This window comes from Roseiarcus fermentans, from assembly GCF_003315135.1.
Lineage (GTDB): Bacteria > Pseudomonadota > Alphaproteobacteria > Rhizobiales > Beijerinckiaceae > Roseiarcus > Roseiarcus fermentans.
Window position 1 is genome coordinate 1 of sequence record NZ_QNRK01000041.1, and the last position, 55,159, is coordinate 55,159.

The window sequence follows — 55,159 nt, forward strand, 5'->3', positions numbered from 1 at the left end:
CAGACGGCGCATCGGACGCGCTCGTCCATGACAAACTCCGCGCCGATGCGACCGTCAGAATGGCGAGGTAGGTGGCGCACTATGAGAAATGCGGGCTAGCCGGCGCCGCTGCCGGCGAGGTCGCCGACCGCGCTCGGGCGAGCGTTGCGCCGAAGACCGCTGTCGTCGACCGCGGCGTCAGGACCGCGCTCGACGGGGGCGCGACGCCGCGCTCAGTTCGAGGCGCGAACTTCGGTGCAGGAGAAGTCGAGCTGGACCTGCTTTTCGGTCTTGCCGGCGTGGATGGCGACGGCGAGCGGCGCGCAGGTCGCGTTCTCGAGGTAGATCGCCTTGTGCTCGACGCCGTCGTCGCCGAAGCGGAAGCCGGTGAAGGCCTTGTGGGTGACGATCTGCTGGCCGCCGTGGCCGGTCTGGGTCAGGTCGACGGTGGCGGTGGCGTATTTCGGCGCGAAATTCCGGTCGCCCGAAAAGGTGAAATCGAGCAGGACGCCGGTCGCCGTATCGCCGCCGGGCGCGCCGCCCTTGGGCGCGTCGACCAGCGCCGGCCCTGCGAGAATGTCGTCCGACAGTTTGCCCGCGCGCTCGAGAAAGACATAGGCCTTGACGTCGACGATCTTGAGATCCGCCGCCTCGGCGCTGCTGGCGAGCGCCAGGGCTGCAACGATCGCCGCCGTCCGCGACATGGCCATCAACCCCTCCAAACCACAACGTGGGCGGCGTTAACATGAGAGCCCCGGGCCGCACAAGGCGGACCGGGGCTCCATTATAAAATTTCGTTTACGGATTTGTGTCAGCTGTTGCGATTCGACCCGGTCAGCATCAACAGCGCCTGGAACATGTTGATGAAGTCGAGATAGAGCCGCAGCGCGCCGTGGATGGACTTCTTCTGCACCGCGTCATACCCGTCGCCGGCGAAGTACATCGACTTGATCGACTGGGTGTCCCAGGCGGTCAGGCCGGCGAAAATCACCACCGCCAGCAGCGAGATGCCGAACTGCAGGCCGGAGCTCTGCATGAACATGTTGATCAGGCTGGCGATGATCAGGCCGATGACGCCCATCATCATGAACGAGCCCATGGCGCTGAGGTCGCGCTTGGTGGTGTAGCCGTAGAGGCTGAGGCTGGCGAAGGCCGCCGCGGTGGCGAAGAACGCCTGCGCGATCGAGCCGGCGGTGTAGACCACCAGCAGCGCCGACATCGACAGGCCGATCAGCGCGGCGAAGACGAGGAAGGCGTTGCGCGCGGTGGCGACGGACATCCGCTCGAGGCCGGCGCTGAGCCAGAACACCAGGCCCAGCGGCGCCAGCACGATCAGCCAGCGCAGCGGCGACGCGTAGATCAGGTGGCCGAAGTCGGTCAGCGCCAACCTTCCGCCGCCGACCGAAACCGTGCCGAACTGGAAGGCGAGCCACGCCGCGAGGCCGGTCACGCCGAGGCCGAGCGTCATGTAGTTGTAGACGCCGATCATATAGGCGCGCAGGCCCTCGTCGACGACCGCGCCGGACCGTGCGTATCCCGCGCCCGTGCGCGGGTTTGCGTAGCGGTCATAGTCGGACATTGGTGAAACCTCGTGAATCAGGAGCGGCGCCCGGGCAGGGTTTCTGCATGGGCGCCTTGCCCTATCATATGGCCGTGCGACCCGTCGCCGCAAGGGCCGGCAGCGTTAAGGTTGCGTAAGGATCGCGGCGGCCCGCTGCGCCGCTCGCCCTCGCCCCGGCGCTTCGCGCCGTCGGCCGGGGAGTCTGGGGTCGTCATGATCACTGGCTAGTCCAGAAACGCGCGCACGAAATCCGTGGCCGGACGCTCGCGAATGCGGCCGGGCGGGCCGATCTGTTCGATCCGTCCCGCGTTGAGGATCGCGACGCGATCGGCGACCTCCATCGCCTCGGCCTGGTCGTGGGTGACGAACACCGTGGTCAGGCCGGTGCGGTCGTGGATGTCGCGCAGCCATTTGCGCAGATCCTTGCGCACCTTGGCGTCGAGCGCGCCGAACGGCTCGTCGAGCAGCAGGACGCGCGGCTCGATGGCGAGCGCGCGGGCGAGCGCGACGCGCTGCCGCTGCCCGCCCGACAGCTGCGCGGGATAGCGCGGCCCGAAACCCGGCAACTGCATCATGTCGAGAAGGTCGGCGACGCGCGACGCGATCTCCGCCCGCGACGGCCTCAGCCGGCGCGGCCGCACCGTGAGCCCGTAGGCGATGTTGTCGAACACCGTCATGTGCCGGAACAGGGCGTAGGACTGGAACACGAAACCGACCCGGCGCTCCTGCACCGTCAGCCGCCCGGCGTCCTCGCCGTCCAGATGGATCGCGCCGGACGAAGCGGCGTCGAGGCCGGCGAGCAGGCGCAACAGCGTCGTCTTGCCGGAGCCCGACGGCCCGAGCAGCGCCAGCAGTTCGCCCGGAGCGACGTCGAGATCGATCCGGTCCAGAATGACCTGCGCGCCGTAGGTCCGGGTCAGCCCGCGCACGGCGATGCTGTGCGCCCGGCGCGCTTCGGGCGCCCGGGCATGCCCGCCCTCGCCCGCCGCGACGGCGACAGGCGCCGCAAGGTCAGCGGTCATGCCGCGCGACGCCTCCCCGATATTCCAGAAACGTCTTGAGGCCGAGCGTGACCAGGGCCAGGGCCGCGAGGAGGGAGGCGAGGGCGAAAGCGGCTGCGATGCTGTACTCATTGTAAAGGATCTCCACCTGGAGCGGGATCGTGTTGGTGAGGCCGCGGATGTGGCCGGAGACGACCGAGACCGCGCCGAACTCGCCCATCGAGCGGGCGTTGGCGAGCAGCACCCCGGTCAGCAGCGCCCATTTGACGTTCGGCAGCGTGACGGTGCGGAACAGGGTGAGGCCGCTCGCGCCCAGCGTCAGCGCGGCTTCCTCCTCGGCGGTCCCCTGTTGCTGCATCAGCGGCGTCACTTCGCGCGCCACGAACGGAAACGTGACGAACAGCGTCGCCAGCACGATGCCGGGAACCGCGAAGATGATCTGGACATGATGCGCGGCGAGCCAGTTTCCCATGAGGCCCTGCGCGCCGAACAGCAGCACGAACACGAGGCCCGAGACGACCGGCGAGACCGAAAACGGCAGGTCGATCAGGGTCGTGAGCAGGTTCTTGCCGCGAAACTGGAATTTCGCGATCGCCCAGGCGGCGCAGAGCCCGAAGGCGGTGTTGAGCGGCACGACGATGGCGGCGACGACAAGCGTCAGCGCGATCGCGGCGCGCGCGTCCGGGTCGGCGAGCGCCGAAACATAGCCCGACCATCCCTTGTTCGACGCCTCGACCGCGACGACCAGAAGCGGCGCGAGCAGGAACAGGCCGAGAAACCCGGCCGTCACGGCGATCAAGACGCCGCGCGCGGAGACGCTTTCGTCGGCGACCGCGGCCGGGCGCGGGGCCGCCGCCAGATCAGACATGGACGAGGCTCCGTCGCGTCCAGGACTGCGCGGCGTTGATGGCGAGCAACATGACGAACGCGATCGCGAGCATGATCGCGGCGAGCGCGGTCGCGCCCGCGTAGTCGTATTCCTCGAGCTTGACGACGATCAGCAGCGGCGTGATCTCGGACAGATAGGGCACGTTGCCGGCGATGAAGATCACCGATCCGTATTCGCCGACGCCGCGGGCGAAGGCGAGCGCGACGCCGGTGAGCAGCGCCGGGGTCAGTTCCGGGATCACCACCCGCCAGAGCGTGCTCAGCCGGGTCGCGCCGAGCGTCGCCGAGGCCTCCTCCTGCTCGCGCTCGAGCGTGGCGATGATCGGTTCGACCGTCCGCACCACGAACGGCAGGCCGACGAAGACGAGCGCGACCAGAATGCCCCACGGCGTATAGGCGACCTTCACCCCGACCTTCGCCAGGACCGCGCCGAGCCAGCCGTTGGGCGCGTACAGGGTCGAAAGCGCGATGCCCGCGACTGCGGTCGGCAGCGCGAAAGGCAGGTCGACCATCGCGTCGAGGAGGCGGCGCCCCGGGAACGCGTATCGGGTCAGGGTCCAGGCGACGCACAGGCCGAACACGAGATCGACCAGCGCCGCGGCGATCGCCATGCCGAACGTCACTCTGAGCGAGGCGAGCACGCGCGGCTGCAGCGCCACCTCGACGACGCCGCCGAAGCCGAGCGTCGACGCCTTGAGAAGCAGCGCCGCGAGCGGCGCCAGCACGACCACCGCGAGCGCGACCAGCGTCGCGGTCATCGTGGCCGCGAAGCCCGGCAGCGCGCTCGGCGTCTTGAGCGGCCTGCGCCCGACGGCGATCAATGCAGCGTCTTCACGATGTCGTCGAACACGCCGCCGTCGGCGAAGAATTTCGCCTGCGCCTTCTTCCAGCCGCCAAACGCGCCGTCGACCGTGATCAGCTCGAGCTTGGGAAAGCGCGCGAGGTCGTCCTTGTCCGCCGCTTCCGGGCTCGCAGGCCTGAGATAGTTTTTCGCGATGAGCTTTTGCGCCGCTGGCGTGTAGAGGTAGTTCAGATAGGCCTCGGCGACCTTGCGGGTTCCCTTGGCGTCGACGTTGCCGTCGACGAGGGCGACCGGCGGCTCGGCGAGGATCGACAGCGACGGGGCGACGATCTCGAACTGGTCCTTGCCGAATTCCTGGGAGGCGAGGAAGGCGTCGTTCTCCCAGGCGATCAGCACGTCGCCGAGGCCACGCTGGGCGAAGGTGATGGTGGAGCCGCGGGCGCCGGTGTCGAGGACGGGGGCGTTCTTGTAGATGCCGGCGACGAAGTCCTTGGTCTTCGCCTCGTCGCCGCCGTACGCCTTCAGGCCCCAGCCCCAGGCGGCGAGAAAGTTCCAGCGCGCCCCGCCCGAGGTCTTCGGGTTCGGGGTGATGACGGCGACGCCGGGCCTGACGAGATCGTTCCAGTCGTGGACGCCCTTCGGGTTGCCCTTGCGCACGAGGAACACGATCGTCGAGGTGTAGGGCGAGGAATTGTGCGGCAGGCGCTTCTGCCAGTCGGCGGGAATCTTGCCGGTCCTGGCGGCGATGGCGTCGATGTCGGCGGCGAGCGCCAACGTCACCACGTCGGCCGCCAGTCCGTCGATCACCGCGCGCGCCTGAGCGCCGGAACCGCCGTGCGAGGCCTGCACCGTCACGGTCTCGCCGGTCCTGGCCTTCCAGTCGGCGGCGAAGGCCTGGTCGACGGCCTTATAGAGTTCGCGGGTCGGGTCGTAGGAGACGTTGAGCAGCGTCGTGTCGGCGAGCGCGTCGCGGCCGATCAGGGCGGCGCAGGCGAGGAAGACGAGGGCCGGGAGAGACCCCCTCGCCGGGAGCCGAAAACCAAGCATGGGAGAACCCCTTTAGCCGCCTGCGCCGTCCACCAGGATGATGTAGGTCGATGGACGGAATGTCGTCTATGAATTTGATGGTATAACTGCCCGCGTTACACCCGTCAACTCCTCGCCGACACCGGAAGGACCATCTCAACGGCCGAGCCGTGAACGAGGCCCGGGGCGTGCTTCAGCGCCCGCTTCCCGGCGCGTGGGAAGTCCGCGCGCCGACGTCGCGACTGCATATTCGTCATTGTGGCGTCGCGGGCCGCGGCGATCGCCGCCGCCGCCCCGGCCTGCAGGGCTATGGAACGCGGCGCACAGAGCGCCGGCGCCATCCGCCCCGCTTGCGCCTGACCCGCGAACAGCGGAAGCCGGCGCCTCCCGCCCGGTCGTCGCAGCGGCCGCCTTCAGTGCCCGCCGCCGCCGCCGCCCGCCGCGACCGGCTTGTGCATCAGCGCCGCCAGCGAGACGCAGCCGAGGAAGATCACGGTCAGCGCGAGGAAGACGTCGGAGATGGCGAGAACCTCCGCCTGCCGCCGCACGATGAGCGCGAGTTGCCTGGTGGCGGCGAGTTCGGCGTCCGAGCCGCGGTCGGCGAGCGCCGCGGCCATGCCGGCGAGGCTCTCGGTGACGACCGGCCGGCTCCAGGTCACGGATTCGCGCAGGCGCTCGAGATGCAGGTCCATGCGCTTGTCGATCATGGTGTTGATCAGCGCCAGGCCGACCGCGCCGCCGAGATTGCGCATGAGGTTGTAGAGGCCCGACGCGTTCTTGATCTTGGAGGGCGGCAGGGTGCCGAGCGCGAGGAAGTTGATCGGCACCATCGACAGCATCAGCCCGACGCCGCGGAACACCTGCGGCCACAAGAGCTCCCAGAAATCCCAGTCGACGGTGACGAAGGAGGCCTGATACGTCCCGACCGCGAACAGCGAAAATCCCACCGCGATCATCACCCGGGCGTCGATCCGGGTCATCAGCCGCCCGGCGAACGGCGCGGTCAGGAACATGCACACGCCGGTGACGAACATCGTCTTGCCGATCATCAGCGAGGAATAGCCGCGCACGACGGCGAGGTAGACCGGATAGATGTAGGTCAGGCCGTAGAGCCCGATGCCGAGCACGAAGCCGAACACCGTGCCGGTCCAGAAATTGCGGTCGCGAAAAGTGGTCAGATCGACGATCGGCTGCCGGGCGGTGAACATCCGCACGAAGAACGCCACCCCGCTGGTCGCCGAGATCACGATCGCCCAGGTCACCGGCCCGCTCTGGAGCCAGTCCTTCGACGGGCCCTCCTCGAGCGCGTATTCGAGCGCGCCGAGGAACCCCGCCATCGCGAGAAGCCCGAAATAGTCGAAATGGGTGAGCAGCGACCAGTCCGGCTCGTCGAAGTCGATCAGCAGCCAGGCCGCGGCGGTGACGATGATTCCGGGCACGATGTTGACCAGGAACAGCCAGTGCCAGGAGAACAGGTCGGTGAGATAGCCGCCGACCGTCGGCCCGATCGTCGGCGCGAGCGTCGCCACGAGGCCGATGATCGGCCCGATCAGCGGCTGCTTCGAGCGCGGGAAGATGGTGAAGGCCGAGGCGAACACCGTCGGGATCATGCCGCCGCCGATGAACCCCTGCAGCGCGCGCCACAAGATCATCTGCTCGATCGTGTTCGCCTGCGCGCACATGAAGCTCATGAGCGTGAAGCCGCCGGCCGAGATCGTGAAGATGACCCGCGTCGAAACCACCCGCGACAGGAAGCCCGACAGCGGGATCATCACGACTTCGGCGATCAGATAGCTGGTCTGGACCCAGGTGATCTCGTCGGACGAGGCCGACAAGCCCGCCTGGATCTGCGACAGCGACGCCGACACGATCTGGATGTCCAGGATGGCCATGAACATCCCGAACACCATGAAGATGAAGGCGGCGAGCCGGCGCGTCGTGAAATGCGCTTCCGAGGCGCCGGGCTGGACCATCGGCCGCGCCGGGGCGGCCGGCGCGCTGCGCGACGGAAGAGCGGCGGCGTCGCTCATGGCTTCGCCGTCGCCTTGCCGAAGGCGTCGAGGCCGAGCGCGCCCAGCAGCGTCGGCTTCGGCGCGTCCGGATCGCGGGTATGGACGGTTGCGACCACCGACAGTCCGGGACGAAGCGGCGTCTCCTTCAGGACGTCCTCCGGGAAGGTCACACGCACCGCGACGCGCTGCACCACCTTGGTGAAGTTGCCGGTCGCGTTGTCCGGCGGCAGGAGCGAAAACTGCGACCCCGAGGCCGGGGAGATCGACGACACGACGCCCGGAATCGTCCTGCCGCCGAGCGCGTCGATGGCGACGTCGACCTTCTGCCCGGGCTTCATGCCGTCGAGCTGGGTCTCCTTGAAATTGGCGTCGACATAGGAAGCGTTGAGCGGCACGAGCGCCATCAGTCGCGTGCCCGGCTGCACGAGATTGCCGACCTCGGCCGCCTTGTTGCCGACCACGCCGTCGAACGGCGCGACCACCCGGGTGAAGCCGAGGTCGCGCTTGGCCCGGGCGAGCGCGGTGGTCAGTTCGTCGCGCTGGCGGGTCGCTTCGCCCTGCTGCGCCTTGAGAACGTCGAGCGTCGCTTTCGCGCCTTCGAGCGCGGCGGCGGCGGCGGCGGCGCTCGCCTTCGCGCCGGCGATCGCGGCGATGGTGCGGTCGCGATCGGCAGTCGCCTGTTCGAGGCGCTGCTGCGAGCCGAAATTGGTCTGGGCGAGCTTCAGCGAGCGGTCGTATTCCAGCGCCGCCCGCTCGGCGTCGGCCTGGCTGGAGCGCAACTGCGCCTGCGAGGCCTCGATCTGCGCGCGGGCCTGATCGATGATCGCGCCCTGCGCGTCGATCTGCCGGCCGAAGCGGGCGATGGTCGCGTCCTGCGTGTCGATTTTGCCCTGGGCGGACTCGACCGCGAGCCGGTAGTCGCCGTCGTCGATCTGCGCCAGCAGGTCGCCCTGACGGACCACCTGGTTGGCGACGACCGGCACCTGCAGGAGGTGGCCCGACGCCTTCGCGGCGATGATCGCGGTGTCGGCGCCGACATAGGCGTCGTCGGTCGACACCAGAAACCGGCCTTCGACGAAATAATCGTAGCCCCATGTCCCGGCGTAGCCGATCGCCGCGATGAGCAGGACCGGCAGGACGAGGCGCCGCAGGCCGGACCGCTTCGGCGCCGCCGCGACCGGCGCGCCAGCCGCGGCCCTCGGCGCGGCGGGGGGCCCTCCGGCCGGCGCCAGCGCCGAAACGGCGGTGGAAGGCGCAGTCGCGACGGCGCGCGACTCGCTGGCGGGCGCGGATACAGCGACTTCGTCGTCCATGAACACAATCCCCTGAACGCGGCTCGAACGCTGAACCGAACGGTTCGGTCACTTGCGGATTGACATAGCCGAAAGCGCGGAGTATCGCAACAGGAAATCGAACCGAACGGTTCGGTCAGGCGTTGCGCGCGGGGTCCGAAACGATGGGGGCGGAGAGTCTCGAGCAGGAGGTCGTCGCGTCCGCGGACGGGGGCGCCAAGCGTCGTCAGATCATGGACGGGGCGCGCGCGGTGTTCTTCGCCGCGGGCTTCGACGGCGCGAGCATGAACGACATCGCCCGCTCGGCCGGCGTATCCAAGGGGACGATCTACGCCCATTTCGGCTCCAAGGAGGACCTGTTCAAGGAAATCATCCGCGAGCAGAAGGCGCAGACGGCGGAGCGCCTGTGCGTGTTCGGCCGCGAAGGCGACGTGCGCGACATGCTCGCCGATTTCGGGCGGAGCCTGATGCGCAAGCTGACCGACCCCGGCCATATCTCGCTCGGGCGCATTGTCATTGGCGCTGCGGAAAAATTTCCCGCCGTCGGCCGCGCGCTCTACGAGGCCGGTCCGCTCTACGGCGCGACGCGGCTCGCGGCGGAGCTGAGTCGCCTCGAGGACGCCGGGGTTCTCAGACTGCCCGATCCCGAGCGCGCCGCCTGGCAGTTCATCGACCTGTGCCAGAGCCGAGTCTACAAACAGGTGCTGTTCGGCGTCGTCGAGAGCGCCGACCCGAAGGAGATCGATGCGTCGGTCGCCGCCGCGGTCGAGGTGTTCATGAAGGCTTACGGGGCGTAAGAGGATTGAAAATCGGATTCGAGCAGTGCGACAAAAGTCGTACTGGTCAACAGCAGATTTCGCTTGCATATACCGTTCGAACCCCAATCATGGAACGGGGTCACGGAATATTACATGGGGAATGGACGCTCGCCGAATCAGAGCGATACCTGATCTTTTCGCCCAGGAAGCAGTTTGATTTGCTCGGTGCGACAAGAAATCCGAATTCTTTGGAAACGTTCGTTAACATGCCGTGCGCGAAATTAGAGTTCCACAAATATGGGCATCTTTCGCAAGTGTATATCGATATTTGTCGTCTTGGCTACTTATTTTCTGACTAGGTTTGGCGGTTTGATTGAGACGGGTCAAGCAACAAAAATCATTGGCTTAGCTAAAGCGTTTGAAATAGGTTTTGCTGTATTTACGTACGGATTTTTAATATCAGCTTTTTACATAACCGTCAAAAACATAATTGGAAATCGGCTTGTAGCGATACTAATTACCACGATCGCCGGCGCGGTGGCAATTGTAATGGACGAACCAAGTTGGCGGGACAGGCTGACTTTGGCAAGACAGTCGGTGCTGCCCGACGATGACGACATGTTGTGGGAAATGGCTTCCGGCTCAGGAAGGCCAGACGAATGCAGTAAATACCTAACTGCGTACCCCGCCGGAAGTCACGCCAATGATGCGCGGAAGTGCATTGCGGACAATGAGATCGCGAAAGCTCGCGCTAGAGATGCGCAAGACGATGCGGCATGGAACAAGGCCCGCAAGGAAGGGACCATCGAAGCCTGCGACGTATACTTGCACGATTTTCCTGCTGGATTGCACGTTGTCGCTGCGCGGCAGTGCAAGAACGAGATAGAGGAAGCAGAAGCCGGCGCCGAATGGGCCGCTCAGGACGACAGAGCGTGGAAAGAGGCAGAGACCAAGGGTTCTGCAGATGCGTGTCGGGACTACCTCAGGGTCTATTTGCTGGGTTCTCACGTGAGCGAGGCGAAGAAATGCGTTCGAGACTCCGAAGGGAATGCGGGACCCGCACCAGAAGAAATTGATGAAGATGGCGCAGCGTGGAGTGACGCTCGCAGTGCCGGAACGGCAGAGGGGTGTGAGAATTATCTGCGTAAACACCCTTCTGGATCTCATTTAGTGGAAGCACGGGAATGCGCAAACAAGAGATGCTTTATGTTTAATAACAATCAAGAGTGTATCGACAAAAGCGTAACAGATGGCCTTAATAATAAGATGATATCATTTAAGTATACGGTGAATAATTGTCGATATATTCAAGACACTATTAAGCCACAATTGAAAACGCGCGCGAACATGACCAGCATTTTTGTCGCAAATAACGGCAAGGCGTATTTTTTCTACAAGCAAGCGGAAAGTGGTGTTCTCGCATTTTTGAACGAAGGTTGGAAAACGACGCAAACTGCGCGTTTGTTAACGAGCGGTACGGAGTCAAAATCGGTTCCAGTGGACGTGAAAACGTTAGCAACCATAACTAACAGTGAATTTATATTCGCGTTTGAATGGGATTTCCAGGACAAGTATCCGGATGGAGTATCAACTTCCATCCACGATACGGCTTATTATCGGCTGCGAATTGTAGACGGGATGTCTTGTTTCTTGACTGAAGCCCGCGATAGATCCTATGAAAGAACTTCCGAGGGAATTGAAGATGATTACGTATGTGGACCTCAAGTTATTCAGAGCAAATGTACGATAGTTGCCGGATATCCGCAATGACATGGCAATCTCAGGTTCGTTCGACAAGCACGAGCGCCCGTTTTAGTTTCATAGTTAGAGAGTCTAGGCTCTTCAACTCGCACTCATAAACGACGAGCGTGCGCCAGCCCATCGCCGCGAGCAGGGCGAGGGTTCTTTCGTCGCGGGCGCGGTTTCTGGCGATCTTCGCCCGCCAGTAGTCGGCGTTGGTCTTCGGCATGCGGGCGCCGCGCGCGCAGTCGTGCCCGTGCCAGAAGCAGCCGTGGACGAAGATCGCCAGTCTCCGTCGGCCGTAGACGATGTCGGGTTTTCCGGGCAGGTCGGCGCGGTTGAGCCGGTAGCCGGGCGCGATCGCGCGCAGCAGCGCCCGCACCGCGCGTTCCGCGCCGGTGTCGCGCGACTTCACCGCCCGCATCACGGCGGAGCGGTCGTAGCTCATGCGCTGAGCGCCCGCCGGGTCATGCGCTGAGCGCCGCATGCCGGACGCTATTCATCGCCGGCGTCGCCCTCAATATTCTCCGCAAGCCCCAAAAGCTCCCGGTGATATTTCTGAAGCCGCTGGAAGTGGGCCCCGATGGCGAGGGCAATTTCCTTCGAGTTCTTAACAGCCAGGAAATGGCCGACAATCTGACTGTAGTGCTCTGCCTGTCGAGGGAGACGAAGCGCCGGATCTTTCTTCTCCCTGATCTCCTCGTCTGCCATGACTTGAATTCTCTGCGCGGCGGCGGGAACCGCGATCGGATGCGGCGCGTGCTTGGGCACTTTCCCATTCATGAGCGCAGATTTCAGGTGAAACTCGTGGAATAGAGCCTCTTCAAGTGGACTGATATCCTCCTTGCGAGTAAGAGGATAAGTCCAGACCCAGGCAATCTCCCAAACATCGACCTGACGATTCGCTATAATATCGCTTCGCGCAGACGTCAGGTGCCTATTGACCCTGGCTCTTATGCCATCCACGGATTGGCCAACGTAGAGCGGCACCTGATCTAGGTCACACAGGACATAGCAGCCTATTGCATTGGTCAACTTCCGGACGGCCCTTCTTCGAAAGGCTAAATCGATCGCCATATATCACTCTGCTGCCAGCAAAGTCTTACGACTTCTTCCGCGAAGAACGGGTTCCAGAATGTGCCTTGCCAAGTGCCGCACAACTGGTACACAAACACCATCTCCGCATACGTGGTACGCATCGTTGTATCCTGCAGGAAGACGATAGTTGTCGCGCAGGCCCATCAGTCGCGCTGCCTCGCGAGGCGACAGGAGCCGCGAACGGACGTTATTTCCTTCTACCACCAGAATTGTCTGTCGAGACGAGCCGCCGGCAGGCGTCCTGAGACATCCGGCAATGTCATCGAATCTAACCTCGGCGCGTTGACGCTTCAATCCGGTCTCGTCAGGGCGTGTCCTCCGATAAACAGAGCCCACAACTTTCATGCCTGATTCTTTCGCCGTTGCTACTTTTTGGAGATGAAGCGGAGTCATCAAGCTCAAAATATACTCTGTGTGTTCAGGTGTATGCCACGTCACACCGGAAGGCCTCTCTTCGATGATATCGGCGAAGGCCGACGTTCGCTTCCTGGGTCTCGGGATCGCCCACCACATCCAATTTTTCTTCGTTTCTATATCAAGCGCTTCGTACGCCTTGATAAGTGATTTCGGATGCCAGTCTGGCTGCGGTCCATCGGCAATAATACTTTTCGGAATCGACTCGCCGCTTCGCGCCGCAACAAAGAAAACACGAGGTCGAGATTGGGGCACAAAATGAGATGCATCGACAACAGCCGCACCAAAACGATAGTGCGAAGAGGCAAGGGCAGACGAGATTGCTGCGAAGTCCTTTCCGCCGCGCGAGGTTAGGCACCCGTACACATTTTCCAGAACGATCGTTCGCGGAGCGCGACCACCATGAGCAAGGCCTCTCATCAATTTCCAGAACGGCCAAAACGTCCCCGATCGGGTTGAAACGTTATCAAATTCGCGTCCAAGACCGCGATATTCACCCGCTAGCGAGAGGTCTTGGCAAGGAAACGAAGCCCAAGCCAGATCGACGGTCTCATTCGGCAAATCGACCACGGTCAGTTGGGCGACATCACCACCCTTCATGTCTCCGCGACCCCAGTTCTTCTCATAGGTCGCGACTTTCATTTCGTTGAAATCATTGGCGAAAAGGCAGCGCCAAGACACGCCCAATCCCGCTCGCGCCATCCCGCCGCCGGCAAAAAATTCTACAAACGTGTAGGGCATCTTACTCGCGACCGGTTCGAAGCCGCCTAGCTTAGTCATACGACTTCAGATGAACCACCTCGGAGGGCCTAATCGCTGTGGATTGGATCCGCCCGTTGAGCAGCACTACCACTTGTTCCCTCTTTGTTCGATAATGTCAACCTCTGAGGAGCAATGGCTCGCCTCCCGCTTGACCGACCCCCCGGCGATGAGCGTTTATGCGCCATGACCGCTTTCTCCTTTCCCTTCCCGGCGCTCGTCTGCGACACCGGCGGCACCAACGTCCGGTTCGCGCTCAGCCCCGCCCCCGGCGCCCCGCTCGGGCCGATCGTCCACCTCGTCACCGACGATTATCCCGGCCTGCCGGAGGCGATCGAGGCGGCGGCGCCGAAGCTCGGCGCACGGGCCAGATCGATGATCGTGTGCGGCGCCGGGCCGGTGGTCGGGCGCGAGCTCAAGCTCACCAACGCGCCCTGGGTCATGGACGGCCCCGAGACCGCCCGGCGCGCCGGGTTGGAGCAGGGTCTGCTGCTCAACGATTTCGAGGCGCAGGCGCTGTCGCTGCCGGCGATCGAGGGCGACTGGACGCGGCCGATCGGCCCGGTCGCCTTCGGCGGGCCGGGGCCGCAGGTGATCCTCGGGCCCGGCACCGGCCTCGGCATCGCCGCGCTGGTCGAGGCCGAGGGCCGCTTCACCCCGGTGTCCTCCGAGGCCTGCCACATCTCCTTCGGCCCGGTGACGGAGGAGGAGTTCGCGCTCTGGCCGCATCTCGAACGCGCCCACGGCCGCATCACCAGCGAGAGCGTGCTCAACGGCTCGGGTCTCGCCCGGGTGCACCGCGCGCGCATGGTGGCGCTCGGGCGTCCCGATCCGCATCTCGAGCCGCCGCAGGTCACCGCGGCGGCGCTCGCCGACCCGAACGGCGAGGTCGCCGACAGCGTGCGCCTCTACTGGCGGATCATGGCCCGCTTCGCCGGCGACATGGCGGTGACCTTCGTGGCGACCGGCGGCGTCACGCTGTCGGGCGGCGTGCTGCCGCGGCTCGTCGACTTTCTCGACGACGCGGCGTTCCGGACGACGTTCGAGGACAAGGCGCCGGTCGACGCGCTGGCGAAGCGGATCGCGACCCGGCTCATCGTCCGCTCCGACGCGGTGCTCGCCGGCATGGCGGCGATCGCCGCCGCGCCCGACCGCTACGGCGTCGACTATGCGGCGCGGGGCTGGGTGTGACGCCCGGCCGGCGCGGCGCTTCCCCGCCGTTCCGGCGCTCCGCCGCGCTTTCGCCTTTATCTTGGGGCTTCTCCGCGCTAGACGGAGACGGGCGGTTTCGCATTCGCTTGATCGAAGGGAGTTGTTTGAGCGTGACGCGGACAGGACTTGCCTTGAGCCTGGCGCTCGCCGCGATGGCGGCTGCGCCGGCCTTCGCCGATTGCGGGCAGGACATGCAGAAGCTCGGGGCTGCGCGCAACGGCGAAATGGAGAAGCTGAACAACTTCTTCAAGTCGTTCAAAGGCAAGCCCGCTGACCCCGAGGCGGCTTGCGAGCGGACGAGGGGTCTCATGCAGGCCGAGCAGGCGATGCTCAGCTACATGGAGAAGAACAAGGACTGGTGCTCGATCCCGGACGAAGCGATCGCCAACTTCAAGGCGAATCACGCCAAGAGCGCGACGTTCGCCGCCAAGGCCTGCACCGCCGCCGCCCAGATGAGGAAGATGAAGGAACAGGCGGCCAAGGGCGAAGGCGGCGGGCCGCAGGCGCAGCCGCTTCCCGCCGGGCCGCTGTGAGCGCCGCCCACGAGCGGTCGGTCCTGCCGGACGCCCGTCCGGCGAGTCTCGTCCTGAGGCTGACGCCCGATTTCGCGCTGCCGTTCGTGCAGCTCGCCCGCCTCGACCGGCCGGCCGGCTGGCAACTGCTGCTCGCCCCCTGCTGGCAAGGGGCGGCGCTCGCCGGCCTCGCGCTCCACCGCGGGCCGAACCTCTGGCATCTTTTCCTGTTCCTGGTCGGTTCGATCGTGATGCGCGGGGCGGGCTGCACCTACAACGACATTCTCGACCGCAAGCTGGACGCAGGCGTCGAGCGCACCCGCGGCCGGCCGCTGCCCTCCGGCCGGGTCGGGGTGAAAGCGGCGGCGGTCTTCATGGTCGCGCTGTCGTTCTCGGGCCTCGCCGTTCTCCTGCAGTTCAACCCGTTCTCGATTCTCCTCGGGATCGCCTCGCTCGGAATCGTTGCGGTCTATCCGCTGATGAAGCGCGTGACGTCGTGGCCGCAGGCGGTGCTGGGCCTCGCCTTCTCCTGGGGCGCGCTGATGGGGTGGGCGGGCGTCTTCGGCAGCCTCGCGCTCGCCCCCGTCCTGCTCTACTTCGCGGCGTTCTCATGGACGATCGGCTACGACACGATCTACGCCGTGCAGGACTCGCGCGACGACGCCATCGTCGGCATCCGCTCGACGGCGCGGCTGTTCGCAGGCCATACCCGGCTCGGCGTCGGCATTTTCTACGGCGCCGCCGCGCTCCTGTCGCTGGCGGCGATCCTTCTGGTCGGCGCAATGGATTTTCGAAGGCTGGCGATCGCGCTCGTCGGCTGGCTCGCCTACGCCGCCCATCTCGGCTGGCAGCTGTCTCAGGTCGAGGGCGCGGACGCCGCGACGGCGCTGCGCCTGTTCCGCTCCAATCGCGACGCGGGGCTTCTGCTGTTCGCCGGCATCGCGGCGCAAGGCTGGGCGGGCTAGGCGCGCCCGGCCGGCGCTTCGCGGACCCGGAAATCGTCGGCGCGGTCTTTTTGCTGCGGCCTTGCCGTCTTCAGCTCGCGTCTCGTGCGGGTCGGACGCCGGTCGCCTCATCCGCCCGCCTTTCGCCCACGACCTCCCGAATCCTGCGGACGGACCCGCGTCGCCTCGGCGCGGGCGCACGGCGCCGACGTTTCGCATCCCGCTTTGCGTTTCGCATTCGTCCTTCGCGAAACGGGCGCGGAGGCGGGCGCGCCGACGGCGATTCGCACGGGTTGAACCGCGGGCGCCGGCGGCACGGGCCTTGCTCTCCAACACCCGACGATCGGGGCTTCGCACGGGAAGCCGGCGACGAGGGAAGCCATGAGCATGTTCACTGTTCGCAAGCCGCTGATCGTGTGGATCGCGCTGGCGACGACCGCGCTGGCGCAAGGCGCTCACGCCGCCGCCGTCGACGTGACCTTCAATGCCTCGCTCAGCGCGCTTCCGGCGAATTCGAGCGTCCAGGTTCTCAACCTGGGCCAGTCGGCCGTCGCCGGCCTTGTCACCAGTCAGGAGCTGTACTTCGGTCAGGGCGACTCGATCCAGTTCTCCGGAACCGCCGGCGTCTACAACGGAACGAAATCCGGCGTCGCCGCCGCGCCCTATACCTCAAGCGGGCCGCAGACGACGAACTATCTCGCTGCCGAAAGCAACGGTCCGGTGACGATCAATTTCGCCCAGAACCAGCAATATTTCGGAATGAACTGGGGCTCGGTCGATTCCTACAACACCCTGAGCTTCTATCAGGGATCGGCGCTGGTCGCGCAATACACCGGTTCGAATGTGGTCGCCAGCGCCAACGGCAGCCAGGGGGCGGACGGCTCCGACATCGTCAATTTCGATTTCAACAACAGCGCCTCTTACAACAAGGTGGTGATGACCTCATCCAGCCCGGCGTTCGAGTTCGACATGATCGCATCGAGCGCGACCGCCGTTCCGCTGACGACTTCGGGCGGCGGCGCCCCGACGGAGGTCGCGGCGTATCTGGACGCCGCCGAGACCAATGCCCTGCCGGGCGAGGCGCCGGCGCCCCTGCCGGGCGCATCGCCCCTGGCCGCGCTGCTGCTGTCCGCCGCGGCCGCGCTCGCCTTTCAGCGGCCGCGGCCGGGCGTGGCGCAGGCGGTCGCCGGAGCGCGATGACGGCGCCCGTCGGCGGACCGGCGTCCAGGGACGCCCCGACCGTCTCTCAGGGCGCAGGCGGCGACGCGGCCGTCCCGAGGCGGCCGGAACGCAGCTCTCCCCGCAGCGCGCCCACGAGATAGAGCGACCCGGTCACGAGCAGCCACCCGCCCGAGCGCCGGGCGAGTTCCGCGCCGCGCAAGAAAGCGCGCCGCGCGTCGGGCTCGGCTTCGCTGTCGATCCCGAGCGAGGCGGCGATCGCCCGGAGTTCCGCCGCCGGACGGCCGCGCGCGGCCGAGGGCGCGTCGGCGCACACCAGAACCGTCGCGCGCCGGCCGAGTTCGGCGAGAAACCCCGGGGCGTCCTTATCGCGGGCCAGCGCCACCACGGCGACGCAGGGGCCGGCGAGGTCCGGCTCCCGGCCGAGATCCCTCAGCACCGCGGCGATGTTGAACGGCACGTGCGCGCCGTCGAGCACGACCTTGAGCGGGCGCGGAGTCCCGGCGAGCGAAAACCGCTCCATCCGGCCGACGAGCCGCGCGCGCGCCCGGGTATCGCCGTCGAGAAGCCGGGCGCCGACCGCTTCGCCCGCCCGCCCCGTCACGCCCCTGCGGCCGAGCGCGTCGAGAACCGCGCCGGCGAGGGCGGCGTTGGTCTCCGCGAGCGTCGCGCCCTCTCCCGCCTCGCTCACGACGAGCGCGCATCCGAGCGCGTCCGCCCGCGCGGCGATCACGCGGCCCGCCTCGTCGTCGGGCCGAAGCGTGGTCGCCACCACCGCGCCGGGCTTCACGATTCCCGCCTTCTCGCCGGCGATCTTCGCCCGCGTGTCGCCGAGGATTTCGGTGTGCTCGAGCCCGATGTTGGTCACGACGGCGATCTCGCCGTCGACGATGTTGGTCGAGTCGAGCCGTCCGCCGAGGCCGACCTCGACCACCGCCCATTCGATGGCCGCCTCGCGAAAGATCACGAAGGCGGCCAGCGTCAGAAGGTCGAACCAGGTGGCCTCAGCCGCCGCTGTCCCCTCGCGCCGGGCGGCCTCGTAGGCGTCGAGGACTTTCGTCAGCGCGACGGCCAGGGTCTCGGGATCGACGTCATGGCCGCCGAGGCTGACCCGCTCCGTGACATGCTCGACGTGGGGAGACCCGTAACGGCCGACGGTCAGGCCCGCATGCGCGAGCCCGGCTTCGATCAGGGCCGAGACGGAGCCCTTGCCTTTGGAGCCGGCCACGTGCACGGCGCGAAAGCGCTCGTGCGGTTCGCCGAGCCGGGCCGCGAGGTCGCGCGCGGGCTCGAGCCCGACCCGCATCCGGTTGCGCGGGCGGCGCTCCCAATCGGTGAGCGTGTCCAGCCGGGCCATCGCCGCGGCAAGCTTCGGGTTCTCGGCCATCAACACGCACGTTCGGGAAACGCCCTGGCGCCGAGCCCGGAAACCGTACGGCGCGCTGGGGAAAGGGCGCTCCGTTACGCCGGTTCGCGAGCGACGTCAAAAGGCGTCGCGGGCGACGCTCGCCGGGATGTCGGCCGGCCCGCGGCCGCGCGGCCGTTCGTCGGCGACGACGGCGCCGGTGACCAGATAGATGACCGTCTCGGCGATGTTGGTCGCGTGGTCGCCGATTCGCTCGATCGCCCGGGACGCCGACAGGACGTGGGTGCAGTAGGTGATGCTGCGCGGGTCGTCGATCATCTGGCTGAGAAGGTCGACGAACGCCGTGCCTTCCAGCGTGTCGAGTTCGGCGTCGCGCCCCCACACCGACCAGGCGCGCTGCGCGTCCCGTTGCGCATAGGCGGTCAGCGCCTCGGCGAGCAGGTCGGCCGCGAGCGCGCGCAGACGGCCGAGGCCGGCGATCGCGCGCGGGATCTGCGCCGCCTCGCCGATCCGGATGGTGTGGTTGGCGATCGTCTGCGCGTGGTGGCCGATCCGGCCGAGGTCGCCGGCGATGCGGATGGCGGCCACCACCTCGCGCAGATCGGCGGCGACCGGCGCGCGGCGCGCGATGGCGCGAATCGCCTCGGCCTCGTGCCTGCGCCGCAATTCGACGAGGCGCAGGCCGGTGGTGATGACCGACTGCGCGAGCGCCGCGTCGCCCCGCATCAGCGATTCGAGGGCCTGCACCACCATGGTTTCGGCGAGGCGGCCCAGTTCGGCGATGCCCCGCCCGACTGACTCGAGGTCTCTGTCGAAGGCTTTGACGGTGTGACCGGCCACGACGCTCGTCCTTTCGCCAGGCCGCCCGCGACCCGGATTATCGCTGTCCGCGACGATGAGGAACGGCGACCATGTCACAGCCACTTTGCAGGAACATGTCGGCGCGAGTTCTCAGGCCGGCGTCCGCCGCCGCGCCTCCCGGGATCGCCGCCGCCCGCCGTCGTCGCTCGCCTTCGCCGGCGGCAGGTCGATCCGGCGGGCGAGGTTGGGAAACGCGTCCGTCTTGTGGGGGATCGCCATCGCCGCGACGAACAGGGCCTGGAAGTCCGGCTCGATCGCGGTCTCGACCTTCTCGATCGCCCGCGCGACGCGCTCGATCTCGGCCCGCGCGGCGCGGTTCAGCAGGGCGATCCGCGCCCCCGTGCCGGCGGCGTTGCCGGCGCTCGTCACCCGGTCGAGGTCGCAGTCGGGGATCATGCCGAGCGCCATGGCGTAGACGGGATCGATCTGCGCGCCGAAGGCGCCGGCGAGGGTGATCCGGTCGGGCGGCGCGCCCCGGCGCTCGATCAGGAGCTTCGCCCCGGCGTAGAGCGCGGCTTTGGCGAGCTGGATGGCGCGGACGTCGGTCTGATAGATCAGGAGCCGCGGCGGCCCTTCGTTCAGCACATAGGCGAAGGTGCGGCCGACCGGCTCGACGCGGGCGGTGCGCGCGGCCAACGTCCCGTCGAGGACGCCGTCCGCCGACACGACGCCGGCGAGAAAGAGCTCGGCCATCGTCTCGATGATTCCCGAACCGCAGACGCCGGTCACGCCGGACAGCGCGGTCGCTTCCGCAAAACCCGGCTCGTCGGACCAGAGGTCGCAGCCGATCACCTTGAAACGCGGCTCGAGCGTCGCGCGGTCGATGCGCACGCGCTCGATCGCGCCCGGCGCGGCGCGCTGGCCGCAGGAGATCTGCGCCCCCTCGAACGCCGGTCCGGTCGGCGAGGAGGCAGCCAGACACAGCCGTCGGTCGCCGTACACGATCTCGGCATTGGTGCCGACGTCGACGATCAGCCTGAGTTCGTCGCTTTCGTGCGGCGCCTCGGCGAGCGTGACCGCGGCTGCGTCGGCGCCGACATGGCCGGCGATGCAGGGAAGCGCGTAGACGTAAGCGCCCGGCGCGACGGCGAGGCCCAGTTCGCGCGCCTTGACCTCGAAGCCGCCGTCGATCGCGAGCGCGAACGGCGCCCCGCCGAGTTCGGCCGGATCGAGCCCGAGCGCGAGGTGATGCATGATGGGATTGCCGACCAGGGTCAGCTCGACAATCGCCTCGCGCGCGACCTCGGCCTGCGCGGCGGCTTCGCCGATCAGCGCGTCGATCGCCCGGCGCACGGCGTCCGTCAGCTCCGCGTCGCCGCCGGGGTTCATCATCGCGTAGGAGACGCGGCTCATCAGGTCTTCGCCGAAGCGGATCTGCGGATTCATCGCGCCGACGGAGGCGAGCGTCTCGCCGGTCGCGAGGTCGCAGAGATAGGCGGCGATGGTGGTCGAGCCGACGTCGATGGCGACGCCGCAGGCGGCGAGGACGAAGCCCGGATAGATCGCCACGACCTCCCGGTCGCAGCGTAGCGCGACGGTCGCGGTCCAGCCGCCCGCCCGCAGCGCCTTCTGCAGCGTCCTCACGACAGCGGCGTCGGCGGTCGCGCCCATGACGCCCCACTGCCCTTCGAGCGCCTCCTGCAGACGGCGGAAGTCGCTCGACGGGTCGCTCATGTCCGGCTGGCGCACCTCGACCGTATGCAGGCGGACCACGGGATCGATCGCGATGACGCGCTCCTCGGCGCGCTTCAGCACAATCTGGCGGTGGACCTGGCTCTCCGCCGGCACGTCGACGACGAGGTCGCCGCAGATGCGCGTCTGGCAGCCGAGTCGCCGGCCGGGCGGCAGCGGGCCGCGCTTGTCGACGTAGCGCTGCTCGACCGGGCTCCACGGGCCGGCGTGCCCCTCGCGCGATTCCAGCGCGTGCTTGGCGAAGGCGCCCTCGGCGACGTCGACCTGGCAGCGGCCGCAGATCCCGCGCCCGCCGCACACCGAGTCGAGGTCGACCCCGAGCCGGCGCGCCGCGTCGAGAAGGCTCGTCCCCTCGGCGAAGGCCCCCCGCTTGCCCGACGGGGTGAAGACCACGCGGCGGTCCGATGGAGCCATCATGAGACGGGAACGAAGGGCGCCGCAGCGGCAGGCCCCCACCACCGTCCTTCGGACGGTCCCCCTCCCCCGCCTTCGGCAAGGGAGGACATGGCGCCGGCGTGCGCTCCTCCCCCGTGAAGCGAAGCGAAACGGGGGAGGGGGACCACCCGCAGGGTGGTGGTGGGGGTAGGCCGCCGACGACAGCAATTCCCGGCGCGCGCGGCGCGCCCGAGCGTCAACTCGATCAGCGCATCTCCGATCACGCCGAACGCTCCCGCCCGTCGTGCTTCGCGAGCTGGGCCAGCCGATCCGCGTCGTACTCGGCCTCGAGCCGCGCCGCCGCCGCCTCCGCTTCCGCCTCGAGGTCGTCGCCGCAGGGAACGGGGGCGCTGCGTCGCCAGTGCGCGAGGTAGGCGTCGTCGCTCGTCGCGCCCGCGCGCATCGCCGCCGCGTCGATGGCGCGGACGAACCGTTCCGACAGTTCGCGCCGGGCCGACCGCCGCCCGGCCTTGACGATCACCTGACTGGGGATGTCGCGCCAGGACACGACGATCAGGCTGGCCATGCCGTCGCCCTCTCCGGCTCGCGCTCGCCCGGCTTCTTGTCGAGAAAGGCCGCGAGGGCGCCGAGGCCAGTGAACCGGCGCTCGTAGGCGAGGCCGAGCCGCAGCGCCGCGGCGCGCGCCTTCGCGTCCGTCTCGGGATCCTCGACCTGCGCCAGATGCACGACGCGCCGGTAGGCGGCGAAATAGGCGTCGCGCAGCTCGGGGAAGCGATCGAGGCCGAGGCCGCGAATCACCAGCGCGTCGAAATGCCGGGCGAGGAAGTCGGTGAGGTAGAAGGTTCCCGGCTCTTCCTCCGCCAGCGCGGCGAACGCCGCTTCGCCGGTGTAGAACGCGTAGCAATGCGCGCCTGCAATCCGCTGGACGCCCTCTTCCGCGAGCACCCGATCGAGGGCGCCGCCGGTGCCGCAGTCGCCGTAGAGGCACAGGATCTCGTCGTAGGCGTCGCGGTTGGCGCGGATCGAGGCGCGCATCGCCTCGGGGATCCGCTCGGGTCGGTTATGCAGGCTGGCCGGCAGGCAGGTGACGTCGAGCCCGTCGAGACCGAGCGCGAGCACCTCGCGCGCCAGCGCTCCGCAGGCGATCACCAGCATCCGCCCGTTCGTCCGGTCGCCCGGATAGGCGGCCGCCGACTCGAGGTCGGCGTCGGGAACCCTGCGCCTTCGCTGCGTCGCCGTCATGCCGGCTCGCGCGCCAGCGCGGCTCCCTGCCGGCGGGCGATCAACGCCCTCGCGGTCTCGACCGCCGCCGCGGCGTCGCGGCAGTAGGCGTCTGCGCCGACCGCCTCGGCGAAAGCCTCGTTGAGCGGCGCGCCGCCGACCAGAACGATATGGTCGTTGCGGATGCCTTTCTCCTTCAGCGTGTCGATGACGACCTTCATGTAGGGCATGGTCGTCGTCAGCAGCGCCGACATGCCGACGATCTCCGGCTGGTGGGTCGCGATCGCCTCGAGGTATTTTTCGACGCCGTTGTTGACGCCGAGGTCGATCACCTCGAAGCCCGCGCCCTCCATCATCATCGACACGAGGTTCTTGCCGATGTCGTGGATGTCGCCCTTGACCGTGCCGATCACCATCTTGCCCATGCGGGGAGCGCCGGTGGCGGCGAGCAGGGGCCTCAGGATCGCCATGCCGGCCTTCATGGCGTTGGCGGACATCAGCACCTCGGGGACGAACAGAATGCCGTCGCGGAAATCGACGCCGACGATGCGCATGCCCTCGACCAGCGACCGGGTGAGCACGTCGTAGGGGGTCCAGCCGCGCCCGAGAAGGATGCGCACGCCCTCCTCGATCTCCTCCTTGAGGCCGTCGTACAGGTCGTCGTGCATCTGCTCGACGAGCTCGTGGTCGGAGAGCGTGCTCAGGTCGAGGTCTTCATCCGCCATCGAAGGGTCCTGTCGGGTCGGCGCGCGCGGCGTTCGGGACCGCAACCGCTGAAAGGTCACTGTCCGTCGTAGCGCCCGGGCGCGCCAAACACAATTATCGCGGCCTGGGGTTCAATTTTGTGGTTCCCCTCATCGAAGGGGGGCGGCTCGGCCGGGCCGGGGTCGATCCCGCGGGTCGAATGGCGGACGAGGACGGGCCGTCAGGCTCGCGAGCGCGAGGCGACGTAGACCACGTCCGGCTCGCCCCTCGCCACCGGGACGGCGACGGCTTCGACCGCATCGAACACGTCGCGCAAACGGGCCTCGAACGTCGGCGCCGCCGCAGCGCTCCAGACCGTGAGCGTCCCGCCGGGCTTCAGGCGGTCGCGCAGCATGGCGAGGCCTTCGGCCGCGTAGAGCGCGCCGTTGGCGTCGGCCACAGTCCACGCCGGACCGTTGTCGACGTCGAGGCAGATCGCGTCGAAGCAGGCCGCGGACCGGCGGAGAAAGGCCGCCACGTCGTCCTCGACGATCTCGACCCTCGGGTCGGCGAGGGCGCCTTGCGAGAACGGCGCGAGATGCGTGCGGCACCACGCGACGATTCTGGGCTCGATCTCGACCACCGTCGCCCGCCCGAGCCGGTCTGAGCGGAGCGCCTCGGCGAGCGAGAAGCCGACGCCGAGACCGCCGATCATGAGGCGCGAATGGTCCGGCGCGTCGCGAAGCGCGAGGCGGACGAGCAGCCGCTCGGACTCGCCGTTGCGCGTGTCCATCAGGAACACGCCGTTCATGACGATTTCGTAGTGGCCGCCGACGGAGCGCAACGCCAGTTCGCCGAAGCGTCCCGCCGCCCGCTCCACGATCGTCGCCGCGTGCTCGTCCTGCGAACCCATGCGCGCCGTCGCAGCCCTCACGCCAGCGCGCTGAGCCGCCGGCGATGCTCGGCGACCGGAATGAGCTTGCGCACCCGCGCGACCCGCTCGGGGTCGATCCGCGCCGAGACGATTCCGGCGCCGTCGGACGCCTTGGCCACGACATGGCCCCAGGGGTCGGCGACCAGCGAATGCCCATAGGTCTGGCGCTGCTCGTTGCCGACCGTGAACGACCCGGTCTGGGCGCTGGCGCAGACGTAGGCCTCGGTTTCGATGGCGCGGGCGCGCAGCAGCACCTCCCAATGGTCCTTGCCGGTCTGCAGGGTGAAGGCGGCCGGCAGCGCAATCATCTGCGCCCCCTTCTCGGCGAGCGCCTGAAAAAGGTCGGGAAAGCGCAGGTCGTAGCAGATCGAGCAGCCGATGGTGACGCCCTCGCAGTCGTAGGTCACGACGTGATCGCCGGCCTTCACCGCCTGGCTCTCCTTGTAGGAGGCGCCGTCGGGGGTGGTGACGTCGAACAGGTGGATCTTTCGGTAGCGGGCGATCTCCTCGCCTTCGCGGTTGAAGACGACGGAGGTGTTGTGGATGCGCGCCTCGCCCTCGATTGCTTCCATGATCGAGCCGGCGTGAACGAAGATGCGGTGCTTGATCGCCTGCCCGCGCGCCATCGTGTAGGCCGGCCCGCCGGGAAAGGTCTCGGCGTTGGCGAGCTTGTCGGCCTTCGAGCCGCCGGCCCAGTCGAAGAATTCCGGCAACAGCACCCAGTCCGGGCGCTCCTCGGCGACGGCGCGCTCGATCAGCGCCTCGGCCGCGGCGACGTTGGCGGCCTTGTCGCTGATCGAGTTCATCTGGATGATCGAGACTTTCATTTCGTCCGCGGGCTCCCGTTCCCGCCGGACTCTGCGCGGACGGCCGCAAGGCGTCAACCGCGCACGAACGCCGCAAGAGCCTTCAACTGGTCGGCCAGAAAGCCCCGCGTCGCCGGGTCGGTCAGCTCCCCGTCGGCGTCGATCTTCTGGTGAACCTGCGGGATGATCACCTCGGGCTTGTTGAGCGCGCGGACGTCGAGGAAGACGAACATGTGCCGCAGATGGAGCTGCGCCCTCAGGCCGCCGAACAGGCCCGGCGAAGAACTCTGGATCGCGGCCTTCTTGCCGGCGAACGGCTGGTGCGGCAGCCGCGACAGCCAGTCGATCGCGTTCTTCAGCACGCCGGGCACGGAATGATTGTACTCCGGCGTGACGAAGATAATTCCGTCCGCCGCCCGGATCGCTTCGCCCATCGCGAGAACCGCCGGCGGAAAGCCGCTCTCCTGCTGCGCGTCGAAATCGTAGAGCGGAAAATCCCCGACCGAGCCGAGCCGCTCGATCGTGACGCCGTCGGGCGCGAGCCCCGGCAGCGCGCGGGCGATCGCCGCGTTGTGGGAGCCCTTGCGCAGGCTTCCCACGAGGACGGCGAAGCGGAGCGGCATGGTTCCGGTCATTGGCGATTCCCTTGCGACGCGGGCAGGATCGGCGCCGTTCGTGGCCGGAGTTTGGCCCGGGCCCCGGACTTGCTAGGATCGGCGCGAATCGACTTTTCCCGGGAGGAAACATGTTCACGTCGTCAAATCTCTTTTCCGTCCGCGGACGCACTGCGCTCGTCACCGGCGGCGCGACCGGACTCGGGCGGGTCTGCGCCGAGGCGCTCCTGACCGCGGGGGCGCGGGTGCTGATCGCGTCGCGCAAGGCGGACGCCTGCGAAGCGGCGGCCAAGGAGCTCTCGGCGATCGGCCCGTGCGAGGGGTTCGGCGGCACCGTCGCGACCGAAGCCGGCGTCGCCGAACTCGCTGCGGAGACGCGCCGCCGCACCGACGCGCTGCACATTCTCGTCAACAACGCCGGCATGACCTGGGGCCAGCCGTTCGAGAGCTTCCCGTGGAAGGCGTTCGACCGGGTTCTCGCCGTCAACGTCACCGGGCTCTTCGCCCTCACCCGCGAACTCGCGCCGATGCTGTTTGCGTCCGCAACTGGCGAGCGGCCGTCCAATGTGGTCAATTTCGGCTCGGTGATGGGAACCGTCACGCAGTCGGAGACCGCCTATTCCTACGCGGCGTCCAAGGCCGCCGTGCACCACCTGACCCGAATCCTGGCCGCGGAATTCGCCGGCCGGCAGGTGACGGTGAACGCGATCGCGCCGGGCCCGTTCCCGACCAACATGACGAACTTCGCCCTCGGCGACGACCAGGGCGCCGAACGCGGCGCGAGCGCGGTGCCGATGCATCGGCTCGGGCGGCCCGAGGACATCGCCGGGGCGCTGCTGTTCCTGACCGGGCGCGGGGGCGCCTACACGACCGGGGCGATCCTGCCGGTCGACGGCGGCATCGCCGTGACCGCCGCGCCGGCGATGTTCGGAGACGACGCATGACCACGTGGGGCCAGGCCCGGACGCTCACCCCCTCGGAACTGCACCAGAACGTCGGCGAGACCTTCGTCTCGCACTGGTTCGTGGTCGATCAGGACCGGATCGACGCCTTCGCCCGGGTGACGGAGGACGAACAGTTCATCCACGTCGATCCGGAACGGGCGGCCGATTCCCATTTCGGCGGCACGGTGGCGCACGGGTTCCTGACGCTGTCGCTGTTGTCGCCGATGGCCTACAGCGCGCTGCCCAGGGTCGAGGGCTCGGCGATGGGAATCAACTACGGCTTCGACAAGGTGCGGTTTCTCCATCCGGTGCGCTCGGGCAGCCGGGTGCGCGCGCATTTCCTGCTCACGGCCGTGCTCAGGCGCTCCGAGCGCGAGTGGCAACTCGTCTACGACCTCACCATCGAGATCGAGGGCGCGCACAAGCCGGCGCTGGCGGCGACCTGGCTGACGATGCAGGTGGTGGGGTGAGGACACTCGGGTCATTGAGCGGCGACGCGGTTGACGGCCGCGGCTGCACCGAGGTCCAGCCGTCTTGAAGAGGACTCTCTTCGTGTGTATTATACACACGATGCGGAGCGCCGACCTTATTCGCGAACTGGAACAGGCCGGCTGGGTCTTGAAACGCGTCCGTGGCTCTCACCACGTCTTTGTGCATCCGTCGCGCCCGGGAATTGTGGTCGTGCCGCATCCGAAGCGCGAACTCGGCGTCGGTCTCGCGTCGCCGCAATCCGCAAACAGGCGGGACTTTGATATGCGCTACCCCATCGCCATAGAACCCAGAACGGAGCGATCCGACTACGGTGTCGTCATTCCTGACCTGCCGGGCTGCTTCTCGGCCGGCGAGACGCTGGAGGAGGCGATCGCCGGCGCCGAGGAGGCCGGGATCGCGTGGATGGACGAAGCGCTGGACGCGGGAGAGGCGATTCCGCCACCGTCGTCGCTGGAGGCGATTCGCGCCGTTCCGGAGTACGAGGGTTGGATTCTCTCGGTCGTCACCATCGACCCCGCCGCGCTCGACGACACCGCGGAGCGAGTCAACATCACGTTGCCGCGCCGGGTCCTCCGCCGGCTGGACGAAGACGCGCGCGCCGCCGGCGAGACGCGGTCCGGCTATATCGCAAAACTCGCGCTCAGGGCCTGAAGCGAGGCCTCACCAGAACCGCACCGCCTGCCCCGTCGACGGCGTCGCGAGTTCGCCTTCCCACATCACCCGCCGTCCGCGCACGATCGCGCCGACCGGCCAGCCGGTCACCGTCTTGCCGTCGTACGGGGTCCAGCCGCAGCGCGAGGCGATCCAGGAATCGCGGATCGTCTCGACTCGCTTGAGGTCGACGACGGTGAAGTCGGCGTCGTAGCCGGCCGCGATCCGGCCCTTGCCGAGAATGCGGAAGATGCGCGCCGGGCCGGCGCTGGTCAGGTCGACGAAGCGCTGCAGCGTCAGCCGTCCGGCTGCGACGTGGTCGAGCATGATCGGCACGAGCGTCTGCACGCCGGGCATCCCCGACGGGCTCTCGGGGTAGGGTTTTGCCTTCTCCTCCAGCGTGTGGGGCGCGTGATCGGAGCCCAGCACGTCCACCACGCCCTGAGCGAGCCCGCGCCAGATGTCCCGGCGATGGTCCGGCCCACGCACCGGCGGGTTCATCTGCATTTTCGTGCCAAGGCGCGGGTGGTCATCGAGGCTCAGCGTCAGGTGATGCGGCGTCGCCTCGCAGGTGGCGACGTCCTTCGCCGAGGCGAGAAGCTCCATTTCCTGGCCGGTCGAGACGTGCAGGACGTGGACCTGCGCGCGGGCCTCGCGCGCCAGGCGGACGAGGCGTTCGGTCGAGCGCAGCGCCGCGGTCTCGTCGCGCCAGACGGGATGCGACGACGGGTCGCCGGGAACGCGATGGGGTTTCCGCTCGTTGAGCCGCGCCTCGTCCTCGCTGTGGAAGGCGGCGCGGCGGCGGATGCTCTTCAGGATCGCCAGCACGCCCGCGTCGTCCGCGACCAGCAGCTTGCCGGTCGACGAGCCCATGAACACCTTGATCCCGGCCGCGCCGGGCAGGCGCTCGAGGTCGGGCAGGTTCGCGACATTGTCGTGTGCGCCGCCGACCCAGAAGGCGAAGTCGCAATGCATCCGCCCCGTCGCGCGAATGACCTTGTCGGCGAGCGCCGCCTCGGTCGTGGTCGCCGGATCGGTGTTGGGCATCTCGAACACCGCCGTCACACCCCCGAGCGCCGCGGCGCGCGAGCCGGTCTCGAGGTCCTCCTTGTGCGTCGGTCCGGGCTCGCGGAAGTGCACCTGGCTGTCGATCACGCCCGGCAGGACGTGCAATCCGGCGCAGTCGACCCGTTCCGCCGCGGCCGCGCGGGCGAGGTCGCCGATCTCGGCGATCCGGCCGTCGCGGACGCCGATGTCGCGCGGGCCGACTCCATCGTGGTTGACGACCGTTCCATTGGAGAGAATGCAATCGAACGTCCGGGGCATGGCCTGGTCCTTGCGTGCAAGCCGCTTGCGCGGGCCTTGACGCCGCCTAATTAACAAGGCCCGGCAAAGCAAGCGGGATCGGAGTCGAACGAGAATGACCAACGAGGCCGCCTGGCTCGAGGACCGGGGCATTGTCGGGGTGAGCGGCGAGGACGCGGCGAGCTTCCTGCAAGGCCTTCTCACCAACGACGTCGAGCGACTCGCCCCCGGCGAGGCCCGCTACGCCGCCCTGCTGTCGCCGCAGGGCAAGATTCTGTTCGACATGATCGTCGTCCGCGCGGACCGCGACGGCGGCGCGGCGTTCCTCATCGACTGCGCAGCCGCGCAGGCCGCCGATCTCGCGCGGCGCCTCGGATTTTACAAATTGCGCGCCCGGGTCGCGATCGCCGACGAGAGCGCCGAGCGCGGCGTGGTCGCCCTGTGGGGCGCGCCCGCGCAGGCGCCGGCCGGCGCCGTCGTCACCGCCGACCCGCGCGATCCGCGCCTGGGCTTGCGTGCGATCTGTTCGCGCGCTGAGGCCGCGGCGATCGGATCGGCGCATCTCGCCGGTTACGAGGCGCTGCGCATCGACGCCGTCGTGCCGCGGGGCGGCGTCGATTTCGCCTATGGCGACGCCTTTCCGCACGACGTCAACCTCGACCTCCTGCACGGCGTCGATTTCCACAAGGGCTGCTACGTCGGGCAGGAGGTGGTCTCGCGCATGAAGCACCGCGGGACCGGGCGCAAGCGAATCGCCCGCGTTCGATTCGGGGCCGACGCCCCGCCGGCGGGAACGCCGGTCGTCGATGGCGACCTGCCGGTCGGCGCGCTCGGCTCGTCGTCGGGGCGGGAGGCGCTGGCCCTGCTGCGGCTCGACCGCGCCGAGGAGGCGAAGGCCGCGGGCCGGACCCTGAGCGCAGGCGGGGCGCCGCTCGCGCTCGCGGACTGAAGCCCGACCGGCGACCGGCGCCGGCGCTCCCGCCGGCTTCGCCGCGGCGGCGATGGCGGCCGGCCGGTTTTCCGGCTAGGGTCGGCTGAACCGGGCCCGGGGGTTTGCAGATGCTGGAAGGGGCGACCGTCTTCGCGCTCGTCATCGCCGCCTTCGTCGTCGTGACCGCGCTCATGGGCGTGCGCCAGGTGCCGCAGGGCTACAATTACACGGTCGAGCGCTTCGGCCGCTATCACAAGACGCTGACGCCGGGCCTCGCCCTCATCGTGCCCTACATCGACACGGTCGGCCGCAAGCTGATCGTCATGGAGCAGGTGATCGACGTGCCGAGGCAGGAGATCATCACCAAGGACAACGCCCAGGTGACCGTCGACGGCGTCGCCTTCTACCAGGTGCTCGACGTCCGCCGGGCGGCCTACGAGATCGCCGACCTGAAGACGGCGTTGCTCAACCTGGTCATGACCAACGTCCGCACGGTCATGGGCTCGATGGACCTCGACCAGCTGCTGTCGCATCGCGACGAGATCAACGTCCGCCTGCTGACCGTGATCGACGCCGCCTCGGAACCGTGGGGCCTCAAGGTCACGCGCGTCGAAATCAAGGACATCGAGCCGCCGAAGGACCTGGTCGACGCGATGGCGCGGCAGATGAAGGCCGAGCGCGAGAAGCGCGCGGTGATCCTCGAGGCGGAGGGCATGCGCCAGTCCGACATCACCCGCGCCGAAGGCCGCAAGGCCGCCCTCGTGCTCGAGGCGGAGGGCCGGCGCGACGCCGCCTTCCGCGCCGCGGAGGCGATCGAGCGCACCGCCCAGGCGGATGCGAGAGCGACCGAGCTGATCAGCGTGGCGACCGCCGCCGGCGACGTGGTCGCGGTCAATTTCCTGATCGCGCAAAAATACATCGCAGCGCTTCAGGCGCTCGCGCAGTCGCCGAACCAGAAGCTCGTCATCGTGCCGATGGAACTGTCGTCGCTGGCGGGAACGCTGGCGGGCCTCGGCCAGATCGCGGCGGGCGCGCTCGGCGGCGAGCCGTTCGCCGCGCCACGGCCCGCCGGATCGAGGGGCGCGAGCCCGGTTCCGGATACGGCGTCCCGCGCCGCGCCGCCGGAGCGGCCGTCCGCGCCGCCGCCGGCCGGCTGAGGCGCTGGCGCATGGAAGTCCTCGCCGATCCCTCCCGCTTCGCCGCGCTCGCCTGGCTCGTCGTCGGCCTCGCGCTGTGCGCGGTCGAGACGCTGGCGCCGGGGGCGTTCTTCATCTGGTTCGGGGCCGCGGCGGCGATCGTCGGCGCCGTCGACTACGTCGCGCCGATGGGGTTCGGGACGCAGCTGATCGTGTTCGGCGCGCTCGTGGCCGCGCTCGTTCTGGTCGGCCGGCGGGTCTACGGCTCGTTCGGCGCCGAACCCGGCCCGCTGCCGCAGAGCCGGGCGCACGCGATGATCGGAGAGGACTTCTTTCTCGACGAGGCGATCGTGCGCGGCTACGGCCGCATCCGGGTCGGCGACAGCTCGTGGCGGGTCGCCGGCGCCGACTGCCCCGCCGGCGCGCGCGTCCGGGTGGTCGCGGTCGAAAACGGCGCCCAGCTCAGGGTCGAACGCGTCGAGGAGCCGGGCCTCCCGTCTCAGCGGTAGACCAGCACCGGAATGGTCGAATGGGTGAGCACCTTGACTGTCTCGCTGCCGAGCAGCAGCGCCGACATGCCCCGCCGCCCGTGCGAAGCCATCACGATCAGGTCGCAGTCCCTGGCGTGGGCGACGTCGATGATCGCGCGATAGGGTTGGTCGTGCACTTCGCGAACGGTGTCGCACGGCACGCCGGCGGCCTTCGCGGCCGTTCTCACCTGCTCGAGCGCCTGGTCTGAGATGCGCGAGGATTCCTCCTCGTATTCGTCCTCGCCCACCGACACCAGGACCGCGTCCATCGACGCGACGCGATAGGGCTCCGTCAGCGTCAGCGCCGTCACCGTGGCGCCGCTCTCCTTGGCGAGCTGGACGCCGTAGATCACAGCCTTTCGCGAGAGGTCGGAACCGTCGGTCGGGATGAGAATGTGTCGGAACATGACGCCCTCCTGGCGCATTTGTTTTTCTAAACGTTAGGCGAAGGGGGGCTTCCGCGCCAGAGTGCATGGGGTCGCGCCCCCGCGGGGCCAGGCGCAGTTGCCGCGCCTGCGGCGCCCGGCTAAGTCTTCCATCCCGACGGGACGATCGTCCGTCGGCTTCGGAACCAGCTTTTCAGAGAATTCGTCAAGGAGCCGTCACATGACTTTCTCGCTGCCAGAACTGCCCTACGCCTACGACGCGCTGGGACCCTACATGTCGCGCGAAACGCTCGAGTATCACCACGACAAGCACCATCTCGCCTACGTCAACAACGGCAATAACGCGATCAAGGGCACCGAATGGGAGGGCAAGCCGATCGAGGAGATCATCAAGGGCTCGTTCGGCAAGACCCCCGCGGTGTTCAACAACATCGGCCAGCACTATAACCATTCGCTGTACTGGCTCAGCATGAAGCCGAACGGCGGCGGCGCGATCCCGGGCGAACTCGAGAAGGCGCTCGTGGAATCGTTCGGCTCGGTCGACAAGGCCAAGGAGGATCTCGCCCAGGCCGCCGTGACGCAGTTCGGCTCGGGATGGGCGTGGCTGTCGCTCAAGGACGGCAAGCTCGAGATCACCAAGACCGGCAACGCCGAGAGCCCGCTCGTCCACGGCGCGCAGCCGCTCATCACCGTCGACGTCTGGGAGCACGCCTATTACATCGACTACCGCAACCGCCGGCCCGACTTCGTCAAGGCCGTGCTCGACAACCTGATCAACTGGGAATTCGCCGCCGAGCAATTCGCCAAGGCGTGACGGCGTAGGCGTTTCGAGCATCGCCCTCCGGCTGCGTCGCCGGGGGGCCTAACTTTTTCGTGGACGCGGTCGCCGACCGCGAACGCCAAAACGAGGCGGTGGCGCGGCAGCCACTGACCGCCGTCATGGCCGGGCTTGTCCAGGACAAGCCCGGCCATGACGGTTTGGGTTGGGGAAGACGCCCGAAGAATTTGGAGTTGCGCCCGCCCTCCGCGGGCGTGCGGCCAGGCTCCTTCCTGCCCCGGCAGGAGCAACATTCGGCGCCGTGCGCCTCCTCCCCCACCCGGGTCGCGCTTGCGTGCGCCCGGGCGCAGGCTCTTGTGGGGGAGGACGAGGAGGGGGTCACGCTGACCTCGAAGGTTCGCGCCCTTTCAGCCGCCAACTGAGAGGCCCGTGAGGCCCCACCCTGTCCCGCCCCCCAAGGGCATCGGGGACGTTGCTCGTCGCGCGGAGTCCCGCCGGTAAGAACGTGTGCATGCTGCGCCGGCCGCGCTCGGCGAACGCGGCCGCAAGCCCGTCAGTCCGTCAGGTTGAGGACTTTTTGCGTGCAGACGTCGACGCCGCTCGCCTCCGTCACCTGACCGTCGGCGAAGGTCGCGTGCAGATCGATCAGGCAGTCCTTGGTCTTCGGCACGCGGGCGCCCGTTTTTTTCCCGGCCTTCAGTTTGCCCAGCGCTTTCTTGAACGCGTCGGATCCGGCCGGGGCGACCTGAAGCTCGGTCAGATCGGCGGCGCGGGAATTCCACACCGACACCGCGATCGCGCCGCCCGAGGCCGCGGTTTTCTTCTTCGCCTTCTTCGCGGCCGGTTTGGCCGGCGCCGAAGCGGCCGGGGCCGCGGCGGGCTCGGCCGCCGCCGCGGGCGCTGCCGGCTCCGCGGTCTGGGCCTGCGCCCCGCCCGCGATCAATCCCACGAGCGCCGCCCCGGCGAGCGCCATCGTCCAGTCGAATCTCTTCATTCTCAAAAAACCTCCCACGCCCTCGCGCCGCCACGCGCGAATGGGGCAGGACCATGGCGCCGTTCGGCCGGCGGCAAAAGAGCCGCGTGGCGTCGCCCTTTGTCGCAGGTCCCAGCCGTGCAATCGCATTCCCTCACAGGTCGCGGACGGACATCGCCTCGCGCGCGAGATCGGCGCGCCGGTCGGCGGCGGCCAACAGCATCGGCACGACGTCGTCGATCTTTTCCGCCACCAGATAGCGCAACGCGAAACCGCTGCGGATGAAGCCGGCGTCGTTCATATGGGCGAACAGCGCCAGCAGCGGGCGCCAGAAGCCGGCGACGTCGGCGATCAGAATGGGCTTTCCGTGGCGACCGAGCTGCGCCCAGGTCATCTGCTCGACCAGTTCCTCGAGCGTGCCGATCCCGCCCGGCAGCGCCACGAAGGCGTCGGCGCGCTCGAACATCGCCTGCTTGCGCTCGTGCATGTTGTCGACCACCAGCACCTCCTGCGCTTCGGTGAGCGCATGTTCCTCGCGCACCAGAAAGCTGGGGATAACGCCCGTCACGAAGCCGCCGCCGGCGAGCGTCGCGCGCGCCACGCGACCCATCAGGCCCTCGCCGCCGCCGCCGTAGACGAGGCTGAGCCCCGCGCTCGCCAGATTGCGTCCGAGCGCGTCGGCGGCGTCGCCGAACCGGGGATCGTCGCCGGCGCCCGAACCGCAATACACGCATACGCTACGAATGGAGCTCATGCCGGCCTCGTCCTTCTCGTGACGGATTTGGGGGCGGCAGGGCTTCTGCGTCAAGCGCGCCGCCCGGGCCCGACTGGGGCGGCGATGAGCGGGGGTGTGGAAACGCCCGCCCGCGCGGCCTATCATCCCGCGATCCGCAGGATTCGAAACACGATGCTGGACGACCCGCTCACCCACGGCCTGTGGGAAAAAACCGCCCCGCCCGCCCCGCCGACCGAAGGGCTTCGCGGCGACATCGCGGCGGACGTCGCCGTGGTCGGCTGCGGCTATACCGGCCTCTCGGCGGCGCTCCGTCTGGCCGAAGCCGGCGCGAAGGTGGTGGCGCTCGAAGCGGTCGAAATCGGCTTCGGCGGCGCCGGCCGCAACGTCGGACTGGTCAACGCCGGCATGTGGATATTGCCCTCCGAGATGATCGCCGCGCTCGGCGCCGACTACGGCGAGCGGGCGCTCGACCTGCTCGGAAACGCCCCGGCCGCGGTGTGGGCGATGATCGAAAAACACGCGATCGACTGCGAGCCGGTTCCCAACGGCACCCTCCATTGCGCCGTCGGCCGGGCGGGCGCCGACGAGATCTCGGAACGGGCGTGGCAATGGGGGGCGCGCGGCGCGCCGGTCAGGGCGCTCGACGCCGAGGAGGCGGCGAAACGGATCGGAACGGCGGCTTACGCGGGCGCGCTGATCGACCTGCGCGCCGGCACGATCCAGCCGCTCGGCTACGCCCGCGGCCTCGCGCAGGCCGCCATCGCCGCCGGCGCCGCCGTCCACACGCTGAGCGCGGTGCGCGCGGCGGAGCGAACAGCCGGCCGCTGGCGCGTTTCGACCGCCCGGGGCTCGGTGACGGCGGACTGGATTGTCGTGGCGACCGACGCCTACGGCGGCGCGCCGTGGCCCGGGCCGCGGCGCGAGCAGATCCATCTGCCCTATTTCAATTTCGCCACGACGCCGCTGAAGCCCGCTCATCTCGCCTCGATCCTGCCCGGACGCGAAGGCTGCTGGGACACGAAGACGATCCTGAGTTCCTTCCGCCTCGATCGCGCCGGGCGGCTCGTGTTCGGCAGCGTCGGGGCGCTGCGCGGGACGGGGCGCGCGATTCATCGCGCCTGGGCGCGGCGCGCCATCGCGAAACTCTTTCCCGGCGTCGGCGGGGTCGCCTTCGAGGCCGAGTGGTACGGCATGATCGGCATGACGCGCGACGCAGCGCCGCGCTTCCACCGCCTCGCCGACCGGGTGGTGACCTTCTGCGGCTACAACGGCCGCGGCATCGCGCCCGGCACGGTGTTCGGCCGCGTCCTCGCGGACCATGTCCTTGGCCGCATTTCGGAAAAGGATCTGCCGCTTCCCGTCACGGCGCCGGAGGCGCCGACGCTGCCGCGGGCGCGCGAGGCCTGGTACGAGGCCGGCGCGCAGGTCGCCCATGCGCTCGGCGCGTGGGGCTGACAGGCGACAAGGCGCCGGCGCTGGAGTAAGACTGGCGCCGCAACGGAGGGAGGGCGCCGGTATGACGCAAACGTATCTCGGACTCGATATCGGCACGTCGTCGGTGAAGGCGCTGCTGGTCGACGCGCGTCAGTCGGTGGTCGCCGAGGCCTCCCCGCAGCTGACGGTGTCGCGCCCGCACCCGCTGTGGAGCGAGCAGGACCCGGACGACTGGGTGCGCGGCGTCGAGGCGGGCGTCGCCGAGATCCGCGAGACCGCGCCGGAGGCGTTCGCGAGACTGGCCGGAATCGGCCTATCCGGGCAGATGCACGGCGCGACGCTGCTGGACGCCGCCGACAAGCCGCTCCGGCCGGCGATCCTGTGGAACGACGGCCGCTCGTTCGCCGAATGCGCGGAACTCAAGCGCCGCGTCCCGGACGTCGAAACAATCACCGGCAACCTGGTGATGCCTGGCTTCACCGCGCCGAAGATGCTGTGGGTGGCGAAACACGAGCCGGAGGTCGCGAGGGCGACCAAGCGCGTGCTGCTTCCCAAGGATTATGTGCGCCTGCGCCTCAGCGGCGAGGCCGTGTCGGAGATGTCCGACGCCTCCGGCACGTCGTGGCTCGACGTGGCGAAGCGGCGCTGGGACGAGCGCCTGCTGGAAGCGACCGGCCTGACGCTCGCCGCCATGCCGCGGCTGGTCGAGGGCTCCGAGGTGTCGGCGCATCTTTCGCCCGCCGTCGCCCGAGCCTGGGGCCTCGAAGGCAGGACCATCCCGATCGCCGGCGGCGGCGGCGACAACGCGGCTTCGGCCATCGGCGTCGGCGCCACCGAGGCCGGCGAGGGCTTCGTCTCGCTCGGCACCTCGGGGGTGATCTTTTCCGTGACCGACCGCTACGTCAGCCTGCCCGAGCGCACGCTGCACGCCTTCTGCCACGCCCTGCCGGGCCGATGGCACGGCATGGCGGTGATGCTGTCGGCGGCGGCGTCGCTGGCGTGGATCGCAGGCGTTCTCGGCCGCGAGAACGAGGTCGGCGCGCTGGTCGCGGCGGCGCAGGGGTTCGCCCGGTCGAAGGCCGCGGTCGCCTCGGCGCCGGTGTTCCTGCCTTATCTGAGCGGCGAACGGACGCCGCTGAACGACGCCGAGGCGACCGGGATGTTCGCCGGCCTGCGCGCGAGCCACGGCGCCGACGCGCTTGTCTTCGCGGTGATGGAGGGCGTCGCCTTCTCGTTCGCCGACGGCGTCGACGTGCTCGACGCGGCGGGAGCGCGGCCGGTGCGGCCGCTGCTGGTCGGCGGCGGCTCGCGCTCGGATTTCTGGGGCCAGATGATCGCCGACGTGACGGGGCTCACCATCGACGTCGCGCGTGGCGCGGAAGCCGGCGCCGCGCTCGGCGCCGCCCGCCTCGGCATGCTCGCAGCCGGCGCCGGAACGGTCGCGACGATCTGCCCGCGCCCCGCTGTCGAAAAAACCTTCGCGCCCGACGCCGACAGCGCCGCCCTGCACGCGCCCCGCCTCAGGCGCTACCGCGCGCTCTATCCGGCGGAGAAAGGGACGCGCTGATTGGCTGCGGGGTCCACGCGTCACCGGCGGCGCCGCCATCCCTTCCCCAGCTTTTGCTGGGGAAGGTGGCGCGCAGCGCCGGATGGGGTGTGGAAAGCAGGACTCCCGCGGCGACGAGCAGGCGGCGACGGTCGTGCGATCCGTCATCATCGATGACGCGGGCCACACCCCATCCGGCCTTCGGCCACCTTCCCCGGCCGAGCCGGGGAAGGACGCCCGTGCGCGCCGGCCGCGGCGCTCGAAACGAGTATGCTCTCGCCGCAAGCAAACCGCGGCCTACCCCCGCCACTCCGCGACCAGGTCGCCGACGGCGGTGACGAGAATCTGCACGCCGATGCACATGAGCAGGAACGCCGACATCCGCACCACCACCTGGCGCGCCGTCGCGCCCATCATCGCCGTCAGCCGGTCGGCGAAGCGATAGGCGATCCAGATGATCGCGGCGTTGGCGATCGCCGCGAGCGTCACGCCGATGAAGAAGGCGAGGGCGTGGGCGCTGTCCCTGGGCCGCTCCGCGCCGAGGGTGATCGCGACCGCGATCGTGCCGGGCCCGGTGGTGAACGGCAGGGTGAGCGGGAAGAAGGCGACCTGCTTCGGGTCGTCGCCGGCGTCCCCGGCGGCGTCGCCGCTGGTCTTCTGGTCGGGGTGCTGTTCGCCGGAATTCAGCAGATGCCAGCCGCTGAGCGCGACCACCGTGCCGCCGGCGAGGCGCAGGGCGTCGATCGAGACGCCGAAGAAGCTCAGCACATAGGCCCCGCCCCACAGCGCGCAGAACATGATGGCGAGGGAATAGAAGCCGACCAGCCCGGCGATCGTCTGCCGGTCCCGCTGGGCGAAGGCGCGGGTGTAGACGGAGAAGATCAGCGCGCCGCCGATCGGGTTGATGATCGAGAACAGCGACGGGAAGGCCAGCAGGAAGGCGACGTTCGCGGTCGCGGCGATGACGCCCAGGTGTCCCTCGAACATGGTCCCTCCCCCGCCGCGCCGTGACGGACATAGCCGCCGGATTTGCGGAGCGCAATTCGCGGCGGCGCGGTTTGCCAAACGCGTCGGGCGGGCCGTATCATCCGGACTTCCGTTCGCGCGAACCCATGAGGCTTCCCCGTGCCGGCCCAATCGTCCGCGCGCCGGCGCGGCGTGTTTCTGGTCCTGACCGCGACGGTGATGTGGAGCCTCGCCGGCGTGTTCGCGCGCCTCGTCGGCCATCTCGATCTCTGGACGGTGATGGGCTGGCGGGCGACCCTCGGGGCCGCGTCGATCTCGGTGGTGGGCGTGGTCGAGTGGCGCCTCGGGCGGATGGAGGACGTGTTCGGCTTCGGCTGGCTGTCGCCGCTGGCGGCGGGGCTCGCGCTGGTCGCCATCTCCGCCTACACCGCCGCGGTGATGACGACGACCATCGCCGACGTGATGATCATCTACGCCACGCTGCCGTTCGTCGCCGCCGCGATCGGCTGGTTCGTCAACCGCGAGGCGGTTTCGAGGCGCACCCTCGTCGCCGGCGCGGTCGCCTTCGCCGGCGTCGCGATCATGGTCGGCGATGCGCTCGGCTCCGGACGCCTGCTCGGGCAGGCGCTCTCGGCCCTGATGACGGTCGCCTTCGCCGGCATGGTGGTGCTGCAGCGCCGCCGGCCGCACGCCTCGATGATCGCGGTCAACGCCATCGGCGCCTTCGGCTCGGGCCTCGTCGGATTCGCGCTGTCGCCGCATCCGCCGCTCGGCCTGCAGGAGTTCGGCGTGCTGTTCCTGTTCGGCCTCACCACCATCGGCCTCGCCTTCGTGCTGTTCATGGAGGGCGCGAAGCTCATTCCGTCGGCCGAAGCGGGGCTGATCACCCTGCTCGACGTTGTGCTCGGGCCGGTCTGGGTGTTTCTTGCCTTCGCCGAGAATCCCGGCGCGCCGACCGTGATCGGCGGCGCGATCGTGCTGGCCGCCGCGGTGTGGCGGATGGCCCCGGATTTGCGCGGCGCGGCGCTCGTGGCGACGGGAGGAGATCGATGAGCGGCGACAAATTCGCGCTGGTGACGGGCGCCGGCGCCGGGATCGGCAAGGCCTCGGCGCTCGCGCTCGCCCGCGCCGGCTGGAACGTGGCGCTCGCCGGGCGGCGCAAGGATCCGCTGCTCGCGGTGGCGCGCGAGATCGGCCACATCGGCCGGCGCGCCATCGTGTCGGCCTGCGACGTCGGCGATCCCGCGGCCGTCGCCGACATGTTCAAGACCATCGAGGGCGGCTTCGGCCGGCTCGACCTCCTGTTCAACAACGCCGGGCAGAGCGCGCCGGCGGTCCCGCTCGACGAACTGACTTTCGCGCAGTGGAAGGCGGTGGTCGACGTCAACCTCAACGGCGCTTTTCTTTGCGCGCAAGCTGCCTTCGGCCTGATGAAGCGGCAGCAGCCGCAAGGCGGGCGGATCATCAACAACGGCTCGATCTCGGCCCATGTCCCGCGGCCGATGTCGGCGGCCTATACCGCGACCAAGCACGCGATCACCGGCCTCACCAAATCGCTCGCGCTCGACGGGCGCGCGCACGACATCGCCTGCGGTCAGATCGACATCGGCAACGCGCTGACCGAGATGGCTTACAAGATGACCCAGGGCGTGCCGCAGGCCGACGGGCGGATCGCGGTCGAGCCGACGATGGACGTGGCGGAAGTGGCCGCCGCGATCGTCCACATGGCGAGCCTGCCGCTGTCGACCAACGTGCTGACGATGACGATCATGGCGACCAAGATGCCGTTCGTCGGGCGGGGGTGAGCCGCTCGCGGGGGACGACGCCGGGGGCGCCGCGGAGGCGCTCCGAACCCGTCGTCCGCCCGGCGCTTTCGCGAGCACGAGGCTCCTTCGAAGCCGGACGCTGCGACGGCGGCGGCGCAGCAAGGGCCTTGCGAACGGGGGATCCGACCCCTTGCTTCCACCCCCCGTCGAGCGCCGAAGGCTTTCAGGTCGATTTTCGGAGCGATCTGAAGCCGGCGCGAAGCTCTTCGACAAAGAGCTGCGGCTGTTCCCAGGCCGCGAAGTGCCCGCCTCTCTCGAGCCTGTTGTAATGGACGAGCTTCGGATACGCCTGCTCCGCCCAACTCCGCGGCGCTCGATAGAGCTCGTCGGGAAAGACGCTGACGGCGACCGGGACGGCGACGCCCTTGACGCCGAAGAAGGAAACCTTGCTCTCGAAAGCCTCCCAATAGAGGCGCGCCCCGGACGTGAACGTGTTGGTGAGCCAGGTCAGCGTGACGTTGTCGAGAACGTCGTCTCGCGTCAGCCCTTCGGACAGCCCGTCGAAGACGCGTGAGATCATCGCCAGGCTGCGCGCGTCGTGATCGAGAAAGTAGCCGGCGATGCCGACGGGGGAATCCGCGATTCCGTACAGCGCCTGCGGGCGCAAGCCCATCTGGTAGCCGTAGCCGATGCCCTTGGCATATTCCAGGGCCAGTTGCTCGTAGGCCGCTTTCTCATCCGCCGAGAGACCGGAGGGCGAGGGGGCCCCGGTCAGGGCGGCCTTGTCGATGTCGGGCGGAAAGATGCCCGGCATGTTCGAGTGAATGCCGAGCAGCTCCGGATGGCCCTGCGCGCCCATCACGTCCGTGATGATCGCGCCCCAATCGCCGCCTTGGGCCACGAACCTCGTGTATCCGAGGCGCTTCATCAGCTCGACCCAGGCGCGCGCGATGCGCTCCGGCCCCCAGCCGGTCGTCGTCGGCTTGGCCGAAAACCCGTAGCCCGGGATCGACGGGATGACGAGATGGAAGGCGTCCGCTGCGCTGGCGCCATGGGCCGTCGGATTGGTGAGCGGATCGATGATCTTCAGCTGCTCGATGACCGAGCCGGGCCAGCCGTGCGTCACGATGAGCGGCAGCGCGTACTCGTGCTTCGAACGAACGTGAATGAAGTGGATGTCGAGCCCATCGATCTCCGTCAGGAAATTCGGCAGGGCGTCGAGTCTGGCCTCGACCTTGCGCCAATCGTATTCCGTCTCCCAGTAGCGCGCGAGTTTTTGCAGCGTCGCGAGTTGCGGGCCTTGCGATTGATCCGTGACGGTTTCCCGGTCGGGCCACCGCGTCGCGGCGATGCGTCGTTTGAGCTCGACCAGCGCCTCCTCCGGAAACCTGACACGAAATGCTCGGATCGGAAGCGTGTCGCTATCCGCCCGCTTTTCGACAGCACTCATGGGTGAACTCCTTTCTGAAGAAAAGAGACCGATGAAACCTGGCGGGCTTGCGCCAGCAGGGGGCGCCGGATATCCGCAAAACCGCCGGCAATGGCAGCCGTGTTGTTTTGCCTAACGACCATTTCCGCTCAGCATAGAGATGCGTATTCACGCGGCGCCGGCGAACATCGGGCGTCGGCGCCGAGTTCAGATATCCAGGCCGGCGATCACTCGCGCAGCGTCTTCGCGTGATCGTCGTCCGCCTGCCCGAACGTCGGAAGGTAACGACCAAAGTTCAATTCGAAGTCGCTCGGAACGCCGTACCCGATATTGCCGAGCTTGGCGCGGCGCGCCTGCGCGCTGGGCCAGGCCAGGGTCGGGAAGAACATGTCGTTGCTCGACTGAAGCTCGGCTGCCGTCGGCGTCCCGAACCGATTGATCTGGGCCTTCGCCGCGGCCAGCGCTTCACGGTCGAACGACGCCAGACGCCGGACGAGCGCCTCGACAAAGGAGTCGAGGTCGTGATCGTCCAGGGTGCGGTTCACCCAGCCGTAGCGCTCGGCGATATCGGCGTCGAAATCGTCGGCGCTGAGGACAATCTCGAGCGCCCGCGAGCGACCGACCAGACGCGGGAGCCATTCCAGCGCTCCCCCGCCCGGGACCAGTCCGACGCCGATCTCGGGGTTGCCGAACACCGCGCTTTTCCGGCTGGCGAAGCGCATGTCGCAGGCCAGCACGAACTCGTTGCCGATGCCGCGCGTGCGACCGCGAATCTTGGCGATGCTCACGACCGGCGCGGACGCGAGGCGCAACACGAAGTCGCGCCAAAGGTCCAGCGCCCCCGGCCGTTCCGCCGCCTTCGAGACATCGAGATGGGCGACGAAGAAATCGGGATTCGCCGACTGGAATACGATGACCTTCACCGACGAATCCGCCTCGATGTCGGTCATCAGCGCTCCCAATTCGACGATCGTCGCGGGAACGAACATGTTGATCGGCGGGTTGCTGAAGGTGACGGTCCACCGCCCCGGATGGGTGCGGTCGATGTTGAACTGCGAAGGATCAGGCACAGCGCATCTCCTCCCTATATTGGCAGATCGGCTTTGCGTTAACGCGGACCTCGAGAACCGGGCAGCTTGCAGTTCGAGACCCACCCTCGCCGGGCGCGCCTTCGCCGGCGCGGCGCTCTACGTCCGGAGGGCGACACGATCGGTCGATCCGCCGGTCTCCGGCTCCGCGTCGGCTTCATCGCCAGGCCGCAAAACCAGACGGTCGACCTGAGAGGGAGAAAGGCGGATCACGCCAGTGTCGGGGTGGCTCAGCTCCAGAATTCGGAAGACCGCGCAGGCAACCGCAATTGAGCCCAACAAATGCGCCGACACCGTGACGGCGTTCGGCGTCGCGACGAGACCGTCGCCGAGAAACAGCAGGCAGGCCCAGAAGGCGACGACAGCGAGCAGGTGGTCGGGGAAAGGATTGGCGAGCTGCCGGGCCATGAGCATTCGGGACTCGGCGAAAGTCGTCGCGAGGTCTCTGGCTGAGGCAGTGTCTTCTGCCTCTCGGTTACCGGCTGGAGGCTGTTGAAATGGTTCCTCCAATGGTTGATCTGAGAAAGTTGGGTTTCAATCATTCGGTCAACGTCAGGGCTGGTCGATATCCGGCCATTCGTTCTTGGCGGCTCGTTTTGGCGAGCGCGAGGCGGGGGTCAAGGATGCGAAGCTCCGGCAAAGCCGGCGCGCGCATAGCGCGCGTCCTTGACGTCCGCTTCGTCGTCTCGCCGATAATGAACAGCAAAAACGAACTGCGCGTCGGACGCTGTCTAACTAATCGATCCGGTCCAAGTTTCTACAGATGATCGCGTGCGTCTCTTCGAAGCTGTGGGCCTGCGGCCCGCGTTCGGGGTCGCCGAAGAACCGCCTGCGGGAACGCGCGAGCGCCTCCCTCAAGGCCAATCGTCCGCGCGGGGCCTCGGGCCTCGTCAGGCGTTGTCAGGCTCCGCCTCTTCCGGCCGACGCGGCGTCCGACCCACCTGAAGAGCGGAACCCCCTTGCCGACCGGGATCGGGCGAGGCGCCGGCGACGGAAGCGGACCCGGCGCGCCGGGACAATCCCTTCCCCAAGAACCGCGGCGCGACGCGCGGAACCGGAGTCTCGTTCAACGCGCTGGAAAGTCACGATCCGGGGCCGCAATGGCGACAGGCCCAAGGACGGGAGGCGCGCCCCGTTGTCGGACGCCCGCGCCCCCGATGCAATCGCCGCCCTTCCCCGGCGTCAACTCTCCTCGAAGGCCCGGGTGCGGCGCCAGTGCTCCTCCGCCTTGCCTTCCGGGCAGCCCTCGCGTTCCCACAGCGCATAGGCGCGGGCGCGCAAGCGTTCATGCTGCGCCGCGTGCCAGAAGTCGTCGGCGCGGCCTTCCGGCCGCCCGGCCTGCTCCCAGAGGAAATAGGCGCGCTCGCGATCGAACTGGTCGAGGCCCGCCTTGGTTTCCGCCAGCACGCCGAGCGGGTCACCGTACGGGGTCAGCTGGCCGCCGCGGCTGACATGCATCTTGGCGTCCAGACGCTCCAACTCCTCGTTGGGAACCAGTTTGGCGTGCGCCGCCGCCTCGAGGGCCTTTCGCTTGAAGGGCTCCTCGTCGGCCGGGTCGACCGGCGGCTTCAGCGCGACCGGAAACGTATGCAGGACTTCCGCGCCCTGCCTCTCGACGTCCACCAGACGCTCGGGCATAAACACCTCCCTACCACCGCATGTCGGCACCGAAACCAACGCGCCGCGGCTTTGTTCCGCGACCGGCGGCTGGTTCTGAAATGCGCCGCCGCAAGACGGCGTCCTCCCGGTGGGGCCGGGAGCCGGATGAGCGCGCGAGGCGGCGCCGCCCAGCCGCCTCGGCCCCGATCGGGGGAGAGATCGGCGCCTGCGTGTCGTCGCGGTCACAGGCGGCGGAAAACAGGCGGCCATCGGGCCGTCGGGCGGCGTTCGGCCAGTGTGGGGTTGTCTTTACGCCGCGGACTGCGCTATCGATCGCGCGCTGTGACGGGCGTCACGGCGAACGGGGCGAAAAAGCGCGAACGCGGGGGCGTCGCGACGTCGAACCCGGCGACCCGGAACGGGCGCCAGCGGGGACGATCGCGGCTCGAGAGGGCGGACATGGTTCGAATCTTGTTGCTTCTGGTGGCGGTTGCGGTCAGTTGCGGTCTGGCCGCCGGCGTGACGGTGGCGCACGCTCCTCTTCACACGACGGCGGTCGATCACGGCTATTAGGTCGCGCGCGCAGCAGGGCCGGCTTTCCGGATTCGCTTCCGGCGCGGCGGTCTCGGGGCGAACGCCGCTCCGATCCGCCGGCCGGTCCGCTACCCGGCGCTCGCCGCCTCGGCGATCAGTTCGAAGGATCTGAGCCGGGTCGGGTGGTCGTAGACGTCCGAGACGATGATCAGCTCGTCGGCCCGCGTCTCCGCGACCAGCGCCCGAAAGCCCTCGCGAACCGTGTCCGGCGAGCCGACGATCGAGCGGGCCAGCATGCGTTTCGCCTGGGCTTTCTCGGCCGGCGACCAGTAGGTCTCGATGTCGTCGATCGGCGGCTGGCTCAAGGTCCGCGCGCCGCGAAAGATGTTGGCGAACGCCATCTGCTGGGTGGTGGCGAGGCGCCTGGCCTCGCCGTCCGTCGCGGCCGCGATCACATTGACGCCGACCATCGCGTAGGGGCGGTCGAGCTGCTCCGACGGCTTGAACCGGCTGCGGTAGAGGCCGAGCGCGGTGATCAGTTCGTCCGGGGCGAAATGCGAGGCGAAGGCGTAGGGCAACCCGAGCTCCGCCGCCAGCATCGCGCCGAAATGGCTCGAGCCGAGAATCCAGAGCGGAACCTCCGTCCCGGCGGCCGGGACCGCCTGGATGCGCTGGCCGGGCGCGACCGGGGCGAAATAGGCCTGCAACTCGAGCACGTCCTGCGGAAAGGCGTCCGCCGCTTCGTTCGACCGGCGCAACGCCCGCAGGGTGAACTGGTCGGTGCCCGGCGCGCGGCCGAGCCCCAGGTCGATGCGGCCGGGAAACAGGCGCGCCAGCGTCCCGAACTGCTCGGCGATGACATAAGGGGCGTGGTTCGGCAGCATGATCCCGCCCGCGCCGATGCGGATGGTGTTGGTGCCCGCGGCCAGATGCGCGAGCACCACCGAAGTCGCGGCGCTGGCGATGCCGGGCATGTTGTGGTGCTCGGCGACCCAGATTCGGCGGTAGCCCCACGCTTCCGCGTGGGCCGCGAGGTCGCGCGCATTGATCAGCGCGCCGCGCGCGTCCACGGCCTCGGTGACGCGGACGAGCTCCAGAATGGAGAGGGGGATCCGGCTCATAGCGCGAGAAGCCCGCCGTCCGGCGCCGGACGGGCGCGCTGGTTGTAGAGCAGCTTCGTGCGCCGATCCTTCTCTTCCTGGGGCAGGCTGTCGACGTCCTCGGCTGGACCGGCGGCGACGGCGAGACCGCGCTGCACGGCGGGACGCGCGGAGAGCTCGTCGAACCAGCGCTTGAAGTACTTGAAATCCGAGATGTCCTGTCCTTGACCCTGCCAGTTCACGGTCCAGGGATAGCTGATCATGTCGGCGATCGTGTAGTCGTCGCCGGCGATGTAGCGCCGGTCGTAGAGCCGGTTGTCGAGGACGCCGTAGAGTCGGTTCACCTCGTCGGTGAAGCGGCGCACCGCGTAAGACTGATCGCCCTGCTTGTCGCCGAGCCGGCGGAAATGCCCGCACTCGCCCGACTTCGGGCCCTGGTTCGCCATCTGCCAGATGACCCACTGGTTGACTTCATAGCGGCCGCGAAGGTCCTGCGGATAGAAGCGCCCGGCCTTCTCGGCGAGATACATCATGATCGCGCCGGACTCGAAGACGCTGATCGGGGCCCCGCCGCCCGCGGGTTCGTCATCAACCATCGCCGGCATCCGGTTGTTGGGTCCGATCTTGAGGAAATCGTCGGTGAACTGGTCGCCCTTGCCGATGTTCACCGGAACGATCCTGTAGGGCATGCCGAGCTCTTCGAGGAGGATCGTGACCTTCTTGCCGTTCGGCGTCGGCCAGTAGTGCAGATGGATCATAAGGGGCTCCTACGATGGAAGACGACGAATCGCCGATTGGTTCCCGTCATTGCGAGGGCGGCGAAGTTATCCATGTCAAAAGGCCCGGGGGCGGCATGGATGGCTTCGTCGTTTCCCTCCTCGCAATGACGGCGCGTATGCGTCAAGGCTTCGGCTTGTCCTGCGCCGGCAAGGCCTGGACCGGGGAGCCCGGCCCGAGCTTCTGAAGATTGCCGACGATGATCCGGTCGCCCTCGCCGAGACCCTTGACCACATTGACCATCGGTCCGGCGCTCGGGCCCAGCGTGACCAGACGCATTTCCGCTTTGTCGTTCGCGCCGACCACATACACGAACTTGCCCAACTGGCTCGATCCCAGCGCGGCCTCCGGCGCCATCAGGGCGTCCGGCTCGTCCCGGATGTGCAGCCGCACGCGCACATACTGGCCGGGCAGCAAAGCGAAATCGGGGTTGGCGATGGTGACGCGCGCGGCGATCGTGCCCGTCGTCTTGTCGACCGAATTGTCGAGGAAGGTCAGCTCTCCCTTTCGGACCGCGCCGGCGCTGTCGGCGAGCGAAATTTCCGCCTCGACCTTCCCCGCCGCGCGCGCTTGGGCGATCGTGCCGAGGTCCGACTCGCTCGGGTTGAAGGACACATAGATGGGGTCGAGTTCGACGAGCGTATTGAGCGCGCCGGTCGAGGGCCCGACCAGCGCCCCCTTCGAGGCCTGATTGCGCCCGAGCCTGCCGGCGAACGGCGCGCGGATTTCGGCGTGGCTCAGATTGAGCCGCGCCGCGGCGATCTGGGCGCGGTCGAGCGACAGCGCGGCTTCGGCCTGGCGCATGGCGCTCGACCGCTGATCGTAGACGTCCTTGGTGACGTAACCGCTCTTCACCAGTTCCTCGCCGCGGCCGAAATTGGCCTTGGCGTAGTCGAGCGACGCCTGGTCGCGCTCATATTGCGCTTCGGCCTGATCGAGCGCGGCCTGCATGTCACGAGGGTCGATCTGGTAGAGCAGGTCGCCGCTCTTCACGTCCGCCCCGTCCTGGGCCGGCTGGGATTCGATATAGCCGGAGATCCGCGCATCGAGGGCGATGCTGCGAATCGCTTCGATCCGACCCGGATAATCGAGGTAGATCGGCAGCGTGGTCTTGACGACCGGCGCGACCGGGACCGGCATCGCCATCATCGCCGGCGCCGGCGCCGAGGCCTTCGCGCCGCCAAAGTAGTGCCCGGCGATCTGGACGCCGGCTATTCCGGCCGCGCCGAGGGCGACCAGCGCGGCGAGGGTTGCGGTCAGGAGGCGCATCTAGGGAACTCCAGCAATCATTCCGCCGCTTCGGGCCGCGGCTCGGGATGGGGCGGGACTTGACGCGCCGCCGCTGCTTCGGACCGGCCCTCGCGCGCGCGTTCGATCAGCGCGTAGAAGACCGGCACGAAGATGAGGGTGAGCGCGGTCGCTGCGACCATGCCGCCGAACACCGTGGTGCCGAGCGACTGTCGGCTCGCGGCGCCGGCGCCGGTGGCGAACATCAAGGGTATGACGCCGAAGATGAAGGCGAAGGCGGTCATCAGGATCGGCCGCAGACGCAGCCGACCCGCCTCCATCGCCGCGTCGACGACGCCCAATCCCGCCTCGCGCCGGCGCCTTGCGAACTCGACGATCAGGATCGCGTTCTTGGCGGCGAGCCCGATCAGCATGACGAAGCCGATCTGCGAATAGACGTCGATCTGCATGCTCCGCACCCACAGCGCCCCGAGCGCGCCGATCAGCGCGAGGGGAGCCGACGACAGCACCATGAATGGCATCGTCCAGCTCTCGTATTGGGCGGCCAGGATCAGGAAGACGAACACGATCGCCAGCGCCAGCACCACGGTCGCGATCGAGCCGGCGCTGAGCTCCTGATAGGTCACGCCGGTCCATTCGAAGCCGAAGTCGCGCGGCAGAGTCTCGGCGGCGGCGCGCTGCATGGCGACGACGGCCTGACCCGAGCTGAACCCCGGAGCCGGCGCGCCGTTGATCAGCGCCGAGGGGTAGGTGTTGTAATGGGGGACCGTCTCCGGCCCGACGATCGGCTTGAGCGTGCCGAGGGCGCTCAAGGGAATCGAGCCGCCGGTCGCGTTGCGCACATAGAGCTTGTTCAGATCCGACGCCGAAGCCCGAGCCGCGCTGTCGGCCTGCAAGGTGACGCGGAACGTGCGCCCGAACAGGTTGAAGTCGTTGACGTAGAGCGATCCGAGATCGATCTGCAGGGTGTTGAAGATGTCGGGCAGGCTCAGGCCCAAAAGCTTCGCCTTGGTCCGGTCGAGGTCGTAGAAGAGCTGCGGGGTCGAGGCCGAGAACGAGGTGAACAGCGACTGCGGGTTGAGCTCGGGCTGTTTGCGCGCGGCGGCGATCAACGCCTGGGTCGCCTCGTTCAGAGCGGGCCCGCCCTTGCCGGCGAAATCCTCGACTTCGAACTCGAAGCCGCCGGTCGTGCCGAGGCCGTTGACCGAGGGCGGATCGAAGCTCAGCGCGAAGGCCTCGGGAATGCCGAGAAGCTTCGGCCGCACCTTGGCGACGAGGGCCGAGGCGCTCTCGTCCGGGCCGCGCTCGTCCCACGGCTTCAGCACCGCGAACTCGACGGCCGAGTTCGACTGCGCGGCGTTGGTGAGAAAATTGAGGCCGCTGATGAAGCCGGCGATCTGGACGCCCGGGGTCGCCTGCAGGATGTCGCGCACCTTTTGCGCGACCGCGTCGGTGCGTTCGAGCGACGCGCCGTCCGGACCCTGGATCACGACGAAGAAATAGCCCTGGTCCTCCACCGGCAGGAAGGTGGAGGAAATGTTGCGGGAGAGCCCATAGGCGCCGACGATGATCAGGACGAACACGCCGACCAGCGCCCAGCCGAACCGGATGAACTGCCGGACCGCCCGGGCGTAAGCGTGCGAAAGCGCGTCGAAGCCCCTGTTGAACCAGCGGAACAGAAAGAACGTGCCCTTCGGGCCATGGCGCAGCATCGCCGCGCTCAGCGCCGGGCTCAAGGTCAGCGAGTTGAACGCGGATATGCCGACCGAGATCGCGACGGTCAGGGCGAACTGATTGTAGAGCCGGCCGGCGACGCCGGGAATGAAGGCGACCGGCACGAACACCGCCATCAGCACCGCGGTCGTCGCGATGATCGGCCCGGTCACCTCGGCCATCGCGGCCTTGGCGGCGGCAAGCGGCGGAAGCCCCGCCTCGAGTTGGCGCTCGACGTTCTCCACCACCACGATGGCGTCGTCGACCACGAGGCCGATCGCCAGCACCATGCCGAGCAGGCTCAGCATGTTGAGCGAAAAGCCGCAGACCTCCATCACCGCGAGCGTCGCGATCAGCGAGACCGGAATGGCGATCGTCGGGATGAGCGTCGTGCGCCAGCTCTGCAGGAAGATGAAAACCACGAACACGACGAGCGCGAGCGCTTCGATCAGCGTCACCACGACGTCCCGCATCGCAGCGGAGACGAAGCGCGTGGTGTCGTAGTGCATCGCGTAGGCGATCCCGTGAGGGAAACGCGTCGCGAGCTCGTCCATCTTCTCCTTGACCCGGCGCTCGAGATCGAGCGCGTTCGAGCCCGGCATCTGGAAGATGCCGAGGACGACCGTCGGATCCTTGCCGAAATAGGCGGACGACGAATATTGCAGCGCGCCCAATTCCACCCGAGCGACGTCGCGCAGCCGGACGACGGCGCCGCTGGCCGGGTCCGCGCGCACGACGATGTCGGAGAACTGCTCGGGGTCGGAAAGCCGTCCGGCGGCGTTGACCTGCAATTCGAACGGGGTTCCGGGCGGCGCGGGCGATTGCCCGACCTTGCCCGCGGCGACCTGGACATTCTGCTCGGCGATGGCGTTCTGGACGTCGACCGCCGTCACGCCGAGATTGGCGAGCTTGTCCGGATCGAGCCAGACGCGCATCGAATAGCGACGCTCGCCGAACATCTGCACGTCGCCGACCCCCGGCAGCCGCTTGATCTGATCGACGATCTGCAAATACGCGTAGTTCGACAGCGTCACCGAATCGACCGACTTGTCGGGCGAGGTCAAGTTGACGATCAGGACGAAGTTCGGATTCTGCTTCTTGATCGTCACCCCGCCCTGGTTCACGATCGCCGGAAGCGACGAGGCCGCCTGCGACACGCGGTTCTGGACGTCGACCGCAGCGATGTTCAGCGGATAGCCGACATTGAAGGTCACGGTGATGGTCGAGGAGCCGTCGTTCGAACTCGCCGACGACAGATAGGTCATGCCCTCGACGCCGTTGATCTGCTCCTCGAGCGGCGTGGTGACCGTGTCCGCCACCACTTGCGCGCTCGCGCCCGGATAATTGGCGCTGACGACGATCTGCGGCGGCGTGATCTCGGGAAACTGCGAGACCGGCAGGACGAAGAAACAAATCGCCCCGGCGAGCACCATGATCGCGGCGATCGCCGAGGCGAAGATCGGACGTTGAATGAAAAAGTTGACCATGGGTCCCTGAACGTCGTCCGCTTCAGCTCAGCAGCAGATCGCCGACCCGCAAGGGCCGGGAGCCTGCGCCGGCCTCATGCGGGAGGGCGGGGCGAGCAAGCGGGGCGGGGCGCGCCGGTCGATCGGCGGCCTCGAGAAAAAGACGCTCGCCGCTTTGGATTCGCCCTCGCGGCGGGCCGCGATGCGCCCGGCGGTTTCGGAAAACAACGTCCTCAGGGCCTGCGGCTCGACGTTGTCGGCTCGCATGACGGCCTGGATCAGCGAATCTCGGAGGAGTTCGTCGAGGGTCGGGGTGAGGCGCTGCGACATGGCGCTTCCTTTCGGCGTTGCGGCAAAACGTCTCGCGTCGGGGCTTAAGCCCGTGTCTTCGGTTGACTTCCGCCGCGAGAGGGTGTTACCGATCGGTAACGATCCCTAGATACCGATCGGTAACATCGCAGTCAAGGGCCATGACGAAGGAAAGTTCAAAACGGGAGCGCGGCGAGGTCGCCCAAGAGCCGGCGCGCGAGCGGCAAGAGCCGGCGCGCGAGCGGCAAGAGCCGCCGCGCGATCGAATCGTGGCCTGCGCGCAGGATCTCTTTCATCGCCACGGCATTCGCGGCGTCGGGGTCGAGGCGATCGCCGAGGCGGCCGGCACCAACAAGATGACGCTCTACCGGCACTTCGACTCCAAGGACGACCTGATCCTCGAATATCTGAACCGCAAGGGGCGCATGGCGGACGAACTCTGGGCCGAGATCGAGGCGTTGAGCCCGGGCGACCCGGCCGGCCAGCTTCACGGCTTCGTCCACGAGGCCGCCCGGCGCATCGCGTGCGACGAGCGCGGCTGCGACCTCGCCAACGCCACGGTCGAACTGACGGAGGCGGGCCATCCCGGCCTCAAGGTGATCGAAGACTTCAAGGTCCGCCAGCGCGACCGGCTGGCGAAACTGTGCGAGGCGGCGCACGCCTCGCAGCCGGGCCTGCTGGCGGACGCGATCGTGCTTCTGATCGAGGGCGCACAGGTCAGCCGTCAGAGCGTCGGCGCCGAAGGGCCGAGCGCCAGTCTGGTCAGCGCCGGCGAAGCGGTGATCGTCGCGTTCGGCGTCGCCCCCTCCGTCACGGCCGGCCCGCGTGCGGCTGGTCCACCGTCGCGATCTCGATCCGCCCTCGCGGCGCGGCCGCCGCGTGCCGGGGGACCGACGTCGGCGCGGTCATGACGAACAGCGTCCGGCCGTCCTTGCCGCCGAGCATGCAGGCGTAGGCGTTCTGGCTGGTCGCGACGATGTCGAGCGCCGTTCCGCCTTCGCCGATGCGCACGCATTCGTGCGCCAGCGGGTTGGCGATCCAGACGGCGCCCTCCGCGTCGAGGCAGAGGCCATCCGGCGCGCGCGGCCAGGTCGGCGCCCAGACCCGCCGGCCCGACAGCGCCCCGTCCGGCCCGATGTCGAACGCCGTCAGGCGCGCCGCCAGCGTTTCGCCGACGATCAGCGTCCTGCCGTCGGGCGTGATCGCGCTTCCGTTGGGAAAATGCATGGCGTCGGCCGCGACCGAGACGGCGCCGTCGGGGGCGACGCGGGCGAGCCTGGTCGTGGGATGATCGGCGAACACGCTCGGATCGCCGCGCCTGAGCAACTCGGCGTGCAGATCGAAGCCGAAGTCGCCGACGTAGGCGCCGCCGCCGGCGTCGACGACCATGTCGTTGGACATGAACGTCGCGACGCCGCCGAGATCGGCGTGGACCGTGACCGCGCCGCCGGGGCGCCACGCGAGCACCTGGCGCTTCGCCATCGATACGATCAGGAGCGCGCCGTCCGGGGTCCAGCCGAGGCCCGAGGGCGCGTCGTCGTCGAGCGTCATCTCGATCCGGACGTCGCCGACGGGCGAAACCGATTTGACCGCCCGGGCGTAGAAGTCGCTGAACCAGAGCCGTCCGTCCCGCCAGCGCGGCCCCTCGCCGAAATACAGCCCCTCGGACAGCACGCGCGCCTTGCGGCCCATGGCTCCCTCCCGGTCCTCTCACGCCATCCGGCCTTCGCCGCCCGACGGCGCGAATCCGCAAGAGTCTGCTCCGCGGGTCGGCCCGAGGCAATCCCTCCCTGCGCGGGCTGCGCGGGCCGCCCTTCCGGACGCCGCGACGCGTCCGCCCTCGAGCGTTCCGCCGCGAAAATGTCCATGTTCGGGTCTATTCGACCGCCGCTTTCCTTATAACGGCCACAAAATCACATCGGGAGGAAGCGACATGACTCTGGCGGCAGAAACCTGGGCCGGTCATCAAGACAGCGTACACGCCACCGAACGCGCCGACGCAGCGTCGGCGGGAACGACATTTCTCCTGCCCGCGGCCGGCCGTATCGTCACCGGCGTGGGCCTCGCCGCCGGCCAGTTCCGGCAGGCCCCCAGACACCATGGCGCAGCGGCCCGCCGCATCCTGCTCGGCCGTCAGATCCTGAAGATCGTCGCAAGGCTGCGCAGTCCCGACTGAGCGTCCCCGGGGCGTCGCGGAAGCGGGCGCGCCTTCGGCGCTGATCGACTCCCGATTGCACGCGCGCCCGGGCGGCCCGGGACCGGACGGCTCACAGCGTCATCTGCGTCTGGACCACCAGCGCGACCAGTTTCCCGCCCTCGGTCTCGACCCGGGTCTGCAGGACCTGCGTCCTGCGGCCGCGATGGACCATCGCGCATGTGGCCACGAGCGTCGCGCCCACAGGCGCCGCGCCGACGAAATTTGTCTTGCTCTCGACCGTCGTCGTGCCCGCGCCGCCGTCGGGAAGATTGACGAAAGCGAGCGCTCCGCCGAGCGTGTCGGCAAGGCTCATGATCGCCCCGCCGTGCGCTGTCCCGCCCAGCGTGCACAGGTCCGGGCGGACGACCATGCGCGCCGTGACGGCGGCTGCGCTCGCGCTGACGAATTCCAGTCCGAGCAGCGTTGCGAACGGAAGCGGGTTCATGCGGATCGTTTCCAGCGGGGTCATCGGCGGCCTCCGTTCGCGGGCGATTCGAGTTTTGCCGGCGCGCGTCCGTCTGGCGAGTCCCTCGGAGAACTTTCGGCGCGAACCCGGACCTGGCTATAACGCGTCATGCGCCCCTCCCTGCTCGACCCCCTGTTCGCGCCCGCCGCCGCGCTCCCCGGGATCGGACCGAAGAACGCGAAGCTGTTCGACCGCCTGCTCGACCGGCCGCAGGGGGCGCGCGTGCTCGACGTGCTGTTCCACCTGCCGACCGCCACGCTCGACCGCCGCGCCCGGCCGAAGATCCGCGACGCCGAGCCCGGAACGATCGTCACGTTCGAGGCGACGGTCACGGAGCACCGCGGCGGCCAGAGCCGGTCGCGCGCGCCGTTCAAGGTTCTGGTCGAGGACGACACCGGCGACGTCGAACTGGTGTTCTTCCTCGCCAATCCCGAATGGGTGAAGGCGCGCCTGCCGGTCGGCGCGACGCGCTGGATCTCCGGCAGGCTCGAGCTTTACGACGGCGTGCGGCAGATCGTGCATCCGGACAAGGTGATGGACGCCGAGGAGCTCGCCCGGCTGCCGCCGGTCGAGCCCGTCTACCCGCTGACAGAGGGGCTCTATCAGCGCACCGTCGCGCGCGCGGCCGACGGCGCGCTGAAGCGTCTTCCGCGCGTCGACGAATGGGTCGCCGCCGAGACGCTCGACAAGCTCAAGCTCCCGGGCTTCGCCGAGGCGCTGACGGCGATGCACCGGCCTTCCGCTCCCGAGGACGTCGACCCGGCCGGGCGGGCGGCGACCCGCCTCGCCTATGACGAGCTCCTGTCGAACCAGCTCGCCCTGCTGTTGATCCGCGCCCGCATGCGGGAAAGCGCCGGCCGGGCGCATGTCGCCGAGGGCCTCGCCGGCCGCCGCCTCGAGGCCGCCCT

At 68.4% G+C, this 55,159-nt stretch carries 54 protein-coding genes and 2 pseudogenes (1 of these 56 cut by a window edge); 20 read left to right on the forward strand and 36 right to left on the reverse strand.

Annotated features, from left to right (window positions below):
- Positions 1-212: 212 nt before the first annotated feature.
- The 8 genes and pseudogenes from DFR50_RS26150 to DFR50_RS26190 all read right to left on the reverse strand — a co-directional run bounded on the left by DFR50_RS26150 (position 213) and on the right by DFR50_RS26190 (position 8,582).
- Entirely contained in the window at positions 213-689 is a 477-nt protein-coding gene (locus tag DFR50_RS26150) for a hypothetical protein (protein WP_113892304.1), read from the reverse strand.
- Positions 690-790: 101 nt separating this feature from the next.
- Entirely contained in the window at positions 791-1,558 is a 768-nt protein-coding gene (locus tag DFR50_RS26155; protein ID WP_113892306.1) for a Bax inhibitor-1/YccA family protein, read from the reverse strand.
- A gap of 212 nt (positions 1,559-1,770) precedes the next feature.
- Positions 1,771-2,562: pseudogene (locus DFR50_RS26160) on the reverse strand (sulfate/molybdate ABC transporter ATP-binding protein); the annotation flags it as partial.
- Entirely contained in the window at positions 2,552-3,409 is an 858-nt protein-coding gene (gene cysW, locus DFR50_RS26165; protein WP_113892310.1) for a sulfate ABC transporter permease subunit CysW, read from the reverse strand. The pseudogene DFR50_RS26160 and the gene cysW, both read right to left, overlap by 11 nt.
- Positions 3,402-4,187 carry a sulfate ABC transporter permease subunit CysT gene (gene cysT / locus DFR50_RS26170; RefSeq protein ID WP_113892423.1) on the reverse strand — a complete coding sequence of 262 codons (786 nt, stop codon included), beginning with the start codon at positions 4,185-4,187 and terminating at the stop codon, positions 3,402-3,404. Before cysT ends, cysW begins: the two co-directional genes overlap by 8 nt.
- Before the next feature lie 59 nt (positions 4,188-4,246).
- Entirely contained in the window at positions 4,247-5,278 is a 1,032-nt protein-coding gene (locus DFR50_RS26175) for a sulfate ABC transporter substrate-binding protein (protein ID WP_113892312.1), read from the reverse strand.
- 392 nt (positions 5,279-5,670) lie between these two features.
- Positions 5,671-7,287, reverse strand: coding sequence for a DHA2 family efflux MFS transporter permease subunit (locus DFR50_RS26185; RefSeq protein WP_113892316.1), 1,617 nt, complete (start codon positions 7,285-7,287; stop codon positions 5,671-5,673).
- Positions 7,284-8,582, reverse strand: a complete 1,299-nt coding sequence (locus tag DFR50_RS26190) for an HlyD family secretion protein (RefSeq protein ID WP_113892318.1) — start codon at positions 8,580-8,582, stop codon at positions 7,284-7,286. Before DFR50_RS26190 ends, DFR50_RS26185 begins: the two co-directional genes overlap by 4 nt.
- Before the next feature lie 143 nt (positions 8,583-8,725).
- On the opposite strand from DFR50_RS26190, the gene DFR50_RS26195 reads away from it, so the two are divergent.
- Positions 8,726-9,358, forward strand: coding sequence for a TetR/AcrR family transcriptional regulator (locus DFR50_RS26195; protein ID WP_113892320.1), 633 nt, complete (start codon positions 8,726-8,728; stop codon positions 9,356-9,358).
- A gap of 297 nt (positions 9,359-9,655) precedes the next feature.
- On the forward strand, positions 9,656-11,089 hold the full coding sequence (locus tag DFR50_RS31720; RefSeq protein ID WP_147262932.1) for a hypothetical protein: 1,434 nt from the start codon (positions 9,656-9,658) through the stop codon (positions 11,087-11,089).
- Between the two features lie 10 nt (positions 11,090-11,099).
- Here the strand turns inward: DFR50_RS31720 and DFR50_RS26200 are convergent, their stop codons facing one another.
- From DFR50_RS26200 to DFR50_RS26210, 3 genes are read right to left on the reverse strand one after another with little or no spacing between them, the layout of a single operon-like run.
- Entirely contained in the window at positions 11,100-11,507 is a 408-nt protein-coding gene (locus DFR50_RS26200) for a very short patch repair endonuclease (RefSeq protein ID WP_113892322.1), read from the reverse strand.
- A gap of 47 nt (positions 11,508-11,554) precedes the next feature.
- Positions 11,555-12,136, reverse strand: coding sequence for a GIY-YIG nuclease family protein (locus DFR50_RS26205; RefSeq protein WP_113892324.1), 582 nt, complete (start codon positions 12,134-12,136; stop codon positions 11,555-11,557).
- A 3-nt stretch (positions 12,137-12,139) separates the two neighbouring features.
- Positions 12,140-13,312: a DNA cytosine methyltransferase gene (locus DFR50_RS26210; protein WP_113892425.1), complete on the reverse strand. Its 1,173-nt coding sequence runs from the start codon at positions 13,310-13,312 to the stop codon at positions 12,140-12,142.
- A 204-nt stretch (positions 13,313-13,516) separates the two neighbouring features.
- Between DFR50_RS26210 and DFR50_RS26215 the strand changes: the two genes are divergently transcribed.
- The 4 genes from DFR50_RS26215 to DFR50_RS26230 all read left to right on the forward strand — a co-directional run bounded on the left by DFR50_RS26215 (position 13,517) and on the right by DFR50_RS26230 (position 17,198).
- Positions 13,517-14,521: a glucokinase gene (locus tag DFR50_RS26215; RefSeq protein ID WP_113892326.1), complete on the forward strand. Its 1,005-nt coding sequence runs from the start codon at positions 13,517-13,519 to the stop codon at positions 14,519-14,521.
- A gap of 131 nt (positions 14,522-14,652) precedes the next feature.
- Complete coding sequence (locus tag DFR50_RS26220; protein WP_245428164.1) at positions 14,653-15,075, forward strand: hypothetical protein; 423 nt, start codon at positions 14,653-14,655, stop codon at positions 15,073-15,075.
- The gene (gene ubiA, locus DFR50_RS26225; RefSeq protein WP_113892328.1) at positions 15,072-16,019 is read left to right on the forward strand and encodes a 4-hydroxybenzoate octaprenyltransferase; all 948 of its coding nucleotides are present in this window, start codon (positions 15,072-15,074) and stop codon (positions 16,017-16,019) included. The genes DFR50_RS26220 and ubiA overlap by 4 nt, the downstream gene beginning before the upstream one ends.
- Positions 16,020-16,379: 360 nt before the next feature.
- Positions 16,380-17,198, forward strand: coding sequence for an Npun_F0296 family exosortase-dependent surface protein (locus DFR50_RS26230; RefSeq protein ID WP_113892330.1), 819 nt, complete (start codon positions 16,380-16,382; stop codon positions 17,196-17,198).
- A 46-nt stretch (positions 17,199-17,244) separates the two neighbouring features.
- Here the strand turns inward: DFR50_RS26230 and DFR50_RS26235 are convergent, their stop codons facing one another.
- The 9 genes from DFR50_RS26235 to DFR50_RS26275 form a co-directional block, all read right to left on the reverse strand.
- Positions 17,245-18,564: a bifunctional folylpolyglutamate synthase/dihydrofolate synthase gene (locus DFR50_RS26235; RefSeq protein WP_113892332.1), complete on the reverse strand. Its 1,320-nt coding sequence runs from the start codon at positions 18,562-18,564 to the stop codon at positions 17,245-17,247.
- Positions 18,565-18,660: 96 nt separating this feature from the next.
- Complete coding sequence (gene phoU, locus DFR50_RS26240; protein WP_113892334.1) at positions 18,661-19,383, reverse strand: phosphate signaling complex protein PhoU; 723 nt, start codon at positions 19,381-19,383, stop codon at positions 18,661-18,663.
- 111 nt (positions 19,384-19,494) lie between these two features.
- Positions 19,495-21,489, reverse strand: a complete 1,995-nt coding sequence (locus DFR50_RS26245) for an ASKHA domain-containing protein (protein WP_245428165.1) — start codon at positions 21,487-21,489, stop codon at positions 19,495-19,497.
- A gap of 262 nt (positions 21,490-21,751) precedes the next feature.
- Entirely contained in the window at positions 21,752-22,057 is a 306-nt protein-coding gene (locus tag DFR50_RS26250; protein WP_113892336.1) for a virulence factor, read from the reverse strand.
- Positions 22,045-22,734, reverse strand: coding sequence for a DUF1638 domain-containing protein (locus DFR50_RS26255; protein ID WP_113892338.1), 690 nt, complete (start codon positions 22,732-22,734; stop codon positions 22,045-22,047). The genes DFR50_RS26250 and DFR50_RS26255 overlap by 13 nt, the downstream gene beginning before the upstream one ends.
- Positions 22,731-23,438 (reverse strand): corrinoid protein, encoded by a 708-nt coding sequence (locus DFR50_RS26260; RefSeq protein WP_113892340.1) that lies wholly within the window; start codon positions 23,436-23,438, stop codon positions 22,731-22,733. The genes DFR50_RS26255 and DFR50_RS26260 overlap by 4 nt, the downstream gene beginning before the upstream one ends.
- A gap of 200 nt (positions 23,439-23,638) precedes the next feature.
- Entirely contained in the window at positions 23,639-24,310 is a 672-nt protein-coding gene (locus DFR50_RS26265; RefSeq protein WP_113892342.1) for a spermine/spermidine synthase domain-containing protein, read from the reverse strand.
- A gap of 17 nt (positions 24,311-24,327) precedes the next feature.
- Positions 24,328-25,158, reverse strand: coding sequence for a carbon-nitrogen hydrolase family protein (locus DFR50_RS26270; protein ID WP_113892344.1), 831 nt, complete (start codon positions 25,156-25,158; stop codon positions 24,328-24,330).
- Positions 25,159-25,211: 53 nt separating this feature from the next.
- Positions 25,212-25,772, reverse strand: a complete 561-nt coding sequence (locus DFR50_RS26275) for an NADPH-dependent FMN reductase (protein ID WP_113892346.1) — start codon at positions 25,770-25,772, stop codon at positions 25,212-25,214.
- 110 nt (positions 25,773-25,882) lie between these two features.
- Between DFR50_RS26275 and DFR50_RS26280 the strand changes: the two genes are divergently transcribed.
- The 3 genes from DFR50_RS26280 to DFR50_RS32340 all read left to right on the forward strand — a co-directional run bounded on the left by DFR50_RS26280 (position 25,883) and on the right by DFR50_RS32340 (position 27,838).
- Positions 25,883-26,695, forward strand: coding sequence for an SDR family oxidoreductase (locus DFR50_RS26280; protein WP_113892348.1), 813 nt, complete (start codon positions 25,883-25,885; stop codon positions 26,693-26,695).
- Positions 26,692-27,165 carry a MaoC family dehydratase gene (locus tag DFR50_RS26285; protein ID WP_113892350.1) on the forward strand — a complete coding sequence of 158 codons (474 nt, stop codon included), beginning with the start codon at positions 26,692-26,694 and terminating at the stop codon, positions 27,163-27,165. The genes DFR50_RS26280 and DFR50_RS26285 overlap by 4 nt, the downstream gene beginning before the upstream one ends.
- Before the next feature lie 100 nt (positions 27,166-27,265).
- Positions 27,266-27,838 carry a type II toxin-antitoxin system HicB family antitoxin gene (locus DFR50_RS32340; protein ID WP_113892353.1) on the forward strand — a complete coding sequence of 191 codons (573 nt, stop codon included), beginning with the start codon at positions 27,266-27,268 and terminating at the stop codon, positions 27,836-27,838.
- A 9-nt stretch (positions 27,839-27,847) separates the two neighbouring features.
- Here DFR50_RS32340 and DFR50_RS26295 read toward each other — a convergent pair whose 3' ends face one another.
- Complete coding sequence (locus tag DFR50_RS26295) at positions 27,848-29,164, reverse strand: dihydroorotase (RefSeq protein ID WP_113892354.1); 1,317 nt, start codon at positions 29,162-29,164, stop codon at positions 27,848-27,850.
- 94 nt (positions 29,165-29,258) lie between these two features.
- Between DFR50_RS26295 and ygfZ the strand changes: the two genes are divergently transcribed.
- From ygfZ to DFR50_RS26310, 3 genes are all read left to right on the forward strand, one after another.
- Positions 29,259-30,092 (forward strand): CAF17-like 4Fe-4S cluster assembly/insertion protein YgfZ, encoded by an 834-nt coding sequence (gene ygfZ / locus DFR50_RS26300; protein ID WP_113892357.1) that lies wholly within the window; start codon positions 29,259-29,261, stop codon positions 30,090-30,092.
- Positions 30,093-30,202: 110 nt separating this feature from the next.
- Complete coding sequence (locus DFR50_RS26305; protein WP_210209050.1) at positions 30,203-31,231, forward strand: SPFH domain-containing protein; 1,029 nt, start codon at positions 30,203-30,205, stop codon at positions 31,229-31,231.
- A gap of 11 nt (positions 31,232-31,242) precedes the next feature.
- Complete coding sequence (locus DFR50_RS26310) at positions 31,243-31,719, forward strand: NfeD family protein (protein ID WP_113892359.1); 477 nt, start codon at positions 31,243-31,245, stop codon at positions 31,717-31,719.
- On the opposite strand, the gene DFR50_RS26315 is transcribed toward DFR50_RS26310, so the two are convergent.
- Complete coding sequence (locus DFR50_RS26315; RefSeq protein ID WP_113892433.1) at positions 31,710-32,147, reverse strand: universal stress protein; 438 nt, start codon at positions 32,145-32,147, stop codon at positions 31,710-31,712. The two genes, DFR50_RS26310 and DFR50_RS26315, sit on opposite strands and share 10 nt — an antisense overlap.
- A 199-nt stretch (positions 32,148-32,346) precedes the next feature.
- On the opposite strand from DFR50_RS26315, the gene DFR50_RS26320 reads away from it, so the two are divergent.
- On the forward strand, positions 32,347-32,940 hold the full coding sequence (locus tag DFR50_RS26320; RefSeq protein WP_113892361.1) for a superoxide dismutase: 594 nt from the start codon (positions 32,347-32,349) through the stop codon (positions 32,938-32,940).
- Positions 32,941-33,457: 517 nt separating this feature from the next.
- Here the strand turns inward: DFR50_RS26320 and DFR50_RS32345 are convergent.
- Positions 33,458-33,898: a hypothetical protein gene (locus tag DFR50_RS32345; protein ID WP_170153400.1), complete on the reverse strand. Its 441-nt coding sequence runs from the start codon at positions 33,896-33,898 to the stop codon at positions 33,458-33,460.
- 133 nt (positions 33,899-34,031) lie between these two features.
- Positions 34,032-34,631, reverse strand: coding sequence for an LOG family protein (locus tag DFR50_RS26335; RefSeq protein WP_113892365.1), 600 nt, complete (start codon positions 34,629-34,631; stop codon positions 34,032-34,034).
- Between the two features lie 153 nt (positions 34,632-34,784).
- On the opposite strand from DFR50_RS26335, the gene DFR50_RS26340 reads away from it, so the two are divergent.
- Both DFR50_RS26340 and xylB read left to right on the forward strand, forming a co-directional pair.
- Positions 34,785-36,068, forward strand: coding sequence for an NAD(P)/FAD-dependent oxidoreductase (locus DFR50_RS26340; RefSeq protein ID WP_113892435.1), 1,284 nt, complete (start codon positions 34,785-34,787; stop codon positions 36,066-36,068).
- Positions 36,069-36,129: 61 nt separating this feature from the next.
- Positions 36,130-37,614 (forward strand): xylulokinase, encoded by a 1,485-nt coding sequence (gene xylB / locus DFR50_RS26345; RefSeq protein WP_113892367.1) that lies wholly within the window; start codon positions 36,130-36,132, stop codon positions 37,612-37,614.
- A gap of 276 nt (positions 37,615-37,890) precedes the next feature.
- On the opposite strand, the gene DFR50_RS26350 is transcribed toward xylB, so the two are convergent.
- The gene (locus DFR50_RS26350) at positions 37,891-38,580 is read right to left on the reverse strand and encodes a MarC family protein (protein ID WP_113892369.1); all 690 of its coding nucleotides are present in this window, start codon (positions 38,578-38,580) and stop codon (positions 37,891-37,893) included.
- 138 nt (positions 38,581-38,718) lie between these two features.
- On the opposite strand from DFR50_RS26350, the gene DFR50_RS26355 reads away from it, so the two are divergent.
- Together DFR50_RS26355 and DFR50_RS26360 are read left to right on the forward strand one after the other, a co-directional pair.
- The gene (locus tag DFR50_RS26355; RefSeq protein ID WP_113892371.1) at positions 38,719-39,612 is read left to right on the forward strand and encodes a DMT family transporter; all 894 of its coding nucleotides are present in this window, start codon (positions 38,719-38,721) and stop codon (positions 39,610-39,612) included.
- On the forward strand, positions 39,609-40,364 hold the full coding sequence (locus DFR50_RS26360) for an SDR family oxidoreductase (RefSeq protein WP_113892373.1): 756 nt from the start codon (positions 39,609-39,611) through the stop codon (positions 40,362-40,364). Before DFR50_RS26355 ends, DFR50_RS26360 begins: the two co-directional genes overlap by 4 nt.
- Positions 40,365-40,548: 184 nt before the next feature.
- Here the strand turns inward: DFR50_RS26360 and DFR50_RS26365 are convergent, their stop codons facing one another.
- The 9 genes from DFR50_RS26365 to DFR50_RS26405 all read right to left on the reverse strand — a co-directional run bounded on the left by DFR50_RS26365 (position 40,549) and on the right by DFR50_RS26405 (position 51,609).
- Entirely contained in the window at positions 40,549-41,775 is a 1,227-nt protein-coding gene (locus tag DFR50_RS26365) for an epoxide hydrolase family protein (RefSeq protein ID WP_113892375.1), read from the reverse strand.
- Between the two features lie 206 nt (positions 41,776-41,981).
- The gene (locus tag DFR50_RS26370) at positions 41,982-42,824 is read right to left on the reverse strand and encodes an enoyl-CoA hydratase/isomerase family protein (RefSeq protein ID WP_113892377.1); all 843 of its coding nucleotides are present in this window, start codon (positions 42,822-42,824) and stop codon (positions 41,982-41,984) included.
- 117 nt (positions 42,825-42,941) lie between these two features.
- Positions 42,942-43,250: a hypothetical protein gene (locus DFR50_RS26375; RefSeq protein ID WP_147262934.1), complete on the reverse strand. Its 309-nt coding sequence runs from the start codon at positions 43,248-43,250 to the stop codon at positions 42,942-42,944.
- A 774-nt stretch (positions 43,251-44,024) separates the two neighbouring features.
- Positions 44,025-44,480: a DUF2934 domain-containing protein gene (locus tag DFR50_RS33190; RefSeq protein WP_113892381.1), complete on the reverse strand. Its 456-nt coding sequence runs from the start codon at positions 44,478-44,480 to the stop codon at positions 44,025-44,027.
- A 623-nt stretch (positions 44,481-45,103) separates the two neighbouring features.
- Entirely contained in the window at positions 45,104-46,096 is a 993-nt protein-coding gene (locus DFR50_RS26385) for an LLM class flavin-dependent oxidoreductase (RefSeq protein WP_113892383.1), read from the reverse strand.
- A complete protein-coding gene (locus DFR50_RS26390) occupies positions 46,093-46,833 on the reverse strand; it encodes a glutathione S-transferase N-terminal domain-containing protein (protein ID WP_113892385.1) in 741 nt (246 codons plus the stop codon). The genes DFR50_RS26385 and DFR50_RS26390 overlap by 4 nt, the downstream gene beginning before the upstream one ends.
- Positions 46,834-46,975: 142 nt before the next feature.
- Complete coding sequence (locus DFR50_RS26395; RefSeq protein ID WP_113892387.1) at positions 46,976-48,121, reverse strand: efflux RND transporter periplasmic adaptor subunit; 1,146 nt, start codon at positions 48,119-48,121, stop codon at positions 46,976-46,978.
- Between the two features lie 17 nt (positions 48,122-48,138).
- Positions 48,139-51,300: an efflux RND transporter permease subunit gene (locus tag DFR50_RS26400; RefSeq protein ID WP_113892389.1), complete on the reverse strand. Its 3,162-nt coding sequence runs from the start codon at positions 51,298-51,300 to the stop codon at positions 48,139-48,141.
- 27 nt (positions 51,301-51,327) lie between these two features.
- A complete protein-coding gene (locus DFR50_RS26405; protein ID WP_113892391.1) occupies positions 51,328-51,609 on the reverse strand; it encodes a hypothetical protein in 282 nt (93 codons plus the stop codon).
- Positions 51,610-51,749: 140 nt separating this feature from the next.
- Between DFR50_RS26405 and DFR50_RS26410 the strand changes: the two are divergent.
- A pseudogene (locus tag DFR50_RS26410) lies at positions 51,750-52,382 on the forward strand (TetR/AcrR family transcriptional regulator); the annotation flags it as partial.
- A gap of 16 nt (positions 52,383-52,398) precedes the next feature.
- Here DFR50_RS26410 and DFR50_RS26415 read toward each other — a convergent pair.
- Complete coding sequence (locus DFR50_RS26415) at positions 52,399-53,280, reverse strand: SMP-30/gluconolactonase/LRE family protein (RefSeq protein ID WP_113892395.1); 882 nt, start codon at positions 53,278-53,280, stop codon at positions 52,399-52,401.
- Between the two features lie 241 nt (positions 53,281-53,521).
- On the opposite strand from DFR50_RS26415, the gene DFR50_RS26420 reads away from it, so the two are divergent.
- Entirely contained in the window at positions 53,522-53,764 is a 243-nt protein-coding gene (locus tag DFR50_RS26420; protein ID WP_113892397.1) for a hypothetical protein, read from the forward strand.
- A gap of 91 nt (positions 53,765-53,855) precedes the next feature.
- Here the strand turns inward: DFR50_RS26420 and DFR50_RS26425 are convergent, their stop codons facing one another.
- Positions 53,856-54,254 (reverse strand): PaaI family thioesterase, encoded by a 399-nt coding sequence (locus tag DFR50_RS26425; RefSeq protein ID WP_113892399.1) that lies wholly within the window; start codon positions 54,252-54,254, stop codon positions 53,856-53,858.
- Positions 54,255-54,359: 105 nt separating this feature from the next.
- Between DFR50_RS26425 and recG the strand changes: the two genes are divergently transcribed.
- Positions 54,360-55,159, forward strand: the start of a protein-coding gene (gene recG / locus DFR50_RS26430; RefSeq protein WP_113892400.1) for an ATP-dependent DNA helicase RecG. The gene runs 1,297 nt beyond the window's last position; 800 of the gene's 2,097 nt are visible here — the first part of the coding sequence; its start codon is at positions 54,360-54,362; its stop codon lies beyond the right edge, outside the window.

What these genes read in the sequence shown, in the direction of transcription:
- DFR50_RS26150 (WP_113892304.1), bottom strand. Translation starts at nt 689, where the DNA reads ATGGCCATGTCGCGGACGGCGGCGATCGTTGCAGCCCTGGCGCTCGCC.
- DFR50_RS26155 (WP_113892306.1), bottom strand. Translation starts at nt 1,558, where the DNA reads ATGTCCGACTATGACCGCTACGCAAACCCGCGCACGGGCGCGGGATAC.
- cysW (WP_113892310.1), bottom strand. Translation starts at nt 3,409, where the DNA reads ATGTCTGATCTGGCGGCGGCCCCGCGCCCGGCCGCGGTCGCCGACGAA.
- cysT (WP_113892423.1), bottom strand. Translation starts at nt 4,187, where the DNA reads ATGACCGCGACGCTGGTCGCGCTCGCGGTGGTCGTGCTGGCGCCGCTC.
- DFR50_RS26175 (WP_113892312.1), bottom strand. Translation starts at nt 5,278, where the DNA reads ATGCTTGGTTTTCGGCTCCCGGCGAGGGGGTCTCTCCCGGCCCTCGTC.
- DFR50_RS26185 (WP_113892316.1), bottom strand. Translation starts at nt 7,287, where the DNA reads ATGAGCGACGCCGCCGCTCTTCCGTCGCGCAGCGCGCCGGCCGCCCCG.
- DFR50_RS26190 (WP_113892318.1), bottom strand. Translation starts at nt 8,582, where the DNA reads ATGGACGACGAAGTCGCTGTATCCGCGCCCGCCAGCGAGTCGCGCGCC.
- DFR50_RS26195 (WP_113892320.1), top strand. Translation starts at nt 8,726, where the DNA reads ATGGGGGCGGAGAGTCTCGAGCAGGAGGTCGTCGCGTCCGCGGACGGG.
- DFR50_RS26200 (WP_113892322.1), bottom strand. Translation starts at nt 11,507, where the DNA reads ATGAGCTACGACCGCTCCGCCGTGATGCGGGCGGTGAAGTCGCGCGAC.
- DFR50_RS26205 (WP_113892324.1), bottom strand. Translation starts at nt 12,136, where the DNA reads ATGGCGATCGATTTAGCCTTTCGAAGAAGGGCCGTCCGGAAGTTGACC.
- DFR50_RS26210 (WP_113892425.1), bottom strand. Translation starts at nt 13,312, where the DNA reads ATGCCCTACACGTTTGTAGAATTTTTTGCCGGCGGCGGGATGGCGCGA.
- DFR50_RS26215 (WP_113892326.1), top strand. Translation starts at nt 13,517, where the DNA reads ATGACCGCTTTCTCCTTTCCCTTCCCGGCGCTCGTCTGCGACACCGGC.
- DFR50_RS26230 (WP_113892330.1), top strand. Translation starts at nt 16,380, where the DNA reads ATGAGCATGTTCACTGTTCGCAAGCCGCTGATCGTGTGGATCGCGCTG.
- DFR50_RS26235 (WP_113892332.1), bottom strand. Translation starts at nt 18,564, where the DNA reads ATGGCCGAGAACCCGAAGCTTGCCGCGGCGATGGCCCGGCTGGACACG.
- DFR50_RS26250 (WP_113892336.1), bottom strand. Translation starts at nt 22,057, where the DNA reads ATGGCCAGCCTGATCGTCGTGTCCTGGCGCGACATCCCCAGTCAGGTG.
- DFR50_RS26255 (WP_113892338.1), bottom strand. Translation starts at nt 22,734, where the DNA reads ATGACGGCGACGCAGCGAAGGCGCAGGGTTCCCGACGCCGACCTCGAG.
- DFR50_RS26260 (WP_113892340.1), bottom strand. Translation starts at nt 23,438, where the DNA reads ATGGCGGATGAAGACCTCGACCTGAGCACGCTCTCCGACCACGAGCTC.
- DFR50_RS26265 (WP_113892342.1), bottom strand. Translation starts at nt 24,310, where the DNA reads ATGGGTTCGCAGGACGAGCACGCGGCGACGATCGTGGAGCGGGCGGCG.
- DFR50_RS26270 (WP_113892344.1), bottom strand. Translation starts at nt 25,158, where the DNA reads ATGAAAGTCTCGATCATCCAGATGAACTCGATCAGCGACAAGGCCGCC.
- DFR50_RS26275 (WP_113892346.1), bottom strand. Translation starts at nt 25,772, where the DNA reads ATGACCGGAACCATGCCGCTCCGCTTCGCCGTCCTCGTGGGAAGCCTG.
- DFR50_RS26280 (WP_113892348.1), top strand. Translation starts at nt 25,883, where the DNA reads ATGTTCACGTCGTCAAATCTCTTTTCCGTCCGCGGACGCACTGCGCTC.
- DFR50_RS26285 (WP_113892350.1), top strand. Translation starts at nt 26,692, where the DNA reads ATGACCACGTGGGGCCAGGCCCGGACGCTCACCCCCTCGGAACTGCAC.
- DFR50_RS32340 (WP_113892353.1), top strand. Translation starts at nt 27,266, where the DNA reads ATGCGGAGCGCCGACCTTATTCGCGAACTGGAACAGGCCGGCTGGGTC.
- DFR50_RS26295 (WP_113892354.1), bottom strand. Translation starts at nt 29,164, where the DNA reads ATGCCCCGGACGTTCGATTGCATTCTCTCCAATGGAACGGTCGTCAAC.
- ygfZ (WP_113892357.1), top strand. Translation starts at nt 29,259, where the DNA reads ATGACCAACGAGGCCGCCTGGCTCGAGGACCGGGGCATTGTCGGGGTG.
- DFR50_RS26305 (WP_210209050.1), top strand. Translation starts at nt 30,203, where the DNA reads ATGCTGGAAGGGGCGACCGTCTTCGCGCTCGTCATCGCCGCCTTCGTC.
- DFR50_RS26310 (WP_113892359.1), top strand. Translation starts at nt 31,243, where the DNA reads ATGGAAGTCCTCGCCGATCCCTCCCGCTTCGCCGCGCTCGCCTGGCTC.
- DFR50_RS26315 (WP_113892433.1), bottom strand. Translation starts at nt 32,147, where the DNA reads ATGTTCCGACACATTCTCATCCCGACCGACGGTTCCGACCTCTCGCGA.
- DFR50_RS26320 (WP_113892361.1), top strand. Translation starts at nt 32,347, where the DNA reads ATGACTTTCTCGCTGCCAGAACTGCCCTACGCCTACGACGCGCTGGGA.
- DFR50_RS32345 (WP_170153400.1), bottom strand. Translation starts at nt 33,898, where the DNA reads ATGAAGAGATTCGACTGGACGATGGCGCTCGCCGGGGCGGCGCTCGTG.
- DFR50_RS26335 (WP_113892365.1), bottom strand. Translation starts at nt 34,631, where the DNA reads ATGAGCTCCATTCGTAGCGTATGCGTGTATTGCGGTTCGGGCGCCGGC.
- DFR50_RS26340 (WP_113892435.1), top strand. Translation starts at nt 34,785, where the DNA reads ATGCTGGACGACCCGCTCACCCACGGCCTGTGGGAAAAAACCGCCCCG.
- xylB (WP_113892367.1), top strand. Translation starts at nt 36,130, where the DNA reads ATGACGCAAACGTATCTCGGACTCGATATCGGCACGTCGTCGGTGAAG.
- DFR50_RS26350 (WP_113892369.1), bottom strand. Translation starts at nt 38,580, where the DNA reads ATGTTCGAGGGACACCTGGGCGTCATCGCCGCGACCGCGAACGTCGCC.
- DFR50_RS26360 (WP_113892373.1), top strand. Translation starts at nt 39,609, where the DNA reads ATGAGCGGCGACAAATTCGCGCTGGTGACGGGCGCCGGCGCCGGGATC.
- DFR50_RS26365 (WP_113892375.1), bottom strand. Translation starts at nt 41,775, where the DNA reads ATGAGTGCTGTCGAAAAGCGGGCGGATAGCGACACGCTTCCGATCCGA.
- DFR50_RS26375 (WP_147262934.1), bottom strand. Translation starts at nt 43,250, where the DNA reads ATGGCCCGGCAGCTCGCCAATCCTTTCCCCGACCACCTGCTCGCTGTC.
- DFR50_RS33190 (WP_113892381.1), bottom strand. Translation starts at nt 44,480, where the DNA reads ATGCCCGAGCGTCTGGTGGACGTCGAGAGGCAGGGCGCGGAAGTCCTG.
- DFR50_RS26385 (WP_113892383.1), bottom strand. Translation starts at nt 46,096, where the DNA reads ATGAGCCGGATCCCCCTCTCCATTCTGGAGCTCGTCCGCGTCACCGAG.
- DFR50_RS26390 (WP_113892385.1), bottom strand. Translation starts at nt 46,833, where the DNA reads ATGATCCATCTGCACTACTGGCCGACGCCGAACGGCAAGAAGGTCACG.
- DFR50_RS26395 (WP_113892387.1), bottom strand. Translation starts at nt 48,121, where the DNA reads ATGCGCCTCCTGACCGCAACCCTCGCCGCGCTGGTCGCCCTCGGCGCG.
- DFR50_RS26400 (WP_113892389.1), bottom strand. Translation starts at nt 51,300, where the DNA reads ATGGTCAACTTTTTCATTCAACGTCCGATCTTCGCCTCGGCGATCGCC.
- DFR50_RS26405 (WP_113892391.1), bottom strand. Translation starts at nt 51,609, where the DNA reads ATGTCGCAGCGCCTCACCCCGACCCTCGACGAACTCCTCCGAGATTCG.
- DFR50_RS26415 (WP_113892395.1), bottom strand. Translation starts at nt 53,280, where the DNA reads ATGGGCCGCAAGGCGCGCGTGCTGTCCGAGGGGCTGTATTTCGGCGAG.
- DFR50_RS26420 (WP_113892397.1), top strand. Translation starts at nt 53,522, where the DNA reads ATGACTCTGGCGGCAGAAACCTGGGCCGGTCATCAAGACAGCGTACAC.
- DFR50_RS26425 (WP_113892399.1), bottom strand. Translation starts at nt 54,254, where the DNA reads ATGACCCCGCTGGAAACGATCCGCATGAACCCGCTTCCGTTCGCAACG.